Consider the following 42,802-nt stretch of genomic DNA (forward strand, 5'->3'; position numbering starts at 1 on the left):
CCACTTCTAAGAATAGATTCTTAGTGTTGCACTTGATTTGACAATTGAGGAAGAAATAATCTTGATTACCAACAACAGTTATTTTAGAACCGTTTTTAATTTCGGTAATTGTAGATAACAAAAAGCGTCCAGTCAATATCGAAATGACTGAACGCTTTGTCTGTAAATGTAGTTGTATATAGCAATTAAGACTAATTATCCGCGAGTTTTTCAACCAGCGAGCTTTCTGGTGTGACGTAGACCGTCCGTTGGCCAGTAAAGATCACGTAGCCTGGCTTGGCCCCATTAGGTTTGTGGAGTCGTTTTACAGGCAGGTAATCGACGGGCACATTGCTCGACTCGCGACCCTTGGAGAAGTAGGCGGCCAAGTTGGCGGCCTCAAGAATCGTCGCTTCACTCGGATTATCCGCGTGAATGATCACGTGGGAACCCGGCATATCCTTCACGTGAAGCCAGATATCGGTTCGTTTGGCAGTATGCAGGCTCAACTGATCATTCTGCAAGTTGTTCTTACCGACAGAGATCTTCGTGCCATCGCTAGCCGTGAAGCGATCGGGCTTGCTGACCTTTTGACGCCGCTGTTTCTTAGACTTCTTCAGGTGATCGTGATCTCGCAGGTAGCCCCCTTGTTGGAGTTCGAGACGGATGTCCACGAGATCCTTCGGGGCGGCCAGTTCAATCTGGGCCATGATGTTGTCGAAGTAATCAACGTTAGCTTGCGTGATTTTCAACTGCTCATTAACGTAGATGACGGCATTTTTGGCCTTTTGATAGCGTTTGAAGTACTTTTGCGCGTTTTGGTTGGGTGATAACTGATTGGAGAGGGCGATCTTCAACGGCTTGTTGTCATCGTAGAAGTTGGGTAACGAAACTGATGTCTCCCCGCGTTTGACTTGGTGCAAGTAGGTCGTCAGAATCTCGCCCTTGATACGGTACTCGTCAGCGTTCTCGGTATCGGCAAGGGTGCGCTGGAGCTTCTTTAACTTGGTGCGATTCTTCTTGAGTTCGTTACGAACGACACGAATCAGCACGCTTCCTTGCTGTTGAACCCGGTCGCGTTCGGCCTTGTCCTGATAGTAGGTATCCAAGAGCTCACTGAGGGTAGCCGCAGTCTGTTGCGTGGACCCTTCCGCTGGGTAAGGGAAGGCCGTGAAACTGGTCTTGCCCTTAGGCGAAATGGTTAACGTGGGCTGTGGGGCATCGAAAGTGGCGAAGAAGTCTCGGAAGTGTTGGGCCACATCGCCAGGTTGGTGAAGGGCGGTGGCTAATGCGGCAACCGTGTCCTTGCCTAGTCCCTGGTATTGGTGCTGCAGGGTTTGGGCGAGAACTTCCTGGTTAGGGAAATCGCGGAGCGTATCGGCTAAATCAGGACGAGGGCCAGCGAAGGGATCGGTGAGATCTTGCTTCGGTGGGTTGATATATTGCGCCCCTGGTAAGAGTAACCGGTAGCGATTTTGATCGGAGCCAACGTGTTTGATGGCATCGAGAATCTTGCCTTCGGCACCGTCGACTAGGATGACGTTACTGTGACGGGCCATGATTTCAATAATAAGGAGAAGATCTTGTTGATCTCCTAATTCATTACGAGAGGTAAATTGCAGGTGCACGACCCGGTCGTTGGCAACCTGAGTGATGTTCTTTAAGATTGCCCCTTGCAAGTATTTCCGCAAGATCATGGTAAAGTTAGTGGGTACGGGTGGGTTCACGTATGGAATCTGCGTGACTTGAATCCGCGCATAGGTGGGGTTAGCCGATAACAGAATCGGATAGTTATGGCTATTAGCCCGGATGGTGAGGACGACTTCGTTGGCGTAAGGTTGGTTAATCTTACTTACCCGACCGGTCGTGAGGGCTTGACCCAATTCCTGAACCATTGCGTGGGTAAAGGATCCGTCAAATGACATGGAGAACAACACCTTTCTATCTAGAGAGTCTTGAATCAATCGTTCAATAAAACGACACAACTTAAAGTATACCGGGCGATCAAGCGAAGTGCAAAGAACTTTCCTCGGGAACCGAGTCAAAGGGGTAAAAAAACGTCATCAAATTGACTTGTGATTAGCAACCAGATCGTTGTACAATACAATCAAAGGAGTGAGGGCAAATGAAATCCAGTTTAGCGGCGCTTATGGCCATCAACAAAGTTCAGCAAACGTTACTGCAACGGATGACCAAGCAACAGCACCTAACCGTTTCCGAGTGGCAACTCTTGGATCATATCGGCGGCGGTGAAAACACCCAAGAAATTCTTGCCCAACAGACCCGGTTGGATACGTCGACACTCAGTCGCCAACTGAAGGGCTTAGTGGCCAAAGAGATGGTCTCCAAGGAAGCCATTGGTCGTGACAAACGCCAGTTGGTCTACAGCATCACCCCAGCGGGAACCGAGACGGCGGCAACCATTAATTCAGCATTTGAGGCGCTGTCAGATGAGGTTTTCGAACACTGGTCAACCGATGAACGCAATTTATTACAGATATTATTGAACCGTTTAGATAAAAGTATGGATCGTCAGCGCAATGTGAAGAAACCTTTGGCTTGATGTGAGGTGGTGGACACTGCATGCAGGGACAGATTGTCTTCTGTGTTTTTGTGGTGTTACAATTTAAGCAGGGTCGTTCTTCAGATGTGTCCTTGAGACGGCATAGGAGGCCCATTTGGGCTAGGCACAATTAAACCTGGATAAGTTCTCGGGATCATTGGCGTCAGGCCTGACAATCGCGTGCAAATGGGATTAGGTTAGAAAGGTTAAATTTGTCGTGATTACGTTTCCATAACCGTACAAGTTCTAGGCGTTCCTGGCGTTTTATGGTATTCTAGTTTCTAAATGATAAAAAACAAAAGTAGGTGTAAGAAATGAAGATTGCTGTGGTCACCGATAGTACTAGCTATTTGTCCGCAGAAGAGGTCGAGCGGTATCATATCCACGTCGTACCAATTCCGGTGATCATTGATGGTCGCTCCTATGATGAAGATGTTGATATTACCACGAGTGAATTCTACGAGCGGTTAAGAAATTCCAAGTCATTTCCAAGTACGTCCCAACCACCGTTGGGTGAAATGATTAATTTATACGACCAATTGGCCGATGAGGGTTATGATGCGGTGATTAGTATTCATTTGGCCAGCACCATTTCTGGATTCGTTAATCAATTGAAGGCCTTGGCGCCCACCAGAGCGGATCAAGGTCATTCCATATGACTCACAGATCACGGTCAAGTTGATGGGGTACTTAGCGATTGAAGCTTCACGGATGGCTGCGAAGGGTGCCGAACCGGACGAAATCATTGCGCGATTGGATGACTTGCGGTCAACGATTGGCGAATACTTTGTCGTTGACGATCTGCAAAACTTGGTCCGTGGCGGCCGGTTGTCCAATGCATCTGGGTTTATCGGCAGTGTGTTACGGATTAAGCCATTATTGACGTTTGACGATGAGACCCACGAGATTGTGGCCTTTGAAAAGGTACGGTCACGTAAGAAGGCCTTAGCACGGGTCGAGGACTTGTTTGTTCAAGCCCAGGCGAAGGTTGATTACCCATTACGGGCGTTAGTCTTAGATGCGAACGATCCAGATGGTGGGAAAGCTTGGGCCGAAAAGATTGCGACGCAATACCCTGAGATCCCCGTCGAACGCTCTTACTTCGGGCCAGTCATTGGGACCCACCTTGGGGAAAAGGCTTTGGCTTTAGCTTGGTTGAAGGACTTTGACCGCGCATAACGCGTGCAAGTCTGGAATGAGTATGGTATGCTGTTTTCTGTAATTAAATTTACGGAGTAGGAAATAAGGCGTCAAGTGCCGGTGGAACGCAATGTGAACACCGGACGAAGGGAATGTGTCCCGCGATCTTATTTCCGCATTGACCGCAGCAATGTGGCAACTCCCTTAGGAGATGTCTGAATTGAAGACAATGGCAAAAACCCAGCTACCCAAGCTGGACACGTTGAGTATGGTGACGATGGGGTTATTGATGGCGTTGCAGCTGGTGATCAGTCGCTTCTCGATCGGCAATAACTTTATCAAGTTTAGTTTTACTTTTCTGATTGTGGCGTTACTGGCCAAGTTGTTCGGTCCCTGGTGGGGCATGATGACCGCGGCCGTCGTTGACGTGGTGGGAACTTTGATGACCGGGGGACCCTTCTTCCTGGGATTTACGGTATCGGCGATCCTGGGATCACTGATTTACGCGCTGTTCCTTTACAAGCAACCGGTGAGTTGGGGACGCATCACACTGGCTTCTGTGATTATCGCAGTCGTCGTGAATGCCTTTCTCAACACATTGTGGGTGACCATCATGTACCGGACGCCATTCTGGAGTTTATTGCCACTACGGGCCGTTAAACAGCTCATTGTGACACCCATTCAAATTGTTTTGGTCTACGGCTTGTTAAAGAGCCGCGTGATTCAAACGATTCAGGAACGATTAAATCGATAACTAACACGAGCACCGTTTCGGTTAAGCCGGGACGGTGTTTTTAACTGCGGTGCAGCTAGGGGAATTAAATTAATTACTTTAACCTATGCAAATCAAAATTCACCTCTTCCGCCACACGGCTCAACCTGCCAACGCAGCCTAACCAGCAATTAACGGTAAATACAGGTCAGCGATCCAACCCTTAATTTTTTCTATTAAATGGGGGCGGCAGCTTGCGTCATTAAAGGTTTTCAGCTATAACGAGAGAAGATACGGATTATTCAGGGGGGACTAGAAACATGCAACGATTACTGCAACTTTACTACAAATATCAGGACGTGCTGGCCTACCTGATATTCGGGGGACTGACGACGGTGGTCAATTTGGTCGTCTTTTATGTCACGGCCACACTGTGGGGGTGGAACTATCAGGTAGGCAACGTCTGGGCTTGGTTCCTATCGGTGTTGTTTGCCTATCTGACCAATCGGGTCTGGGTCTTCCATTCCCACTTTACAACGACTAAGGCCCTTTTCAGCGAGGTCGTCACGTTCTTCCTCGCGCGGGGGGCGACATTGATTATGGATATGGCCATCATGTGGGCCGGGGTCACCTTGCTCCAGCAAAATGAAATGGTGACCAAATTGGTTGATCAAGTGGTGGTTGTCTTGGCTAACTACTTCTTTAGTAAGTGGTTTGTTTTCAAGAAGAACAAGGCTTCATCAATTAATGAACAGAATTAAATCAGTTGATAACCCATTACTGGCATGAGATTGCTGGTAATGGGTTTTATTTTGCTAGTAGGCCACTGTCGGCTGATTGGGGCGTGTGAACGGCTAACGTCGACCTGCTACAAAAAAACTGACATCCATAAGAATGTCAGTGGTAAGTTTACTTAGGCTATCGCGCGCTCCGCATGAGTTTTGCGGCTGGTTATTCGGTTGAAGAGGGCAACGGCTAGGCCACCGACCAGAATGCCTAAGGCGTTGGCCAAGACGTCATTGATGTCACTGCTGCGGTTGATGAGCCAATGATGCGAGAGGACGTATTGCATGGTTTCGACGCTACCTCCAACGAAGAGGCCCAAGAGACTGACGTCCAAGAGTGAAAGCTTAGGTAACGCCCACTTGGCCAGTAGCCCTAGGGAAATCGTCAAGACGATGTTCTCGAGGAAGCCGAGGTTGAAGACGTCCAGATTGGTTAAATTGACCCGGCCAATTCCGATGGGCATGATATAAATCGCGGTGCCGGAAAATGAAATTGGGGTAAAGAGAATGGCGGCTAGGCCAGTTAAGTAGCCTAGCACTAAGAGGGCGAACCAGCGGCGTTTGCGGCCGGTTGCGACGATGAGTAGGCCACTTAGTCCAGCCAGTAAGATGATGAGTAATAAGGGTTCCCAACGCATCGAACCACCTCCATAAAAGTTTGCTTATCTATCGTGTCGGTTATCATGTTCCTAGACTACAACAGAATTGGCTAGCGTGGTGGTTTTTGCGAGGAGCTTTACGTTTTCTTGGTTCCTTTAGGAAAACCATAAGGACTTAGGCAAAGAATCATCACACTTTTTCGGGGAGTTGTGGCTACTTATTTATTTATAAGACGTCTGCACTGAGTTCACAATTGGATTCTGGTACAGTTGAAAGAACACGAAAAGGGGGACGAACACGTGACAATTACGGAACATCAAGATTGGCTGGTCGATTTCTACCAGCGGCGGCATTGGTATCAATATTCACCCTTTGTTCATTTGAATTTCCTAACCGAAGAGGCCGGTGAGGTTTCGCGGGCCATTCGGGCGATTGAGATTGGGCGGGACCATCCTGGCGAAAAACAAGCGACTCCTGCGGCACGTCAGGCTAATTTACGTGAAGAATTGGCAGATGTGCTCGACCAGGTCTTGGTGATCAGTAGTCTGTATGATATCGATGCTAGTGACCTGTTGTCGGCCAGTGAGACTAAGCTAACCGAGCGTTTCAAGGATAGTCAACCAGATTAGACTTAAACAGCCACCATCAGCGATGACGGTGGCTATTTAGTTGGCATGTTTGCCCGAAAAACCTAGGTGTGCTAAGGTGGAAGCCGACGCTATAAGGAGTGAAGTTAATGAGTGTGCATAATTGTCGCGCGATGTCCGTTACAAACCAATACATGAATTAGCAATAGCAGGACCGACAATTCAAACCAATGAATGTTTCTCCATGCTGATTGCTGCAAGGAGAAAAAATGACTTTAAAACAAATTACCCAGCTTGATCAGATCCTAGCGACGGTCGCTCAATTCACGCATAGTGATCGGGCGGCGAACGCTTTACAGACGGCACCTAACGTGACCGACATTAAGACTGTTCGGCAACAGTTAAAACTGACGGCCGAGGCCCATCGTTTACTGGCCAATGATGTCATGTTGACCTACTTTGATTTGGATCAGCTGACCGCGCTACAAACAAAATTGGACCAAGGACTCTTACTCACGGCGGAACAATTGGGAATGGTTAGTGACTTTCTGACAAACCTTCAGCGATTGACGACCGTGCTACGTGAGCACGAACAACTCGCACCAGGGTTAACGGTCATGTTGGCTTCTGCCAAGGGTCTGAGCGGTCTGCAGGGCCGTTTAACTCACGTGATTGTCAGAGGGCAGGTTGCGGACGACGCCACGCCACAGTTGGCCGATATTCGGCGGCAGATTAAGAAACAACGCCAACAGGTGCAAACAACCCTGACTCAATTTGTCCAGAAGCACGCCAAGGCGGTTCAAAGCAATCGGCTGATCACGCGAAATGACCGGGTCTGCGTGCAACTGAAGGCGAGTTATAAGAATCGGTTCCCAGGTCAGGTCGTCGATCAGTCTGGGACTGGATCAACGGTCTTCTTCGAACCCCAAGCGGCAGCAAAAAAGTCAGCCGTATTGACTAGCCTGATCAATGCCGAGAGTGATGAAATATATCAATTGCTGGCCACGTTGACCGGCGACGTTCTGGATCACTGGGACGATCTGAAAGCCAATCAAGACTTACTCAGTGATTTCGATCAGACGATGGCCAAGGGGCAGTATGGCTTGGAAACAGATAGCCATCTGCCCAAACTGAACACCGACCAATACATTAAGATTGTGGCCGGCCGCCATCCCTTGTTGGGACCGGATGCCGTGCCTTTGAATATCGAACTCACGTCACATCAAGGCCTGATGATTACTGGGGCCAACTCCGGTGGGAAAACCGTGGTGTTGAAGACGATTGCGTTATTTGCCTTGATGGTTCAGTTTGGCCTGGAATTACCTGCTGATAAGGGCACAGAGATGGCCGTGTTTAGTCAGTTCTGGGTCGATATTGGGGATAATCAAAGTCTGACTGCTCAGTTGAGTACCTTTGCCGCTGAGATGACGACCTTGGTGGATATGACGGCTAATATTCAAGCCAACGCCCTCGTTTTACTTGATGAAATCGGGAGTGGGACCGATCCCGAAGAGGGTTCTGCCTTGAGTATTTCGATTATCGAATATCTCCGCCAGCAACAGGCGACGATCATTGCGACGACCCACTTCAGTGCCATTAAGGAATATGCCGTGGATTGCCCAACATTTATGACGGCTACCATGGCGTTCGATCCCAAGACATTACGGCCCACGTATCGCTTGCTTCTGCATCAGGTTGGGGCTAGTGAGGTGGTGTGGTTGGCCGAACGCTTAGGGCTGGCAAAGCCGATCTTAGAGGATACACGACGCCGATTGGCGGCGAAGTCTCGGGTGGGTCAGGCTGGTCGATGAGTAATTTAGATTGAAAGATAAATAAAACTGGTTTCGGAGGTAATTGTGATCTTCGGAACCAGTTTTTTTAAAATATGATTTTGATTTTATTTAAAACCCCGCTATTCATCACCGTCACCGTCCATGAAACCAGAAAAGTAGGGTTTTCCATTTACGGTGTAATTGTTCCAGTATCCGCTCCATCTGTCAAAATCATTAGGATCAGTGTCATTATAGTGGCCTTCAGTTCTCAAGCTTTTTATCTTGATCTGATACTTATGAGCGCCAATCTTTTTACCTGGAATCCCTTTGATGGGTGTACGGTACTGAACGGTGGTAGTAGTTCCTTTAACAGTTGTTTTGGTCATTTTAGCGGATGCTGTTGGCTTGTAGGCGTCGTCTTCGTTTCCAGTATTTACGATGATATCGCCACCGGGGGCATACTTGTCCATGGCAGCTTTACTGTAATATTGAATGTAATTATCTAGTGTTAAATAAAATGCTGGAGTTGAAAAATTTGAATCTTTATCCTTTTCAAATCCGATGCCTGGTCGCAAGATGGTGGATCGGATAGGGGCTTTTAGGGTAACTGGTTTAAAGTTTGCCTTCGTGAGTGGTATGTCCTCATCACCCGGGAAACGAAGATTTTTGAGCTTGCTGTAATGAATCGCTCCAAATCTAAAAGCAGCAGTGACCTTGTCTTGATGCCATTTATAACTTGGTATTGCCACAAGAAGTGTTCCTTTTTTTATGAGGAGCGGTTTATATTTTTTTCCGTGTTTTTGGTATATGTCAAGGTACATCGATTTCTTAGTTCGAACATACCAGTCGTTTGACAATGAGACATACTTACTAGATGCCTGAGCCGATAAGGTTGCGGATGTAAGTCCCATTCCGACAACAGCTCCAAACAAAAGTAGTCCCCGAAGAACTTTATGATTTAACAATCTAATTCCCCCCTGGTTTTCCGATACATCTACATTATAGGACATTGAATCGTTGGATAGCAAAAAGTCCTCAGAAATTAAAGGGTTTCCTGAGAACTTACATGCTACTTTATCTATTTTTTCTTGAACGTTTTCGTTCATGACGGTCATGCCGGCTCTCGGCTTGCAGGGCCGCATTGTGACGCATTTCAGTGGGGTACTGTCGCGACGCTAGTAGCCAGACGCAACCCCGTTGAACCAGCAAGGTTATGCCTAAATAGAGGAGCAGGGTTACCGAGCTTCCGGTCCAAATACGGTCTACACCGAGGTGGCCAACCGTACCGACAGCCCACCAAACCAGGGTGAGCCAATTACCTTGGCGCATGACAATTCCCTCATCACTCACCCAAAAATGGTAAGACCAGGCCCGTAATCCCGCAAATATCACGGCACTAGCTAAGCTCAAACCACCGAAAATCAAGGCCTGTTGCAACGTAATTTGTAAATGTTGTTTCTGGAAGGCATCCCCAATTGAAGCTGCACCGAGTAGGATCACTAAAATAAAAAATTCAATTTTGAACCGAATGATCTTGGGTGCCAACTGTCGTTTGATAACGACAAATAGTAGCCAAGCGCCCAGAACAAGATTGGTTAAGTCTAAGTTTTGCATGCGTTTACTCCTTGACGTGATTTATTGAATTTAGATTTTGAGTATACACCTTTTATAGGAGTGTTGGAACGATGCTTAACAGTTAATTTGAAGAACAGGTCCCTCTTGGCAGTTAACAGAAAGTGAGGGTATGGCGTCAAAATACTAGCACAAAGTTATTTATAACTTCTCCTGACCCAATCTGTGAAAGTATGACTTTTGATCGGTAAGTGTGGTGTTCCGATGACCAGACCAATAGGCTAATACTTTGGTGGAAGAACGGCATCGCGTTCTTGATGCTTGCCAGAAGAACTGCTGGATGATAAGGTTTAGGGGCTCTAGTATTTCTGCGGTAAAATGAGTGCTAGTATTAGCCAGCACATAGCAATAATAAAATTATTAAGTATAAATTTATAAATATATAGCTGCTAAGGATGTGATAAGAGTAACTCCTATATTTTTTTCTGGCAGCAACACATTGGCATAGTTGAATGGAGGAATTGACATGCAACATGATGAATCAAGAAGACCACTTCCAATTTGGGTAGCAATTCTTGGCGTTGTCATAACCCTAAGCTTAGGATTATCAGTGATCAAGGCTGATGCAGCCAAGGTTCCGAGCCAACAAAAGTTACGAACAGAGAAAACCTATTACATTAAGAAAAATAAAAAAATGCTTCGAGCGGCAACTCTGAATAAGAAGGGCTTATCGATCGCCTGGAAAGAAGTTGTATCACACAAGATCAAGTTACTCAGACATTTGAAGAAGACGATTGCGCAGGAAAAAGGAACCGTATATACGGCAAAACAAGCGAAGAGTTTGACACACAAGATTAATAAGCTTAATAAAAAGTATGTGGCTAAACTCAAGAAGTTAAGGGCCCAGAAGGTTCCAGCGGACATCGTACATAACTATTACCGTTTTCCCAATGGCGATATTTCTTTCATGCAGGAAAAGGTAAAACGGGTGGGAAACACCACCTATATTCTCCATGGTATCCATGAACTCAACGGTGTCTTTCATAACTTTGGTGGCCACGGTGCTGGTTTTACAGTCGGTAGATAAGTTTGTCGAATTAGTTTGTCCTCTGGCCTTTTGCGGTAAGATTGAGGTATGAAGTTACCGTCCAAAAGACGAGAGGGGCTGGCATTACTTATGTTGAAAGACAAACAGATAGTCTGGGCTATTCATGAGATGGCAGAAGATATTGGTCCAGTTGGACCTTCACTTGATTCTAGAACACCGTTTCAGTATTTGATATCGGTGATTCTCAGTGCGCAGGCGACAGACGTCTCGGTTAACAAGGTGACACCAATTTTGTTTGCGAAGTATCCGAATCCAGCGGATTTAATGGTGGCCAATGTTACCGATGTCGAATCGATTATTAAGAGTGTCGGTTTATTCCACAATAAAGCGAAAAACATTATCAAGACCGCTCGTATCGTTCATGAGGAATTGAATGATGTTGTCCCGACCGATCGTAAGGGGATTATGGCCCTGCCAGGTGCTGGGAGAAAGACGGCCAATGTTGTCTTGAGTGATGTTTTTGGCGAGCCAACCTTTGCGGTAGATACGCACGTGTCGGCTATTTCGAAGCGGCTACACTTCGTTGAGCAAACGGCATCCCCACTACAGGTGGAGAAGAAAATTGTTGGTGTTTTAGCTCCTGAGGAATTACATCGCGCACATCATACGATGATTGAATACGGTCGAAAGTATTCGATGAAGTTGTCCCCAGACAAAGAGGTTTGTCAGTTGATTATCGACTGTGACAAGCTGAATGAGGAGAATGAAGCCCAACTTTAATGAGGAAGGCAAGAGAGGCTTTGCAGCGCCCCTGGGGGCACTGAGGCCTCTTTTGTAGTCGCTTACAGTATCTGCCTAAAGTGAACGAAAGTTGGGCGTTACGCCATAACTAATTAGCAAGCGAAGGACGATTAAACCTTAAATACAGCCAACTCAAATTTTTTAATAGTTTGGACACCATAAATAGCGTATGATAGAAACTAAACTGAAAGATTCCTGAAGGAGGCCATCAACATGGCAGATGTCTTACTAGTCATTGATCTTCAAAACGGTGTTTGTTACGGTGAACAAACCGCAGCAAACATGCCCCAAGTCATTGCAGGTGTTAACGCTCGGATTGCGGCGTATCGCAAGGCTAAGAAACCAATTGTCTTTATCCAGCATTCGGATGAAGACTTGGTAGCAGGGACTCACGATTGGGAATTGATTCCCGAATTGGATTATCGCAACACAGATCCCATCGTTTCCAAACACCACGCAAACGCGTTTTTCCACACTAAACTGCGGAGCGTCTTAACAAGCTTTGCCGCAGAATCTTTGGAAATTTGTGGCGCACAGGTTGAATACTGTGTTGATACGACTACTAAGGTAGCTCACGGTATTGGTTATGACTTACAAATGACGCGGGGATTAACAACCACCGTCGATAATAAATTTATGACAGCGGACCAAACTATTGCCTTTTTTGAAGGTATTTGGGATCACCGGTTTGTCACCATGTTAGAAGCCTAAATATACAAGCTCACCGTCAAATGGCGGTGAGCTTTTTATAAAATAAAACGCGATATAAATTAATTTCAAAATATGGCTTGCCTTAGAGTCCACATGAGGGGGTATACTTTTGCCGTTAAATAAAATATGGGGAGAACCATCTTATGAAAAAAAGAGGATTTCTGTTTTTGGGGATTAGTCTGTTGGCTTTAGGGTTGTCAGCATGTGGCCTGACTAGCAATCGGAGTGATGCAGCGGCGTTGCCTGACGCCAGTAAATACGAGCCAACGCTGTTTTTTCACGGTTGGGGAAGTAGTACGCACGCCGAGGAACAAATGGCCCATTCATTGGTAAATGCGGGGTTAACGCATACCATTATTCGGGCGACCGTTTCGAAAAAAGGAAAGGTGTCGCTGAAAGGCCACTTCCGTGAAGGTGATTACCATCCCATTGTTGAGGTCGGGTTTGAAGATAATCATAATGCCAGTTCGCAGCAATGGGGACAATGGGCTAAGGCGACTGTGGTTAAGCTACAGCGGACCTATCACACGAAGAAGTTCAATGTAGTTGGCCATTCGATGGGTAACATGGCCATTATGTATTATTTACGCAATAACAATCGCAGTTTGCCGAAATTACAGAAACAAGTCGATATTGCCGGCCACTTTAACGGAATTCTTGGTATGAATGATGAACCTAATCGAATGAAGTTGCAGGCCAATGGCAAGCCTGAGAAGATGCAAGCGGATTATAAGCGGCTGCTAGGTCTCCGTAAAACTTACCCGAACCAAGCTGCGGTTCTAAATATTTATGGCGATAAGAATGATGGGTCGCATTCGGATGGATCAGTCAGTAACGCTTCCTCCCAATCATTACGATACCTGGTCTCAGGCCGAGCCAAGTCCTATCAGGAACGTAAGATTGTTGGGGCCAGTGCGCAGCATAGCAAGTTGCATGACAATGTGAAGGTAGATAAATTGTTGATTAGTTTCTTACGGAATTAGTTGGTGTTAGTGTTTAATCACAGATGGTAAAACGGATGAAGTGAGGCGCCAATGATTGGTGGCGCCTCACTTCATCCGTTTTACTTAGTCTGCAAGAAAGGATTTGATCTCATCGAAGGCAAGATCAACACGTCCAACTTGACAATGTTGATCGGCACCAGTTTCTTTTGTAAAGAGCTTGGTTCTGATTTCTCCTGCATTGACTAGTTTTTCTCGAATGGTTTTTAATCGCTTTACGGGTACATATTGATCGTTTTCACCGGCCAATAAAAGGCAATCCTGATTCACGTATTTCAAGATATGGCTAGCATTATGTTTCTTGATATCTTGTAAGAAATCATAAGGGGTATTGGTACCGGTCAATAGATAGCCGTTACCGAGTTTCCATTGAAGATCAATGTTATTTTGGGCAGCTTTGGATAGTAGTCTGTTTAGAGTTTTCTTCTGATGGAGGAGTAGCGCTCCCGATAAAATTCCAAATTTGAATAGTCCTAAGTTCATTTTAACGGTATCCATTGGGGTGTAAAAAACATCAAGTGCAATAACTTTTTTGATCCTCTTCTCAAAGGCTGCGGCACGCATAACTAGGTATCCTCCCCAAGACATACCGATTGCGTCAACTTCACTTAATTTGAAATAATCCAGTATTACAGAAACTGGTTTTTCGAAATTATGAATGAAGTGCAAGCCTTGTGACGAAGTATTGCCCTGACCTGGACCATCAAAAATAATAATATTATAGTTAGTTCCTTTCATGTATTTGTAAAAACTGGTCAGTTCTTCCAAATAGCCATCGAATCCACCAATGACGAGTAATGTTTTTGTTGCCTGGGGCTGCTTTAATAATAAGGCTGGAAGTGTTCCACCTTCGTAAGGTACCTGATATCGTTCATAATCAAAGTCATTGTAGCTCTGGTAGAAGCATCGAATAAAATCGTTATATAGAGTGACTTTTTGTTTCGTATTTTCGAACAGATAAAACATGGCAGCTTTATAGTAGCTGGCAGCTATAGCATATTCATCTTCTTCCTCATAATATTCAGCCCGTTTGGACCACCACTTCGTCCAGGTTGCAAAGTCTGTGACATCTTTGGCTATGTTCTTTAAATCACTTTGAACGTCCTTGTTCTGTAAGAAATTCATCGTAAAACGATGGATTTGAAAATCAAATTGCTGGTTGCCAGTTATAACGTCAGTCATTTTTATCTCCCCCAAATTATAAAACTAATTTTATTGTTGGCTAACAATTAGTCACAGTTTAAAGTGCTTCCCTATGACGCCATGACTTTAGCATTATATAATTGGTAAAACAAGATAGTTGGTGTATTGTTTGACAAGTGCTACATATAGGCCATTTGTGTGACAGTAGGGGGGATTGGAATGAATGGGCAAGAACGACTGGTACGGCAATCAAAGACATGGCTATTAAAAGCACTTTTTGATTTATTAGCTGAACAGCCCTATGAAGACATCTCAGTCAGAGAGATTGCGGAAAAAGCCCAGCTTTCACGGCGCACATTCTATCGTTTGTATAAGAATAAAGAGGATCTTTTAAACTCCTATAACAGTGAGATTGGCAGTCAATATCTATCAGAGCTTGTAAAGTTTGGTTCTGGGGGAGCAACACTTGAGGAGGGACTCACCTTCTTTTTTGAATTCTGGTGGCGTGAGAGAGAGCAAATAAGATTACTCATGAGGCAAGGGCTTTACGGCCGGTTTCTAGAGGCAATGAATCCCCATGTCATTAAGATCTACCAAAGGTTCCCGGCTCCATGGCATATGAAAGGAACGGAGAAAGAAAAGACTTATTTTATGATGTTCGCTGTCGGTGGGCTTTGGAATGTCTTAGGCAATTGGCTAATCGAATCGGAACCCCAATCACCTGAAAATATGGCATCGTTGATGATATCCGGTGTTATGAGCTTGCAAGATGAAGTTTAAATCGGTTCAATAAAATATACTTTGACTTTGGTGATTTTTGAATTTCATGAACAATTCGAAATTGAGATGAGTATTGGTTTATAAGCTTCAAATCCTTGCGAAAAATCAATTTTCTAGTAGGATAGGGACTATGACAAAACAAGTAAACACAACTGAAGAAAGCACAAAGGTCTTTAAGGCTCTTGCTGATCCGATTCGCTTAGAAATCATCCGTTATCTGAACCAATTGGGTCATGAAGTTTCCTGTGGAGAGGTTGGTCGGGTCCTGGCAATTAGTAAGACTTCCGGGTCCTATCACTTTAAGATTCTTCAGGAAGCGGGATTGATCACGGCCCATAAGGTCGCACGTGAAAAATATGTGGCGTTAGACCGGTCGACATTTGATCAGTACCTAACCCATTTCTGGCAAAATTTCTAGTTAACTAGACCAATGAAGAGGCGATCGCTGAGATCGTCTCTTTTTAATTTTGGTTCTTGCCAGGTCAAAGTGAGCATGCTATGTTTAGATAGTTCAAAACATTTTGAACTATATTTCAACATTAGGGAGACGGGAAAATGACGGGGAAGGCGACTAATTCAAGACGGATTCTTTTACTGACATCATTAGGTTTTTTCATGGCTATGATGGACGCAATGATTGTAACCACGGCTTCAACCGCAATTCGAATCGATTTTCACATTTCGGTGAGTACGCTCCAGTGGGCATTGAATGCCTATAATATCACGATTGCGGCGGTCTTACTGGTTGGCGTTTCACTTGGCGAACGTTGGGGTAGGCGGCGAATTTACAATTGGGGCCTCCTAATTTTTACGGTCGGTTCAGTTCTCTGTGCCTTAGCAACTAGTATCAACTGGTTGATTCTGGCCCGGATTGTTGAAGGTCTTGGAGCTTCGGTCATGACGCCGATGTCGATGGCAATTCTCACAAATGCCATACCTGAAAGTCAACGGGGCCGTGCGCTGGGAATTTGGAGTGGGATTGGTGGCCTGGCTCTGATTGTGGGACCATCCTTGGGTGGTTTCATTGTGGCTCAGTTAACATGGCAGTGGATCTTTTGGATTAACGTTCCGGTGGGCGTGCTAGCCATTCTCTTGTCCCAACGTTATTTACCCGAAAGTCATGGTCAGAGTCATCCGATTAATCTTGGTGACAACCTCTTAATTATGGTGGCCATGGCTGGCTTGATTTGGGCATTATCTGCCACAACTGGTCAGCTCAGCGGTGGCAAATTGAGCTGGGTACTGGTAGTTGGTTTGGTTAGTTTCGGGTGTGGGGCGTGGTTCTTCTTCCGCCAATCTCGCGAAGCGGCTCCAATGATGCCACTAAGCTTCTTTCGGGAAAGAAACTTTATTGGCGGAAATTTTGCCACCGCTTGCCTCTATGGATCGATGTATGGTGTGGTGTTCTTCCTGCCCCAGTATCTCCAACTGAGTCCTGGCGCTACGGCACTGAATGCAGGCTTAGAGTTGTTACCGTGGACGGGGACATTAGTTGTGGTAGCCCCCTTTGCTGGACGAGCAGTCGATAGACTTGGCGAACGGTGGGTGGCTACGCTAGGTTTAGTACTTCAGGGTCTAGGTTATTTGTTGATCGCCGTATGCGTTTACAAAAGTTATAGCTGGTTAATTCTACCGCTAATGCTGGCAGGGGTTGGGTTGTCAATGGCTGGGCCAGCCTTGCAGAAGACCGTTCTGGGTGCCGTTCCACGCTCAGCAATTGGCCAGGCTTCGGGAATCTATAATGTTTTTCGCTTGCTAGGTGGGGCATTAGGGACCACTGTTGCCGTGATGATTTTTTACCAGTTCCAGAGTGGGGATTTTGTTAGCGGATTCCATGCAACGATGCTTGGGACGGGCATGGTGTCCTTGCTGGGAGTATTGTGGTCATGGCGGTTACAGTCTAATGCGCATCGAAGTTAGAGCAGGTTCAATTCAGTTTTTAAATCGATGCTAATTATGGCTGTTTTACATACAATCAGTTTTGATGGTTCTGTAGTGATAAGCAAATCGACTTTTGCAAAAACCGCTAAATTGTATTAGGTCCGGTGGTTTATTGATTGTTGTTAAAATTGATTGTGGTCACGCAAAAATGTGATGTGGGGTGCGATAGTTTTTTATCAGCGGTTCCTTCTTGACGACTTCCATTTCCTCGATTAGGCTTGAAATGAAGTGGTAATTGGCCGGGGTTTTCTTGAGACCTATCAACAGGCATTACCGTTTATGCTTATCATGCCATTGACCGTTTTCAATTTTGAAAACGACGTGCTTATCATAGTCAGAACTAAACAGGGGGTGGTGTCGTGGAAATGACAAAAGAGGACTTGATTAAATTCAGTAGTCAGGGTAGGCAGGTGGTCGTCGATGAACCTTTCAATAATCCAGCGCATCGGAATCAAATTATTTTCGACGCAATGCGGCATTCAACAAGTAAAAAAATATTTGGTCTAGCTTATCATAACGATGAAGGCTTATACCTGGATCTCAAGTGTGAGACGGGGAAGATTGATGAGTTGGTTGCGAACTTCCCCTATATCTTGGCGGGGAAGCATTTCACCAAACAACATTGGATTACCCTGGATATTCACCAAATGACGTCGAAGGCCGAACTGACCAATCTAGTGGATGCGAGTTACCGATTGACGGAATAGTCAGGTCAATCGTTGTGGAAGTTGCGAATAAAAGATACATAAAAATCCTCCATTAAGGAGGATTTTTTGGTAATCGTCGTTATATTTGGAAATATTAAGGAATCCGCGCAGGTCTACATTTTCTCCAGTCCCTGCCGTTGTTCCTCATCGATGATGTGGGTATACAGGCCCGTCGCACTCGTGGAGTTCTGACCGAGCTGAGTGGCCACGAGCTGTTCATTTTTGGTGGCCAGGTAGAGTTTTGAGGCTAAGGTGTGGCGAAGCTTGTGGGGCGTGATACGGACCTTAAAGGCGGCCGAGTATTTGGCGACCATCTTTTCAATGGAGTTGGCCTGCATCCGTGATGCTTGGCCCCGGTAGCTACTTAGGAACAGGGCCCGATCGCTATTCGTGGCGTGGTAAATAGCTGTTCGGTGTTCTAGGTAATCTTGAATATAGGGTAGTGTCCAGGGAGCAATGGGGACTGTGTCTCGTTGGCCACCCTTGCGAACAACACCGATGGTGCCCGTCTTGAGATTCAGATGGCGGAGATCAGCGTTTGCGGCTTCGGAAACGCGTAGGCCACTGCCGAGTAATAAGGCATTGATCGCGAGATCGCGGACCTTATCACGATGGAAATACCGCTGTTTGGCAGGTGAAAGCTGCTCCCCATATTTGCGATCGATGAATTCCAGGTAGTCATGGTCGGTATTACCCAGCATCAGCTTGGATTTCAGATTGGCCGCACGAGTCGCATAGGTTTCACTGGTTCTGACCAGGGCAATCTTATGCATGACGTTACGATCGAAGTAGGCTTCACCATGCTCGTCTTCCGTGTCCTCTGTAAGGTACTTAAATAGCGATGAGAGGGCATTTAGGGAGCGGTTAATGGTCGGATGAGTTCGACTGCCAGGAGCGCCTGTGAGCTTCGTCTGATTCAATAGAGCAGACTTATATAATTCGACCGTCTCTTTTTTTAAGGTGGCTAAGACCTGAATATCAATATCGGCGGGGTGGGCGGCCGAAGTCAGGCCCTCACTGATGAGCCAGTTAAAGAAACGGCGGTATTCAGTCAGGTATTGATACAATGTTGCCGGGGAGAGAGGCACAGTAGCCTTGGCCTGATAGTATTCTTGAACGTACCAGGGCGCATTGGCCAGTTCTTCATTGATTAATTTTAAGTAGTGTTGTTTTTCCATAGAAGTGGCCTCCAAACATATGTTCTCGTATAGCCACTATGATACCGAGAATTGAGATAATTAGCAAGTCCCCCGCTCGTTTTAAAATGTGACTACTCTCTTTAAAATATTTGTTTTAATGAAAGTAGTCAGCTGGTTTGATTGCGAGACCCTGATTGAGAAGATCAGTCGTAGCACGTGATATCCTTGTAATACCAGTGTTTAGCGTGCCTTTGGTGGATCAATCCTTAACCTAGATCGTAGCAATATGGTACTGCTCGCTGTTACGAAAATGACCACAAAGCCCGATTTTACAAGGTTTTAAACGCTTTAATGACGTTGAAAATAAGTGTATATCATCTTATATGTCCAGTTGATAAGACCATCGAATATGGTTGTCTGATAGTTGTTGGGACGCCTGATCCACACCAGTTCAGCAAGGCTAAAGTACTTGACCTGGTCAATGACGACATCAGGTTCACTTGACCATGACATGACCGGCTTCATATCAGCAATGAGCCCCAGAACGCTAGGCAATTAATTGGGTGGCGACCTTCAGGATACCCAACCAAACCAGTTACCGGTTTATTGATTTTGGATGTTGACTCTAAGCACACGTTCAAGAATTAGATGGAGACCTCATCATGAGAATTGCGTAGAATGCGCCTCTAAAAGTAGTGTTTTGAGGTAAATAGACGTGTTAGCAACTGATGTGCTAGATTACCTAGACGTTACCTGGAAAAGGTTAAATCGATACTTACCAACAGGATGAGTCATGGTGAATCTCAGTTTAGTAGAACGTGTTTGCGTTTTCCTGCGGGATGACCATTCGGCTGGAACCTATAAGTTGTTGTCAGCAAACAGCAACTGTTGCGAACTTGTCGTTAATGATATGAGAATGATAATTTAAGCTGACAGGATAAAGCGAAGAAAGGGAACGGCAATTCCAGCCCCTAAATGCAATTAATTTCTCTACTTTACATAATATATATTATCGAAAGTAGACCTGAAGTCCTTGAAAGTGACCTTATGCTTCGATCTTCCAATTCATTCGTTCTTTAAGTCGTCATTAATCATTCCAACCGATTTAAAGTTTCCCTAGCTCGTTTAAAATGCGTTTTGTAATTGGCGTTAAGTCATCTGGCAATGCTGTCATTGAAAAATAACCAATCGTTTCGATTTCTGAACTCGTGACGTTTTGCTGACCCGTTGCTGTCATTTTATAAACGGCAGTTACTGAATCAATCTGGTCTTGGTTCGGATATGTGTATTGCATGCCAGCACCACTGACAACCGTCAGCAAGCTTGGCTGCTGACCAACCAATCCGGTTTCCTCGTGTAATTCCCGTTGTGCGGTGGTCACCAGTGACTCGTTAAGCTCCTTCGATCCAGCCGGTAAGCCCCATAACTGATTATCGGTTCGTTTAACGAGCAGTAATTGCTGCTGATTGCTAGTTACAAATGCCGCTGCACCAACCACAATCAAGGGCCGTGAACCGGTCACTTTTCTTAGATCTAGCACGTATCCCATTAAGACACCTCCGATGAATTTAAATTAATTGTAACATGCAAAAAGTGGCCTTACTAGTCCAGTAAGGCCACTCATTCAAGCTATTCTTGGGTCCAATGCTGCTTAATGAAGTCCTCACGGCCGCCCATTTCCTCAATTTGGTAGCGGAATGGGTTCTTACGGTAGAAGTCCTGGTGTTCTTCCTCGGCCGGATAGAACGGTTGGACGTCCTCAATAGTCGTCACGATTGGGTCATCGAACTGGCCACTGGCAGCTAATTTAGCCTTAGAGGCCTCGGCTACCTGCCGTTGTTCCGGACTGTTGACGAAGATGACAGGTCGATAGCTGTCACCGCGGTCTTGGAACTGGCCACTGGCATCGGTCGGATCCGTTTGTCGCCAGTAGATCTCGACGAGGTCGGCATAACTAATGATGGCTGGGTCAAAGGTAATCTCAACGGCTTCGGTATGCCCAGTTGTATGGCTGGCAACGTCGGCGTATGTGGGATTGACCGTGTGACCACCCGTATAGCCGGAAACCACGCTCTTGATGCCGGGTTGGGTGTCGAATGGCCGAACCATGCACCAGAAACAACCACCGGCGAATATTGCTGTCTGTGTCTCACTCATTGTCGTCACTCCTTATTTGTTGGGAAAGAGGCTCTCAAAACCATGATAACCCTTGGCCTCTAACTGATCTGCTGGAATAAACTTCAGGGCAGCGGAATTGATGCAGTAGCGAAGGCCCCCACGATCCTGGGGGCCGTCGTTAAAGACGTGTCCCAGATGGGAATGAGCATCGGCACTGGTGACTTCCTGACGAACCATGCCAAATGAGTGATCGGTATGTTCCTGAACATTAGCGGCATCGATTGGTTTCGTAAAGGATGGCCAGCCACAACCGGCATCATATTTATCGGTCGAACTGAACAGTGGCTGTCCGCTGACGACGTCCACGTAAATGCCAACCTCGTTAAATTGGTCATACTTCCCGGTAAAGGCGGGTTCTGTGGCCGCGTTCTGCGTCACTGCAAACTCCTCGGTGGTCAGTCGTTGCCGTAAGTCTTCTTTTGATTCGTTTGAATTCATTAGAATTCCTCCAATCGGTTGTGTACAATTGATTACTCCTTCAGTTTAAAGGTTTTCCTGTAAAAGGCAATTAATTAGCTTGTAAAGGACGAACACACCTCACAAAAACACCTCACCATTAGTCGTGGTAAGGTGTTTTTAGAGAATCGTTTAAGTGTCTAGTTGGTCTGCCCAGCTGGTGTCTGATAACGAGCCTTGACGCCATTGATATCAACCTTCTGAATGCCAACGGCACGGTTACGGTAGTACATCACGCTCTTAGTAGATGGGTTGTGGGCTAATCCCATGGCGTGGCCTAATTCATGTTCAGCAACGTGAATGGCATCGGACCGCGAGTAATCGTATTCCTTAATTAGACGAGCGTTCAGTAGTGAGTTGACGGAGACAAAGTAGTTATCACGGGCCCAAAATTCAGTTAACCCGACATCGTTTCCCATTTTCTTGGATTCACGCTTAGAAGCGATCCCCAAAGTAATCTGGGCCTTGCTGGCGGAACTAGTCTTAAACTTGAATGCCCCGGTTGCGTTCCAGGCATCGATGGCAGACCGCCAAATCGACTTGTAATAATCCGATTTAGTGGTAATCACATAGGTCGCATGGTCTTTCGCGAACCGCTGCGCCCCGAATGGTGTGGTTGTTGCCGCCGAAGCAACAATCCCACCGATTTGGCTGACAAAAAGACCCACTGTTACTAACGTCGTTAAAGCTTTACGGTACCATGCACTTCTTGTCATGCAGAATCCCTTCTTCTCTAAGGGAATGTGCCTAACGGCTACCATCGGTCAGTATTATAGCAAGGTCGGGTTTTCTTGCCGAAAAAAAACGCTTATTGAAGAATAGTTTCTTCAATAAGCATTTAATCTCAATAATTTAAGCGTTAAAAGCTTCAGTCAATGGCGGCACAACTTGCTTCTTCCGGGAAACAACACCAGGAAGACTAGCACGGTTGTCAGCCAGCTTTGTGTTAAAGGCCTTTTCAACGACATCCTTAGGTTCACCGGCAACGATGAGTTCGGAGTCACTGTTCAACACGTTAGTTGCTAAGGTAATGAATAAGTCGTAGCCTTCGCTAGCGATTTCGTCTTGCATAGCTTTTTCCAAGCCAGCTTGACGGGAGATCACATCGTCCAAGTCAACGGTGTTGATTTGGCCAATACGTACGCTGTGACCATTCATGTCAAAGGACTTTGCGTCCCCATCGATTAATTCCTTGTCGCTCTTAGCCGCCAGATTAGTACCAGCCTTAAGCATGGCAATCCCGTAACTTTGAACGTCGACATCAGCAATTTCTGCTAAGGCGCGAACGGCTTCGCGGTCTTTGTCGGTCGTGGTTGGCGATTGTAATAACAAGGTGTCAGAAATGATAGCTGAAAGCATCAGACCTGCTAACTTAGCAGGAATTTCAATCTTAGCTTCGTCGAACATTTCCGTTAAGATCGTGCTGACACAACCCACTGGTTCTGCACGGTAGTACAGAGGGGCATCAGTGTGGAAGTTGGCAATCCGGTGATGGTCAACGACGAAGGTTACTTGAACCTTGTCTAAGTCCGAAACACTTTGTTGTGCTTCGTTGTGGTCAACTAACATCACTTGGTCGACTTCGTTAGAAACCGTCTTAACGACCCGTGGTGCTGGTTCGTCGAAGTGGTTCAAGACGTAGTTGGTTTCCATGTTAGGTTCGCCTAAGGCAACCGCTTCAACGTCATAACCGCGTTGGGTTTGGTAGTAGGCAAAGGCTTTGGCAGCAACAATTGCGTCCGTATCAGGATTCTGGTGACCGAAAATTAAGGCTTTACTCATTGAAAAAACTCCTTTAACAAATAGATTTTTAGGTTTACTTGTTACGCAAATGTTTAAGGCGTGAAATATAGTCCTCAGCTTCTAAATACTGATCGAACTGCGCCAGGAAGTGACTGATTCGGGGAATCTCCGCCTTCCCTTTACGGAAGACGAACGCCAAATCAAATCGGATGTTGGGGTCAAAGTGTGCTGTCCACGTTTGGGGCAACGATTCTTGACCAACCATAAACGAGTTGGGTAACGCCGTGGACGCCTGGGTCTGCATCGAGAAATGCAGGAGCTGCGTTGGCGTGGTGAAGTTGGCGACCCCCTTTCGGGAAGTCAGCCAGCTGGTTCTTATAGGCCTCGTGAATGGTCTGATTCAGGTAGTAACCATCGGGATACATGGCCCAAACTTGATCAGTGGTGTCTTTGAACTTGATTCGCCGTTTCTTAGCGAGTCGTTCATCGTGGTGAATAAACAACAGATCATCGGAAATAATCTTCTTTGATTCGTATGGCTTCCAATTCTTAATAGAATCGTCCGGTAGGTACATAATGGCCAGGTCAATCTTATTGTTTTCCAAGCGTTCCCAGATTTCTTTACGGGTCAGCATGTGAAACGAGATCTTGACGTCCGGATTCTTCTGATAGGACAGAATTGCAAAGTCCTCGAAGACGGCATCTTCCATCGAGGCCAGGAGACCAATGTTGATCTCCCCTTGCGTTGCGCTGGTTGACTGCTGGATCTCATCGGTGGCTTGATTCAGAATCGCATAAATCTTATGCGTGGCGTCAAGCATGGTGTAACCGGCATCTGATAGGCGAAGTTTCTTACCTACCGAATAGAACAACGGGGCGCCCACCGTACGTTCCAACTTCTTAATCTGTTGGGTTAACGCTGGCTGGGTAATGCCCAGAATTTGAGCAGCTTGCGTGTAATTCATGGTTTCGGCAAGCTGTAGAAAATACGTCAGGGTTTTAGAAGAAAAGATGCTCTCTTGTTTCGTCTTCATCCGCGTTTACTCCTTCTGACTGGCGTGGCGTACGACTGGCGAACACTACTTCAGTCTAATGGTTACTATTAAAGTATATAATAGGCTGTTTCCATTGAAAGCGCAACGATTTTCGCTCAGAAACGGCGACTAGGCCTAGTCCAGAACCAACTCTGTTGGTTTGAGACGTAGGGAGATTGGTGTCCCTTCGACGTCGGTGTCAACCACGAATGAACCATTGGAATAACGCCCGCTCAGAGGATGATCGGTTGGCATGACGTCATGGGTTCGTTCCCGACTGGTGATAATTTCCAGTGGCGGATTGCCAGCTGGAATCGTCATGAAGTCCACGACTCGGTGCGGATCGCGCTTGAGTTCGTGGAGTACTAAGACTCCACGACGAGCGCGACTTGTGACGGAAAGTTCCTTCATCGCGAGGCGCTTGAAGGCCCCACGCTGGGTAATCATGGCAATAGTGTCCTTATCGGTAACCAGAGCCAAATTAACGACCTGGTCGTCGTCACGGAGGTCCATGGAACGAACCCCAGTGGTCCGAGCCCCATTGATGGAAACCTCGTCGATTGGATATCTCAGGGCATAACCATTTTGTGACAGGAGTAAGATTCCGGTCTGATCGTCAGTATCCGTGAGGTATTTGACCTGAACGACACTGGCTTCAGGATGCTTAAGTTTTTCAAAGACCATCGCGCGGCGCTTGTACGTCCGACCTGGTGTAAGGTCGCTGAAGGCCGTTTGCTTGATGTAGCCATCGCTGGTAGCGATGAGGAAACGACCGGGCTCTTTGAGCGTCTTAAAGGCAAACGTGGCCACAATCTCCTCGTCGGCAGCTAAGCCGATCGTTTGGGAGATATGTTCCCCGGTTTCCTTCCACTTGACGTCCGAAATCTCGTGAACGGGTCGATAGATGAGGTTCCCTTTGCTGGTAAACATCATCAGGTGATTCAAGGTGCTCAACTTCTCCAAGAAAATTGGATAATCTTCGTCCTTCAACCCATTATCCTCGGGATCAGAAGCCGTGTAAGACCGCACGCCGGAGCGTTTGAGATAACCGTCGTGACTGACCAGAACGATCACGTCCTCGTCGGCCACGGTGACGGTCGTCTTGATCTTGAGATCCTCAATTTCGTCCTGAATCTCGGTCCGTCGAGGGTTGCGGTAGGCCTTGGCGACTTCCTTCAGTTCCTTGCGGAGGACGGCGTTTAACGTCTTCTTTTCCGCCAGAATCTGGTGATCTCGTTCGATGGCGGCCGACAGCCGTTCGGACTCAGCTTCAAGCTGGGTCACGTCGGTGTTGGTTAACCGGTAGAGTTGCAGGGCCACGATGGCATCGGCTTGCTTCTCGGAGAAGTCGTAGCTGGTCATCAGGTTGTTCCGGGCATCACGACGGTCCTTGCTGGCCCGAATGGTCGCAATGACTTGGTCCAGAATGGATAATGCCTTGATTAAACCAACCACGATGTGTTGCCGGTCCAAAGCCTTTTGGAGTTCATACTTGGTCCGTCGCGTAATCACATCGCGTTGGTGTTCCAGGTAGGCGCTCAGAATAGTTTTCAAACCAACATGTTCTGGTCGCATATGGTTAATGGCAACCATATTAAAGTTATAGGTAATTTGCAGTTCGGTGTTCTTGAACAAATAGTTCAGAACCCCTTGGGCATCGGCGTCACGCTTCAGTTCGATCGCGATACGTAACCCATCACGGTCGGTTTCGTCACGAACTTCGGCGAGACCCTCGACCTTCTTGTTCAAACGGATCTCATCAATCTTCTTGACCAATTGGGCCTTGTTAACTTCATACGGAATTTCGGTAACCGTGATCTGACTCTTGTTCCCACGGAGGGGTTCGATGGCCGTCTTGGAACGCACAACAATGCGGCCACGGCCGGTCTCGTAGGCCTTGACGATGCCGTCCTTTCCTTGGATGATCCCCCCGGTTGGGAAGTCAGGTCCCTGGACGAAATTCATCAGTTCTGGCAGCGTGGCCTTGGGGTGGCTGAGCAGGTAGATTAAGGCATCCACGACTTCACCCAAGTTGTGCGGTGGAATCTCCGTGGCGTAACCTGCAGAGATCCCGGTAGCGCCGTTTACCAACAAGTTCGGAATCCGAGCGGGTAAAACGGTGGGTTCGTATTCCGTATCATCGAAGTTGAGCACCATTTCCACGGTGTCCTTATCAATGTCGCGGAGCATTTCCCCAGCTAATTTACTCAGACGGGCTTCGGTATACCGCATAGCGGCAGCGGGATCGCCGTCCATTGACCCGTTGTTCCCGTGCATTTCAATTAAGGGTTCACGGACCTTCCAGTCCTGACTCATCCGCGTTAACGCCTCGTAGATCGAACTGTCACCATGGGGGTGAAAATTACCCATGACGTTTCCGACGGATTTGGCGGACTTACGAAAGCCCTTATCATAGGTGTTACCATCTTTGTTCATGGCGAATAGAATTCGCCGTTGAACGGGTTTTAAGCCATCACGAATATCCGGCAAGGCCCGTTCCTGAATAATGGATTTTGAGTAACGGCCGAAGCGGTCACCCATCACTTCTTCTAACGTTAGTTCTTGAATCTTCTGTCCTTCACTCACGAAATGATGTCTCCTTTCACCGGTAATTGGTTTACTTTTCGGGATCGGAGGATTCCAACAGACTCGTGTTGTCTTCCTCTAGCGTGAATTGAACGTTGTTTTCGATCCACTTCCGGCGGGGTTCAACCTTGTCCCCCATTAGGGTCGTCACACGGCGTTCGGCCAGTGCGGCATCGTCAATCTGAACCCGAATCAGAGTTCGATTGTCGGGATCCATGGTGGTTTCCCAAAGTTGTTCGGCGTCCATTTCCCCTAACCCTTTGAAACGTTGGAGGTTGTAGCCGTGGTTGGCAATCTTTTTAGTTTTGGCTGCCAATTCGTCGTTGGTCCAAGCATATTCAATTTGTGACTTCTTGCCGGTCGTCTTGATGCGATACAACGGTGGTAAGGCGATGTAGATTCGCCCGGCGTCAATCATCGGCCGCATGTATTTATAGAAGAAGGTGAGCAAGAGGATCTGGATATGCGCCCCATCGTCATCGGCATCGGTCATGATAATAATCTTATCGTAGTTGGCATCTTCAATGTTAAATTCCGCGCCGACACCAGCACCGATCGTGTAGATCATGGTGCTGATTTCTTCGTTCTTCATGATGTCGGGTAACTTGGCCTTTTCGGTGTTCAAAACCTTCCCACGAAGGGGCAGGATGGCTTGGAACTTTCGGTTACGGCCCTGTTTAGCCGATCCACCGGCGGAATCCCCTTCGACCAGGAACAGTTCGTTCTTGGCGGCGTTCTTGGATTGCGCGGGCGTTAGCTTACCAGATAAGAGCCGTTCGTGTTTCTTGTGGCGTTTACCACTACGACTCTCATCACGGGCCTTTCGGGCGGCTTCTCTGGCCTGACGAGCTTGGGTCGACTTGCGGATCAACATTTGACCGAAGTCCCCATTTTCCATCAGGTAGTACCCGAGTTGCTCGCTGATCACGTTGTCGACAACGGTCCGGGCTTCTGGTGTCCCCAACTTTTCCTTGGTTTGGCCTTCGAATTGCAGCAGGTTTTCTGGGATCCGCAGGGAGATGACCGCAGAGAGTCCCTCCCGGACGTCGGTACCCTCAAGATTTTTATCGCGATCCTTGAGTAAGCCAACCTTACGGGCATATTCGTTGAAGGCCTTGGTCCAGCCACTACGCATACCCACTTCGTGACTCCCACCGTCCTTGGTCCGGACGTTGTTGACGAAGGACAGCAGGTTTTCGGTGTACCCGTCGTTATACTGGGCAGCGACTTCGACTTCAATCCCGTCTTTCTTGCCATCGAAATACATGATATCTCCAAGGGTATCCTTGTCTTCGTTTAAGTAGCTGACAAATTCCTTGATACCCTCTTCGTAATGGTATTCTTCGGCGCGTTCCTGGCCGGATCGTTCGTCGGTCAGGGTGATTTTGACACCCTTAAGCAGGAAGGCTGATTCCCGCAGTCGTTCTGAGAGCGTATTAAAATTATAAACAGTCGTTGTAAAAATTTTAGTATCGGGTTTAAAGGTCAGTGTGGTCCCATTGTGTGCCCGCGTGTTGCCCTTCTTCACCAAGGTTCCTTGGGGATGTCCCCCGTTAGCGAACTTTTCTTCGTAACGGACGCCATCACGAACGATGGTGACGGTGAGTGCACTGGATAAGGCGTTCACAACGGACGCCCCGACCCCATGCAGTCCACCAGAGGTCTTGTAGCCGCCTTGACCAAATTTACCACCGGCATGGAGGACCGTCAGAATAACTTCCGGCGTTGGAATCCCCGAAGCGTGCATGCCGACTGGCATACCCCGCCCATGATCGACAACGGTGATGCTATTGTCCTGGTGGATAGTAACGTTGATTTCCTTACCGTAACCGGCCAAGGCCTCGTCGACGGCGTTATCAACAATTTCGTAGACCAAGTGATGCAAACCGCGGCCATCAGTTGACCCGATATACATCCCAGGACGTTTACGAACAGCTTCCAATCCCTCCAACACCTGGATGGAGGAATCGTCATATTTTGCTTTTGCTTTCGCCATGCGTAAATCCCCTTTACTTTTACTAGTTTCTTTTCGTTGGTATGCCCCTAGTTTACCGCAATGCGAACATATGTTCAATAGAACGGAAGCGTTCGCGCGGGCCGGGGTTTCAGTAACCACATTATCATACCACAGGAAAACAAAGCGTGGCTAGTTTCCCGAGATAATTGGCGTAATGGGTAAAACATGCTAAAATAGTGAACAGCTTATAAACCTGATCCCATTCAGATTGGGATCGGGTTGCGAGGAAGAGCGGAGGAATTACCTGTGAAATTAATTGGTTTATTAATCCTAGCCTATCTCTTGGGGGCCATTCCCAATGGGGTTTGGGTGGGCAAGACATTTTTCCACACCGATATTCGACAGTCAGGTTCGGGAAACATCGGGACCACCAATACCTATCGGGTCCTAGGACCTTATGCCGGAACCATCGTCATGGTGTTAGACATTGCTAAGGGCACCGTCGCCACCTTACTCCCAACCTGGGGTCATGTGACCACGATTCTCGGGACGGCCACTCCCCTTTTATTTGGGTTAATGGCTATCCTGGGCCACACCTTCTCGGTCTTCGACCGTTTCAAGGGTGGCAAGGCCGTCGCTACGTCGGCGGGGATGCTCCTGGCTTACAACCCCATCATGTTCGTCATTGCGGCCGGCCTGTGGGTCAGCCTGATCTATTGGACCAGCATGGTGAGTCTGGCCAGCATGATTGCCTTCTCGTTGATCACACTGATCTCCCTGGCCTTTCAGGACTGGTACTTAACGGGAATTGCCCTGGTGCTCACGGTCTTTGTTTTCTACCGACACCGTGCCAATATTGCCCGCATTAAGGCGGGCACCGAATCCATGGTGCCCTTTGGCCATGGCTATCATAAACGTGCACATTAAGAAGCGAAAAAGCTTCCGACGACTAGTTGTAGTCGTTGGGAGCTTTTATTTTGGCTAAAAGTAAGTGATCTGGTAGTGTGCCGCGAAGGTTTGACCACCCGCGAGATGCTGTAAGCCAACCTTGTCGGTAAACTGCCCCGAGGCCTGCACGTCATCGGCCAGTCCCCACCACGGCTCCAGGCAAACGAATGGGGCCTGCTTGGGATATGGTGACCAAATACCCAGATAAGGTGCCGCGACGGTCAGGGCTACCCCATGGTCGTCGGCGGTTGTGCTCAACATGACCGTGGTCTCGTGGTTGTCGAGCGTTAAGATTTGCGCGTCGTGGTTGAATAATTCATGGTCCAGCGTCAACGGCTGTGTGAGATCTAGTGACACCGGATGGTGACTGTCACTGGCAGACCCCACTAAGGGGATGCGTTGGTAGGTCTTCTTGGGTGAAACTGTGACCTGATAGTCGGTGAAGTCGGCTAACGCTCCACCTAAAGGCACGTTGAAACCGGGATGAGCCCCAATGGAAAAGTATAAGGTGTCTGCCGCAGGGTTCGTCACGGCTAAATCAGTTCGTAACTCGTGGTCCTTCAGTTCAAACGTCAGGGTCAACGTGAAGTCGAAGGGGTAAACGTCACGGGTTTTGTCGTCACTCGTTTGTTGGAGGACAACGCGCGTCGCTGTTTGGTCTTGGATCGTAAATGGCCGATCACGGGCAAAGCCGTGCTGGGTCATGTGGTAGCTGTGATCTTGGAACGTGTATTGGTCCTGGTTCAACCGACCGACGATTGGAAAGAGAATCGGGGCATGGCGTCCCCAGTACGCGGCATCGGCCTGCCACATGTACTCGAGGCCACTCTCGTTGTCGCGGACACTGCTGACTTCGGCTCCCAACGGGTTAATTTTTACTGTCAGGTAGTCATTCTTTAACGTTAACATCGAATCCCTCCCACAATGATAAACATATTGTTTTTATGATACCGCATTCTGCAAAAAGGACCAAGGCCGTCTGCCCTGGTCCCTTGCGTTGTGATTAAAGAATGTAACGTGATAAGTCCTTATTCTGGACGATGTCGCCAATCTTATCGTTGACGTAGTTTTCGGTGATCGTGACGTCACCGGTCCCCATGTCAGGACCTTCGTAAAGCAGGTCTTCCAGGAGCTTTTCCAGCACCGTTTGTAACCGACGAGCCCCGATGTTTTGGTTTTCGTGGTTAAGCTCGAAGGCCAGTTCGGCAATGCGTTCGATGGCTTCCATGGTGAAGGTGACCTTGACGTTGTCCGTGCCAATCAGGGCAATGTATTGCTTGATCAGCGCGTTGTTCGGTTCTGTCAGGATTCGGACGAAGTCGTCCTTGCTGAGGTCATTTAACTCAACTCGGATTGGGAAACGACCTTGGAGTTCCGCAATGAGATCACTTGGCTTGGATTCAGCAAACGCCCCAGCGGCGATGAAGAGAATGTGGTCGGTATCGATAGTCCCGTACTTGGTCTTAACCTGCGTCCCTTCGACGATTGGCAAGATATCACGTTGGACCCCTTCACGGGAAACGTCGCCACTATTTTGGCTATTGCCCTTGGCAATCTTGTCGATTTCATCGAGGAAGATAATCCCGGTGTTTTCGGCCCGTTGAATGGCATCGTGATTGATGTCAGCGTTGTTGACCAGCTTTTCGGATTCCTCGCTGACCAAGATTTCACGCGCTTCGGCCACCGTGACCGTCCGTTTGATTTGTTTCTTGGGCATGATGGCACCGAGGGTATCGTTGAGGTCGATCCCCATTTGACCCAGCATGTTGTTGTCGGTGGCGTTGGCCTGTTGCGGGTCAGCCATTTCGATTTCAACCTGGTGGTTTTCGAGGAGGCCTTGGTTCAGTTGTTCAGCCAATGACAGGCGTTCGTTTCGCAAGTCGTCACTGACCTCTTCTTGGTCGCTTGGGGCCGTTGGGGTCTGACCATTTTGCATTTGGCTAAACATGTTCATCATGTTCGCAAAGTCATTGTTGTTCTTGTTGGCCTTCTTCTTGGCTGGTGCCAGGAGATTGACTAAGCGCTTGTTGGCCGCCTGAACCGCGTCGTTACGGACCTTCTTGAATTGATCTTGTTTTTCCATGCTGACGGAGACTTCGACGAGGTCTCGAACCATGGATTCGACGTCTCGACCGACGTACCCGACTTCGGTGAACTTGCTGGCTTCGACCTTGGTAAATGGGGCATGAACGATCTTAGCTAATCGCCGAGCAATTTCCGTTTTCCCGACCCCAGTGGGTCCGATCATGAGCATATTCTTAGGTGAAATTTCTTCTTGCATGGCGGCATCGAGCTGCATGCGCCGGTACCGGTTGCGTAAGGCAATGGCAATGGCTTTCTTGGCTTCGTCTTGACCGATGACGTATTGGTCAAGCAGGGCCACAATCTCTTTTGGTGTTTTATTAATAGCGTCCACAGTGAGGCCTCCCTTTATAATTCTTCAGAAATGACGTTTTCGTTCGTAAAGATATCGATTCCGCCGGCAATGTGAATGGCACTTTCGGCAATTTCCTTGGCACTCATGTCGGTGGCGTGGTGATGCAGGGCAGTTGCGGCGGCTAAGGCAAAGTTACCACCAGAACCGATGGCTAAGATGTCATCGTCGGGGGCAATCACTTCACCGGAACCGGACACGAGAAGCATTTCGTCCTTGTCCATGACAATTAACAGAGCTTCCAACTTCTGTAAGGCTTGGTCGGAACGCCACTGCTTGGCGAGTTCTACGGCGGCCCGTTGTAAATTACCGCTGTATTCGTTGAGTTGGCCTTCGAATTTTTCTTCCAGGTTGAAGGCGTCGGCAACACTACCGGCAAATCCGACAACGACTTGGTTGTTGTAGATGCGGCGAATTTTATGGGCGGTTCCCTTCATGATGACCTTTTCACCCATGGTAACTTGACCATCGCCGGCCATGGCGTTATGGCCATTGTGCCGAACCGCGCAGATGGTAGTGGCTTCAAATTTTACTGGCATAATTTAATAATCTCCTTATTTGGTTGAAGGTGACTGGTGATCCGCCGTCGCCCGCGGGAAGAACTGACGATAATCCCGCTGGAGGTGTTCACGCGTCACGTGGGTATAAATCTGAGTGGTTGAGAGGCTACTGTGGCCCAGAAGCTCCTGTACGGAACGGAGATCCGCCCCGTGATTCAGAAGATGGGTCGCAAACGTGTGCCGCAACATGTGGGGATGAATCTCCCCCGTCAACGTGCTCCGTTTGATCATTTGGTTGAGGAGGTACGTGACCCCCGCTGATGTGAGTTGTTCACCATGAGCATTGACGAAGACGAAGTCATGCTGGTGGTGATACTGCGTCATCAAGGGTGTCCGGGCGGCGTCGAAATACGCTTCAAGGGCGTCGCTGGCGTAATGGCCAAATGGCACGTAACGTTCCTTATTCCCTTTCCCATGAATCAACATGAGTCGGTTATCGAAGTCGATGTCCCCCATTGTCAGGTTCACACACTCGCTAACCCGAATTCCGGTGGCATAGAGCACTTCCAGAACCGCCGAATCCCGAGTTGCTAGCTGAGCATTGGGGTTGGCCCCCGCTGCCGTGAAGAGTGCCGTCATCTCACGCTCATAGAAGAAGCGTGGGAGATGATTCTGATGGCGCTTGAGTTGAATGTAGGCAAAGGGGTCGTCGGCGACCTGACCGTTACTCATCAAAAAATTATAGAAGGAACGTAGCGAAGAAAGCTTGCGGGCAATGGTTGTTCGTGCGTAGTGTTGGTCGTAGAGATGACTCAGATAGACCTCCACGTCGAGCTGATCAATCTTGTCCCAGGGCTTGGCCCCACCAGTCTCTTCAAGAAAAGTGGTGAACTCCGTCAGATCCTCCTGATAGGCCTTGACCGTCTCAGGTGAATACTGGCGTTCGCCGCTTAGGTAACTCATGAACTGTTCAATCGCTGTTGCCACGGCGCTCACCTCCTATTTCTTTACGAGTTAATGCTAGCAAACACGCCCTAAAAACTCAACTAACTCATCAAAAAGGTTGTGAATGGGCTTGCTAGACTGGTCGACGTTGTGACGTGGTGAGCGACAATGACTGGTGGCTAGGACTTCTGTTTATGATAACAGCAAACACTTCCTTTAGCGACTTGATGTGTTTAAGCGTGATTATAACCGCAATTATCGTCCTTTTTGCTCGCTGATGATAAAATAGCTGTTGACATAATTGATAAACATTTGTAAAGTAGATGCAATTGGAGGGATGAGACATGAATCTAGTTGATCTGACAGTAACTGAAATTAAACAAGGTTGGCATGAAACGGCTGAAGCCTATATCTGTAATACTTGTGAGGCGACGTTTGCCAAGGACCAAGTCTTTCCGGAAGATGATAAATTCTATCCGGCAGCCACTATGATTCAACGGCACCTGGCGGCTAGTCACCCCAATGCCGTGGCTGACCTGATTCGAACTGATAACAAATACAATACACTGACCGCCCGGCAGCGTGACCTTCTATTGGCATTTGCCCAAGGCCATAAGGATGCAACTATTGCTGAGAAAATGGGTGTGGCGGCGGCCACCGTGCGGCATCAAAAGTTTACCTTCCGCGAGAAGGCCAAGCAGGCCAAACTTTATCTGGCTATTTATGAACAGGTTTTCAATCAGCCAGCGCCGGTCGAGCAACTCGTCACGTTCCCTGAACAGCCCGGAAAAAAGGATGCGCGTTTCACCATGACGACCGCCGAGTACGACGAGCTGGTCACGAAGTACTTTACGTCCGTCAACCCTTTGACATTAACGCGGTGGCCTAGACACCAAAAAGCCATCTTAGCGATCTTGAAGCGGGTCAGTCAGACCTTGCCCATGACCCAGCATCTGACGGAAGTGGAACTTACGGCTAAGTTGAAGCCGATCTATGCTGACTTTCCCTTACTGCGGCGCTACCTCGTCGATTATGGGTTCCTGAAGCGGACGGCGAGTGGTAGTGAATATTGGCGGAACCTTGATGATAAGGAGCAACAAATGAATCGCAAAGAAATCATTCAAAATTATAAGGCGGCACCGACCTACTACGGTGTGATCCAGATCAAGAATAACCAGAACGGCAAGACCTTCATTGACGTCGCCCGGAACCTTCACAATCGCTGGGGTTACTATCAAACCAACCTCAACGAGAATTTCTATCACGATACGGCATTACAGGCAGATTGGAATGCCCTTGGGGCGGACGCCTTTACGTACAGCGTTCTCTGGAAGGCTGATACCGCCGATGTCGACAATCTCCGGCAGACACTGAAGGATCTCAAGGCCAAGTGGCTGGAGAAGTGTCAGCCGGCCTACAATTAATCAACCAGAAAGGGTTTCACATGACAAACTTAAATACGCACAGCACCCCGATCGACTTAGCAACTTGGTCACGGCGGGAATACTTTTATTACTTCACCAAAATGATGCCAACGGGATTCACCCTCACCGTTGATCTTGATGTCACGGCTACCAAGGAATGGATCGCGGCCCGCGACTACAAGTTCAATGCGGCGTATCTCTACCTGGTCTCGAAAGTCATCGCCCAGACACCGGAATTTAGGGTGTCGAGAGACGATGCCGGGCAATTGAAACGTTATGATGTTCTCCACCCGTCTTACTCGGTGATGCATGCGGATGACCACAGTATCTCTGGCCTGTGGACCGCCTACGATCCCGACTTCAAACAATTCCATCGCAACTATCTGGCCGATTTGACCGAATACGGTGATCAGCGGACGCCGATGCCCAAGGCTCCACAGAGTGCGAATACCTATATGATCGGTAGTATTCCCTGGACGCATTTTACCAGCTACACGCCCCTGCCCTTCACCCCACTAAACACATTCTTCCCAGTCATTCAGGCGGGAAAGTTTGAACAGAAAGCCAAGCGTTGGCAAATGCCGCTGTCCTTGACGATTCACCATGCGGTGGCCGATGGCTATCACGTGAGTCAATTCCTGGAACAGCTTCAGTTGGCTTTTGACCATCCTGAGGTTTGGTTGGCCAATTAATCCTTAGAAATTTCCTTTAGAAAGCGACAGCCCGGGGTGGGACTGCCGCTTTTTTGATACCGCCAACAGACAGCCTTAACAATACTGTTGGGGATGGACCATTATTTGATTGAAACGATTTTTTCTAAAATCGTGCGAAAAAATTGAGTGATTTTACGTTAGTAATAAGTGAAGGGCCAAAAAAGGCGTCGACCCCTGAGAGGTCAACGCCAGTGAAACAAAATTAAGATTTAATTGTGGAAAGCTACTTCTGTGGCGCTTCTTCGTAGTCACCGTTAGGACAAACGATCTGCGAGCCGCCACGAATCTTCTTGGCAACCAGGTAGTGACCGTCCTTAGGGCAATCACGGCCAACGGGCTTGTCCCATGAGACAAAGTCACAGTCCGGATAACGGGAACAACCGTATAAAATCCGGTTCTTCTTGGACTTACGTTCGATGACTTGGCCCTTGTGACAAACGGGACAGATGACGCCGATTTCCTTGACGATGGCCTTGGTATTCCGGCAATCTGGGAAGCGTGAACAAGCGTAGAACTTCCCGTAACGCCCCATCTTGATGACCATTGGGGCACCACAGATGTCACAGTCGAAGCCAGCTGGTTCGTCTCTGATTTGGATCTTTTCGATCGCATCTTCGGCGTGCGCCACTTCGGTTGAAAATGGCTTGTAGAAGGTGTCAATAACCTTGACCCAATCCTGCTTGCCTTCTTCAATCCCATCCAATTGTTCTTCCAGACCGGCCGTGAACCCAACGTCCACGATGTCGGGGAAGTATTGGTTGATGATGGTATTGACGATGTCACCGAGTTCCGTCGGTTCGAAACGCCGACCGACTAATTTAACGTAGTAGCGCCGTTGAATGGTATCCAGCGTTGGGGCGTAGGTTGATGGTCGACCAACCCCGTTTTCTTCCAAAGCCTTGATCAAGTTGGCTTCGGAATAACGTGCAGGCGGCTGAGTAAAGTGTTGGGCTGGATCGGTCTTGGCCAACTTCACGTGATCACCAATTTCGAGATCAGGGAGCAGATTATCCTTTTCTTTACCACCCTTGTAAATCTTCAAGAACCCTTCGAACTTCATCTTGGATCCGTTGGCTCTGAAGGTTACGCCGTTTTGGTCCAGCGTAACGGCCATGGTGTCCATGATCGCGTTCGTCATTTGACTGGCAACGAATCGATTCCAAATCAATTGGTAGAGCCGGAATTGGTCCTTAGTCAGGCGTTCTTTCAGGCTAGCCGGTGTCCGGAAGACGGACGTTGGCCGGATAGCTTCATGGGCATCTTGAGCGCCTTCTGGCAGCTTACCCTTGATTGGCTTAGTTGCAGCAAATTCCGCCCCATACTTCTCATGAATAAACGTGGAGGCTTCGTGCTTAGCGATGCTGGAAATCCGAGTCGAGTCGGTCCGCATATAGGTAATGAGCCCTTGCGTGCCTTCCTTACCCAGGTTGATCCCTTCGTAAAGCTGTTGAGCGGCCATCATGGTCTTCCGCGTCCGGAAGTTTAACTTCCGGTTAGCATCTTGTTGCATGGAACTGGTGGTAAATGGTGGCTGTGGGGAACGTTTCCGTTCCTTACGTACGACGTTGGTAATGTCGAAGTCGCCCTTGCGATCCAGCTTACCCAAGACGGCTTGAACGGCGTCATTGTCCTTCAAGTCAGCCTTCTTACCATTTAGCCCGTAGTAGCTGGCGCTAAAGGTATGACGAGCCTTCTTGAAGTCGGCATCGATCGTCCAGTATTCTTCGGGCTTGAACGCCTTAATTTCATTTTCACGGGCAATAATCAGGGACAGTGCGATCGATTGCACACGACCGGCACTCAGGCCCTTCTTAACCTTTTTCCACAACAGAGGTGAGATAGAGTATCCCACCAACCGGTCTAAGATCCGGCGGGCCTGTTGGGCATTGACCAAGTCCATATCGATGGACCGTGGCGTCTTAAAGGCTTCCTTGACGGCATCCTTCGTGATTTCGTTAAAGGTGACCCGGTTCTTGGCGGTCACATCCAAGTTAAGGACGTGGGCTAAATGCCAGGCAATGGATTCCCCTTCACGGTCAGGGTCAGATGCCAAATAAACGGCTTTGGCCTTCTTGGCTTCCGAACGCAGACCCTTGATCACATCACCCTTCCCCCGAATGGAAATGTAGTGTGGGTCGTAGTCGTTATCGAAGTCGATCCCCATTGAACTCTTAGGCAGATCCCGGACGTGTCCCAAGCTGGGAACGACCTTGTAGGTTCGGCCTAAATACTTCTCAATGGTTTTGGCTTTAGCTGGTGATTCGACAATCACTAATTTTTTTTGTGGCTTTCGCCGTGTCTTAGCTGCTGTCTTAGTTTTTGCTTTAGTCGGCAATGCACATTACTCCCTCGAATAATAGGCAACGAAGCCCCGCTGGGCGGGAATCCCCGTTCCTATCGACTTGTTTTAATCGCGAAACAAAAGTTCGCTAAACATTTCACTATAATCCCACACATGATATTTCAAGTCAGGGTAACTTGTCAACTAAAACTTCTTCCATTATATGATCGGAATTCAAGATCGGTTTCGCCCCAGCGAGAATTAATTCGTTAGTGCCGACCGAATTTGGACCGTCGATTGTCCCGGGAACCGCAAGGACGTTTCGGTTCTCCTGAAGTGCAAAATTAGCCGTGATCAGACTCCCCGAATGATGAGCCGCCTCGACCACGAGAACACTCTGTGAGAGACCGGCGATGATCCGATTCCGTTCTGGAAAATGATGCCGCGCGCCATTGGTACCCCACGGATATTCCGAAAGTACAAGCTGATCGTGGGCCAGGGTGTCCATGAGGTCACGGTTGGCGGCGGGATAACACTTGTCTAGGCCGGTCCCAATCACCGCCACCGTGCGGCCACGATGGGCTAAGGCCACCTGGTGGCTGAGCGTATCGACGCCCTGGGCCAGGCCAGAGACAATGCAAATGTTGGTCTCGACCACGGTTGGCAGTAACAGGCGCATGGCCGTTAAGGCGTAGTTTGTGGGGTGCCGTGACCCGACGACCGCCAACTGTGGCCCTTGAAGATTGCGCAGATCGCCCTGAAAGAATAACGCGACTGGTGGTGTGTAGATTTCCTTGAGTTGCGGCGGATAAGCGTGATCGACAATGGTTAGACACCCACTGTGCGTGAGATTTTCGGTTATTTGTTGGTTCATGGCATGGCTGAACAACTCCAGATGAAGTTGCTTGAGTCGCTCGGCGGGTAACGGTAGCTCGGCACCTAATTGGTCGAGAGTGGCGGTGGTGATGGCTTGAATCTGGGGATGGGCCATTAACCAGTGCCAGCAGGCCACACAGGTCTTGGGGCCGATGCCAGTGACTAAGGGTAAGCGCATGAAAAAATCACGAAGTGTCAGTTGCATGTCGCAACCTCCTGTCCTCTTTAGGACTAACTCCGTGATTCGTTGGCAATTATTTTCTGAACGGGTGAAAAAGTTCGGCGGTGAATTGGGGTCACACCCCGATCGGCCAAACCACTCAGATGCTCCGCGGTCCCGTACCCAGCATTTTTGGCAAAACCATAGCCGGGATACAGTTGATCGTAGGCTGCCATTAAATGGTCCCGGTAGACCTTAGCGACGATACTAGCCGCCGCAACGCTGGCACTCTTCGCGTCCCCTTTGATTAACCGGGTCTGCGGAAGTGCCACTGGAATCTGCATGGCATCGACGATCAAGTGATCTGGCGCCACACCGAGGCCGAGAACGGCTCGTTGCATAGCCACCCGCGTCGCCTGATAAATATTAATCTGATCGATGAGCTGTGGACTCCCAATCCCAATGCTGACGGCCGTGGCCTGTGCCAGAATCTTCGGGTATAGGGCTTCACGTTCCTTGGGTGTGAGTTGCTTGGAGTCATTAACTAAAGGAATATCGAAGTCGCTGGGTAAAATGACGGTCCCCGTCACGACCGGTCCAGCTAAGGGCCCTCGACCAACCTCATCGACCCCAGCAACCTGCTGACCAGCGGCCCAGAATGGTCTTTCGTAGTGTAGGCGATGCTGAAAGGCTTCCTCAGCGGCCTCACGACGCGCAAGCTGGCGTTTAAGCTTAGCAAGGAGTTGCTGGGCCCCCTTGCGCGGATCGGCGGCTAGCGCCTCCAGACGGGGGTCTGAAGGCGACGTCACATCGGTCAACTGCTGGCGGAGTTCGGCTAGGCTAACGGGCTTAGTCGTCATGGTCCTCACCCGCTTGGGGTGCGCGGTCCAAGGTGAACCCACCCATCTTAGAACGGCGAGCGTCGAAGATGAGGCGTTCGCTGGCCCGTTCGTAGTCTTCACGCATGCCGAGTTTGGCGGTGATTTGCATTAACAGATCAACGTCAGACAGGTCGAAGTCTTCGTCTGCCAAATGATACCGTTCCTGCAGCGCAACCTGATGATATTGTCGGAAGAATTTCAATTCAAATAAGGCAACGTCATCCTTGGCATAGAGCTTTTCCTTGATGGCTCCGGTCAATGCAAGCTTCAACGCCACGTCCTGATCCTTGAACTTAGGCCAGAGAATTCCGGGGGTGTCTAGTAATTCCAAGTGTTTGCTGGAGCGCAACCATTGTTGGCCCTTCGTCACACCAGGGGTATCGCCGACCTGAGCGGCCTTGCGGCTCACCAGGTGGTTCAGTAATGTTGATTTACCCACGTTAGGGACTCCAACTGTCATGGCGCGCATTGGGCGTTCCTTCAAGCCCTTTTCCTTTTCCGCCGCGAGCTTGTCCGCCAGAATGCTGGCCGCAATCTTGGTAATTTGCTTGGGAGTCACGTTGGCTCTGGAATCAATTGAAATAGCTGGCAAGTTCTGTGACTGGTAGTAACGCATCCAGGCAGCGGTTTGTTGTGGGTCTGCCAAGTCCTTCTTGGTTAAGATGATTAAATGCGGTTTGTCCTTTGCGATTCGGGTAACCTCGGGGTTACGGGATGAAGCGGGAATGCGGGCGTCGACCAACTCGAAAATAATATCCACGAGGTGAACGTTCTCTTCCATTTGGCGAATCGCCTTGGCCATATGGCCTGGGAACCATTGAATGGTACTCATAGTGTTCTCTCCTTTGATGTAGCAACGTTTGTAGTTTGTTGTGTGTCGTTGGTTTGTAAAATTATTTAAGCTTGTGTGTGCTTCGAAAGTCATACTGATCACGGTAGCAGAGTTTGTCGATAATGTTTTCTGTCGACTGTCATTGTGTCGTCACTAGCAATGTATTGAACCTAATTACTAGAGCCAAGTTCTCTGTTAGTGTCATTCCCAAAAAACAGAACAACAAAAAGGTAGAATGGAATTTAATCAGCATTTCCATTCTACCATTTTATGAACGCTTTAAGATAGTCGGCGTTTCAATTGGAGTTTAAATGTTCTCACCGTGCCTACTTGATCTGAATGTCATCTGTCTTTAAGCTGTGTTTTGCTGTTTTAAAGCTACCAACAGATTCAACCGAAAGAGCATCGACCGTGTTTAGGAACAATTACTGTGATTACATGTGTGAAATGGGGTGTGGGGCAATTAGCCCCATTATGTAGCGATTCGCGTAGGCGAATCGCGAGGCCAATAAAGAAGACCATGTCTTCTTTATTGGAAATATTCACATATTATAAACTTAATTAAAAGATTGAAGGGTCACCAAGGGCATCAATTGCGCCGGCACTTAAAACATCATTTTTATATTCAGTACGATTTGCTTTTTTTAAACCACGATACCATGTATCAAAATCAGCAGTATGATACTTATCAGCTTTATAAGTCTTAACTGGCTTCATATCGGTTAATTTAACCCAACCACCAGCATGTTTCTTCTTAGTGATAGGGGTCATGTAGTAATAGACCATCCAACTACCCTTGTGCTTGATTTGGGTAATCTTCGTTCGGGTCCACTTGTTCTTTTTATAGTTCTTCAAATAATGGTTGGTCTTCAATTTTACATTCTTCTTGGTACCAGTCATCTTATAGGTTTTACCCTTGGTATTCTTGACCCGATATTTTTCATGATTCCGAGTAGTTGCTTTGAAAATCCGGCTGTAACCCGTTTTACTAGAAGCAGAAGCGACAACACTCGGCATCACTGTGCCACCCATCATAGTTAAAGCCATTGCAGCGGCCACTACAATACGATTCATTTTTTTCAATTTAAAAACTCCCTTCACGGTAATCAAAGATACTGACAATTTGTCATCGGCTATGTTTACGAACAATTATATTAGTGAAATGAAAGTGGAGAGAATAGTCCCCAAGAAGCAGCGATTTGCGTAGGCGAATCGCAATTTCAAAAAGGTCGATTGTTTTGGATGAACTTTGGAGAAATTCTAGTCACATAAATTTAGTTGAGATAACTTTTGTCAATTTGTGATGGTTCCCCATCACCATCTGATGCACCGCCTTGCTGCACCCAACCAACATAATTCTTTCGTTGTGACTTATTTAATGTTCGATACCATGTATCAAAATCGGCGGTATGATACTTATCGGCTTTATAAGTTTTGACCGGCTTCATGTCGGTCAACTTAACCCAACCACCGGCATGTTTCTTCTTAGTAATTGGCTTCATATAATAATAGACCATCCAATCACCCTTGTGTTTGATTTGGGTGATTCCAGTACGAACCCACTTGGTCTTCTTATAATTCTTTAAGTAATGATTGGTCTTTAACTTAATATTCTTGGCTTTCCCGGTCATCTTATACGTACGACCCTTTTTATTCTTAACCCGATACTTATCATGATTAAACCCACTCGTCCATTTTTCAATCCGACTGTAACCGGTCTTCTTGGCAGCAGATGCTGTCACACTAGGAACAATCGTGCCACCTAACATGGTGAAGGCCATCATCGTGGCTACTAAAATACGATTCATTTTTTTCATCTTGAATTTACACTTTAAGTGCAACACTAATTAAATAAAGAATGGCCCATGGCCAA

At 47.8% G+C, this 42,802-nt stretch carries 39 protein-coding genes, 2 pseudogenes and 1 riboswitch; of the genes and pseudogenes, 17 read left to right on the forward strand and 24 right to left on the reverse strand.

The window, feature by feature from the left end; translation table 11 throughout:
• Positions 1-191: 191 nt before the first annotated feature.
• Positions 192-1,904, reverse strand: coding sequence for an NFACT RNA binding domain-containing protein (locus tag IV54_RS05400; protein ID WP_057878380.1), 1,713 nt, complete (start codon positions 1,902-1,904; stop codon positions 192-194).
• A gap of 200 nt (positions 1,905-2,104) precedes the next feature.
• Between IV54_RS05400 and IV54_RS05405 the strand changes: the two genes are divergently transcribed.
• The 4 genes and pseudogenes from IV54_RS05405 to IV54_RS05420 all read left to right on the forward strand — a co-directional run bounded on the left by IV54_RS05405 (position 2,105) and on the right by IV54_RS05420 (position 5,155).
• The gene (locus tag IV54_RS05405; protein ID WP_057878381.1) at positions 2,105-2,542 is read left to right on the forward strand and encodes a MarR family winged helix-turn-helix transcriptional regulator; all 438 of its coding nucleotides are present in this window, start codon (positions 2,105-2,107) and stop codon (positions 2,540-2,542) included.
• A gap of 314 nt (positions 2,543-2,856) precedes the next feature.
• Positions 2,857-3,721, forward strand: a pseudogene (locus tag IV54_RS05410) (DegV family protein).
• A gap of 50 nt (positions 3,722-3,771) precedes the next feature.
• Positions 3,772-3,869: riboswitch (THF riboswitch) on the forward strand.
• Between the two features lie 42 nt (positions 3,870-3,911).
• The gene (locus tag IV54_RS05415; protein WP_237756671.1) at positions 3,912-4,436 is read left to right on the forward strand and encodes a folate family ECF transporter S component; all 525 of its coding nucleotides are present in this window, start codon (positions 3,912-3,914) and stop codon (positions 4,434-4,436) included.
• Between the two features lie 278 nt (positions 4,437-4,714).
• Complete coding sequence (locus tag IV54_RS05420) at positions 4,715-5,155, forward strand: GtrA family protein (protein ID WP_057878383.1); 441 nt, start codon at positions 4,715-4,717, stop codon at positions 5,153-5,155.
• A gap of 152 nt (positions 5,156-5,307) precedes the next feature.
• Here the strand turns inward: IV54_RS05420 and IV54_RS05425 are convergent, their stop codons facing one another.
• Positions 5,308-5,817: a VanZ family protein gene (locus IV54_RS05425; protein WP_057878384.1), complete on the reverse strand. Its 510-nt coding sequence runs from the start codon at positions 5,815-5,817 to the stop codon at positions 5,308-5,310.
• Between the two features lie 261 nt (positions 5,818-6,078).
• On the opposite strand from IV54_RS05425, the gene IV54_RS05430 reads away from it, so the two are divergent.
• The gene (locus tag IV54_RS05430; RefSeq protein WP_057878385.1) at positions 6,079-6,408 is read left to right on the forward strand and encodes a MazG nucleotide pyrophosphohydrolase domain-containing protein; all 330 of its coding nucleotides are present in this window, start codon (positions 6,079-6,081) and stop codon (positions 6,406-6,408) included.
• Positions 6,409-6,635: 227 nt separating this feature from the next.
• Positions 6,636-8,177, forward strand: a complete 1,542-nt coding sequence (locus IV54_RS05435; protein WP_057878386.1) for an endonuclease MutS2 — start codon at positions 6,636-6,638, stop codon at positions 8,175-8,177.
• 101 nt (positions 8,178-8,278) lie between these two features.
• Here IV54_RS05435 and IV54_RS05440 read toward each other — a convergent pair whose 3' ends face one another.
• Positions 8,279-9,244 carry a hypothetical protein gene (locus tag IV54_RS05440; protein WP_237756672.1) on the reverse strand — a complete coding sequence of 322 codons (966 nt, stop codon included), beginning with the start codon at positions 9,242-9,244 and terminating at the stop codon, positions 8,279-8,281.
• Positions 9,213-9,752, reverse strand: coding sequence for a hypothetical protein (locus IV54_RS05445; protein WP_057878388.1), 540 nt, complete (start codon positions 9,750-9,752; stop codon positions 9,213-9,215). The genes IV54_RS05440 and IV54_RS05445 overlap by 32 nt, the downstream gene beginning before the upstream one ends.
• Positions 9,753-10,236: 484 nt before the next feature.
• Here IV54_RS05445 and IV54_RS05450 point away from each other — a divergent pair, with 484 nt between their 5' ends.
• The 4 genes from IV54_RS05450 to IV54_RS05465 all read left to right on the forward strand — a co-directional run bounded on the left by IV54_RS05450 (position 10,237) and on the right by IV54_RS05465 (position 13,253).
• Entirely contained in the window at positions 10,237-10,797 is a 561-nt protein-coding gene (locus IV54_RS05450) for a hypothetical protein (RefSeq protein WP_057878389.1), read from the forward strand.
• Between the two features lie 90 nt (positions 10,798-10,887).
• On the forward strand, positions 10,888-11,538 hold the full coding sequence (locus tag IV54_RS05455; RefSeq protein ID WP_057878390.1) for an endonuclease III domain-containing protein: 651 nt from the start codon (positions 10,888-10,890) through the stop codon (positions 11,536-11,538).
• 234 nt (positions 11,539-11,772) lie between these two features.
• Positions 11,773-12,270, forward strand: a complete 498-nt coding sequence (locus tag IV54_RS05460) for a cysteine hydrolase family protein (RefSeq protein ID WP_057878391.1) — start codon at positions 11,773-11,775, stop codon at positions 12,268-12,270.
• Between the two features lie 143 nt (positions 12,271-12,413).
• A complete protein-coding gene (locus tag IV54_RS05465) occupies positions 12,414-13,253 on the forward strand; it encodes an alpha/beta hydrolase (RefSeq protein WP_057878392.1) in 840 nt (279 codons plus the stop codon).
• An 84-nt stretch (positions 13,254-13,337) separates the two neighbouring features.
• On the opposite strand, the gene IV54_RS05470 is transcribed toward IV54_RS05465, so the two are convergent.
• A complete protein-coding gene (locus IV54_RS05470) occupies positions 13,338-14,453 on the reverse strand; it encodes an alpha/beta fold hydrolase (RefSeq protein ID WP_057878393.1) in 1,116 nt (371 codons plus the stop codon).
• 180 nt (positions 14,454-14,633) lie between these two features.
• On the opposite strand from IV54_RS05470, the gene IV54_RS05475 reads away from it, so the two are divergent.
• From IV54_RS05475 to IV54_RS05490, 4 genes are all read left to right on the forward strand, one after another.
• Positions 14,634-15,194: a TetR/AcrR family transcriptional regulator gene (locus IV54_RS05475; RefSeq protein ID WP_057878394.1), complete on the forward strand. Its 561-nt coding sequence runs from the start codon at positions 14,634-14,636 to the stop codon at positions 15,192-15,194.
• Between the two features lie 130 nt (positions 15,195-15,324).
• Entirely contained in the window at positions 15,325-15,612 is a 288-nt protein-coding gene (locus tag IV54_RS05480; protein ID WP_057878395.1) for an ArsR/SmtB family transcription factor, read from the forward strand.
• 137 nt (positions 15,613-15,749) lie between these two features.
• The gene (locus IV54_RS05485; RefSeq protein ID WP_057878396.1) at positions 15,750-17,114 is read left to right on the forward strand and encodes an MFS transporter; all 1,365 of its coding nucleotides are present in this window, start codon (positions 15,750-15,752) and stop codon (positions 17,112-17,114) included.
• Positions 17,115-17,500: 386 nt separating this feature from the next.
• The gene (locus tag IV54_RS05490) at positions 17,501-17,842 is read left to right on the forward strand and encodes an MmcQ/YjbR family DNA-binding protein (protein WP_237756675.1); all 342 of its coding nucleotides are present in this window, start codon (positions 17,501-17,503) and stop codon (positions 17,840-17,842) included.
• Positions 17,843-17,955: 113 nt separating this feature from the next.
• Here the strand turns inward: IV54_RS05490 and xerS are convergent, their stop codons facing one another.
• The 9 genes and pseudogenes from xerS to parE form a co-directional block, all read right to left on the reverse strand.
• Positions 17,956-19,020 carry a tyrosine recombinase XerS gene (gene xerS, locus IV54_RS05495; protein WP_057878398.1) on the reverse strand — a complete coding sequence of 355 codons (1,065 nt, stop codon included), beginning with the start codon at positions 19,018-19,020 and terminating at the stop codon, positions 17,956-17,958.
• Between the two features lie 1,066 nt (positions 19,021-20,086).
• Positions 20,087-20,530 (reverse strand): NUDIX domain-containing protein, encoded by a 444-nt coding sequence (locus IV54_RS05500; protein ID WP_057878399.1) that lies wholly within the window; start codon positions 20,528-20,530, stop codon positions 20,087-20,089.
• 80 nt (positions 20,531-20,610) lie between these two features.
• Positions 20,611-21,138, reverse strand: coding sequence for a peptide-methionine (S)-S-oxide reductase MsrA (gene msrA, locus IV54_RS05505; RefSeq protein ID WP_057878400.1), 528 nt, complete (start codon positions 21,136-21,138; stop codon positions 20,611-20,613).
• A gap of 12 nt (positions 21,139-21,150) precedes the next feature.
• Positions 21,151-21,597, reverse strand: coding sequence for a peptide-methionine (R)-S-oxide reductase MsrB (msrB, locus tag IV54_RS05510; protein WP_057878401.1), 447 nt, complete (start codon positions 21,595-21,597; stop codon positions 21,151-21,153).
• A gap of 158 nt (positions 21,598-21,755) precedes the next feature.
• Positions 21,756-22,331, reverse strand: a complete 576-nt coding sequence (locus IV54_RS05515; RefSeq protein ID WP_057878402.1) for a matrixin family metalloprotease — start codon at positions 22,329-22,331, stop codon at positions 21,756-21,758.
• A gap of 136 nt (positions 22,332-22,467) precedes the next feature.
• Positions 22,468-23,397 carry a manganese-dependent inorganic pyrophosphatase gene (locus IV54_RS05520; RefSeq protein WP_057878403.1) on the reverse strand — a complete coding sequence of 310 codons (930 nt, stop codon included), beginning with the start codon at positions 23,395-23,397 and terminating at the stop codon, positions 22,468-22,470.
• 34 nt (positions 23,398-23,431) lie between these two features.
• Positions 23,432-24,392 (reverse strand): annotated as a pseudogene (locus IV54_RS05525) (LysR family transcriptional regulator).
• A gap of 135 nt (positions 24,393-24,527) precedes the next feature.
• Positions 24,528-26,933, reverse strand: coding sequence for a DNA topoisomerase IV subunit A (gene parC, locus IV54_RS05530; RefSeq protein WP_057878414.1), 2,406 nt, complete (start codon positions 26,931-26,933; stop codon positions 24,528-24,530).
• Positions 26,934-27,009: 76 nt separating this feature from the next.
• Positions 27,010-28,974 (reverse strand): DNA topoisomerase IV subunit B, encoded by a 1,965-nt coding sequence (parE, locus tag IV54_RS05535; RefSeq protein WP_057878404.1) that lies wholly within the window; start codon positions 28,972-28,974, stop codon positions 27,010-27,012.
• A gap of 267 nt (positions 28,975-29,241) precedes the next feature.
• On the opposite strand from parE, the gene plsY reads away from it, so the two are divergent.
• Positions 29,242-29,862, forward strand: a complete 621-nt coding sequence (plsY, locus tag IV54_RS05540; RefSeq protein ID WP_057878405.1) for a glycerol-3-phosphate 1-O-acyltransferase PlsY — start codon at positions 29,242-29,244, stop codon at positions 29,860-29,862.
• A 54-nt stretch (positions 29,863-29,916) separates the two neighbouring features.
• Here plsY and IV54_RS05545 read toward each other — a convergent pair whose 3' ends face one another.
• From IV54_RS05545 to xerC, 4 genes are all read right to left on the reverse strand, one after another.
• The gene (locus IV54_RS05545; RefSeq protein WP_057878406.1) at positions 29,917-30,792 is read right to left on the reverse strand and encodes an aldose 1-epimerase family protein; all 876 of its coding nucleotides are present in this window, start codon (positions 30,790-30,792) and stop codon (positions 29,917-29,919) included.
• Positions 30,793-30,886: 94 nt separating this feature from the next.
• The gene (gene hslU, locus IV54_RS05550) at positions 30,887-32,299 is read right to left on the reverse strand and encodes an ATP-dependent protease ATPase subunit HslU (RefSeq protein WP_157054363.1); all 1,413 of its coding nucleotides are present in this window, start codon (positions 32,297-32,299) and stop codon (positions 30,887-30,889) included.
• Positions 32,300-32,313: 14 nt separating this feature from the next.
• The gene (gene hslV / locus IV54_RS05555) at positions 32,314-32,856 is read right to left on the reverse strand and encodes an HslVU peptidase proteolytic subunit (protein ID WP_057732546.1); all 543 of its coding nucleotides are present in this window, start codon (positions 32,854-32,856) and stop codon (positions 32,314-32,316) included.
• A 15-nt stretch (positions 32,857-32,871) separates the two neighbouring features.
• Positions 32,872-33,804, reverse strand: coding sequence for a tyrosine recombinase XerC (gene xerC / locus IV54_RS05560; protein WP_083488528.1), 933 nt, complete (start codon positions 33,802-33,804; stop codon positions 32,872-32,874).
• A gap of 302 nt (positions 33,805-34,106) precedes the next feature.
• On the opposite strand from xerC, the gene IV54_RS05565 reads away from it, so the two are divergent.
• Complete coding sequence (locus IV54_RS05565) at positions 34,107-35,186, forward strand: DUF2087 domain-containing protein (RefSeq protein ID WP_237756674.1); 1,080 nt, start codon at positions 34,107-34,109, stop codon at positions 35,184-35,186.
• A 20-nt stretch (positions 35,187-35,206) separates the two neighbouring features.
• Complete coding sequence (locus IV54_RS05570) at positions 35,207-35,878, forward strand: chloramphenicol acetyltransferase (RefSeq protein WP_057878416.1); 672 nt, start codon at positions 35,207-35,209, stop codon at positions 35,876-35,878.
• A 244-nt stretch (positions 35,879-36,122) separates the two neighbouring features.
• On the opposite strand, the gene topA is transcribed toward IV54_RS05570, so the two are convergent.
• The 6 genes from topA to IV54_RS05600 form a co-directional block, all read right to left on the reverse strand.
• A complete protein-coding gene (gene topA / locus IV54_RS05575; protein ID WP_057878408.1) occupies positions 36,123-38,234 on the reverse strand; it encodes a type I DNA topoisomerase in 2,112 nt (703 codons plus the stop codon).
• A gap of 133 nt (positions 38,235-38,367) precedes the next feature.
• Positions 38,368-39,261, reverse strand: a complete 894-nt coding sequence (gene dprA / locus IV54_RS05580; protein WP_057878409.1) for a DNA-processing protein DprA — start codon at positions 39,259-39,261, stop codon at positions 38,368-38,370.
• 26 nt (positions 39,262-39,287) lie between these two features.
• Complete coding sequence (locus IV54_RS05585; protein WP_057878410.1) at positions 39,288-40,076, reverse strand: ribonuclease HII; 789 nt, start codon at positions 40,074-40,076, stop codon at positions 39,288-39,290.
• Positions 40,066-40,929, reverse strand: a complete 864-nt coding sequence (gene ylqF, locus IV54_RS05590) for a ribosome biogenesis GTPase YlqF (RefSeq protein ID WP_057878411.1) — start codon at positions 40,927-40,929, stop codon at positions 40,066-40,068. The genes IV54_RS05585 and ylqF overlap by 11 nt, the downstream gene beginning before the upstream one ends.
• 561 nt (positions 40,930-41,490) lie before the next feature.
• Positions 41,491-42,003, reverse strand: a complete 513-nt coding sequence (locus tag IV54_RS05595) for a hypothetical protein (protein ID WP_157054364.1) — start codon at positions 42,001-42,003, stop codon at positions 41,491-41,493.
• 200 nt (positions 42,004-42,203) lie between these two features.
• Positions 42,204-42,737 (reverse strand): hypothetical protein, encoded by a 534-nt coding sequence (locus tag IV54_RS05600; protein ID WP_157054365.1) that lies wholly within the window; start codon positions 42,735-42,737, stop codon positions 42,204-42,206.
• Between the last annotated feature and the right edge of the window lie 65 nt (positions 42,738-42,802).

The organism is Levilactobacillus paucivorans (genome assembly GCF_001437125.1).
GTDB classification, from domain to species: Bacteria; Bacillota; Bacilli; order Lactobacillales; family Lactobacillaceae; genus Levilactobacillus; species Levilactobacillus paucivorans.

Bases quoted from the DNA above. Each gene is read 5' to 3' on its own strand.
- IV54_RS05400 (WP_057878380.1), bottom strand. From the start codon at position 1,904: ATGTCATTTGACGGATCCTTTACCCACGCAATGGTTCAGGAATTGGGT.
- IV54_RS05405 (WP_057878381.1), top strand. From the start codon at position 2,105: ATGAAATCCAGTTTAGCGGCGCTTATGGCCATCAACAAAGTTCAGCAA.
- IV54_RS05415 (WP_237756671.1), top strand. From the start codon at position 3,912: ATGGCAAAAACCCAGCTACCCAAGCTGGACACGTTGAGTATGGTGACG.
- IV54_RS05420 (WP_057878383.1), top strand. From the start codon at position 4,715: ATGCAACGATTACTGCAACTTTACTACAAATATCAGGACGTGCTGGCC.
- IV54_RS05425 (WP_057878384.1), bottom strand. From the start codon at position 5,817: ATGCGTTGGGAACCCTTATTACTCATCATCTTACTGGCTGGACTAAGT.
- IV54_RS05435 (WP_057878386.1), top strand. From the start codon at position 6,636: ATGACTTTAAAACAAATTACCCAGCTTGATCAGATCCTAGCGACGGTC.
- IV54_RS05440 (WP_237756672.1), bottom strand. From the start codon at position 9,244: ATGAACGAAAACGTTCAAGAAAAAATAGATAAAGTAGCATGTAAGTTC.
- IV54_RS05445 (WP_057878388.1), bottom strand. From the start codon at position 9,752: ATGCAAAACTTAGACTTAACCAATCTTGTTCTGGGCGCTTGGCTACTA.
- IV54_RS05450 (WP_057878389.1), top strand. From the start codon at position 10,237: ATGCAACATGATGAATCAAGAAGACCACTTCCAATTTGGGTAGCAATT.
- IV54_RS05455 (WP_057878390.1), top strand. From the start codon at position 10,888: ATGTTGAAAGACAAACAGATAGTCTGGGCTATTCATGAGATGGCAGAA.
- IV54_RS05460 (WP_057878391.1), top strand. From the start codon at position 11,773: ATGGCAGATGTCTTACTAGTCATTGATCTTCAAAACGGTGTTTGTTAC.
- IV54_RS05465 (WP_057878392.1), top strand. From the start codon at position 12,414: ATGAAAAAAAGAGGATTTCTGTTTTTGGGGATTAGTCTGTTGGCTTTA.
- IV54_RS05470 (WP_057878393.1), bottom strand. From the start codon at position 14,453: ATGACTGACGTTATAACTGGCAACCAGCAATTTGATTTTCAAATCCAT.
- IV54_RS05475 (WP_057878394.1), top strand. From the start codon at position 14,634: ATGAATGGGCAAGAACGACTGGTACGGCAATCAAAGACATGGCTATTA.
- IV54_RS05480 (WP_057878395.1), top strand. From the start codon at position 15,325: ATGACAAAACAAGTAAACACAACTGAAGAAAGCACAAAGGTCTTTAAG.
- IV54_RS05485 (WP_057878396.1), top strand. From the start codon at position 15,750: ATGACGGGGAAGGCGACTAATTCAAGACGGATTCTTTTACTGACATCA.
- IV54_RS05490 (WP_237756675.1), top strand. From the start codon at position 17,501: ATGACAAAAGAGGACTTGATTAAATTCAGTAGTCAGGGTAGGCAGGTG.
- xerS (WP_057878398.1), bottom strand. From the start codon at position 19,020: ATGGAAAAACAACACTACTTAAAATTAATCAATGAAGAACTGGCCAAT.
- IV54_RS05500 (WP_057878399.1), bottom strand. From the start codon at position 20,530: ATGGGATACGTGCTAGATCTAAGAAAAGTGACCGGTTCACGGCCCTTG.
- msrA (WP_057878400.1), bottom strand. From the start codon at position 21,138: ATGAGTGAGACACAGACAGCAATATTCGCCGGTGGTTGTTTCTGGTGC.
- msrB (WP_057878401.1), bottom strand. From the start codon at position 21,597: ATGAATTCAAACGAATCAAAAGAAGACTTACGGCAACGACTGACCACC.
- IV54_RS05515 (WP_057878402.1), bottom strand. From the start codon at position 22,331: ATGACAAGAAGTGCATGGTACCGTAAAGCTTTAACGACGTTAGTAACA.
- IV54_RS05520 (WP_057878403.1), bottom strand. From the start codon at position 23,397: ATGAGTAAAGCCTTAATTTTCGGTCACCAGAATCCTGATACGGACGCA.
- parC (WP_057878414.1), bottom strand. From the start codon at position 26,933: ATGGGTGACCGCTTCGGCCGTTACTCAAAATCCATTATTCAGGAACGG.
- parE (WP_057878404.1), bottom strand. From the start codon at position 28,974: ATGGCGAAAGCAAAAGCAAAATATGACGATTCCTCCATCCAGGTGTTG.
- IV54_RS05545 (WP_057878406.1), bottom strand. From the start codon at position 30,792: ATGTTAACGTTAAAGAATGACTACCTGACAGTAAAAATTAACCCGTTG.
- hslV (WP_057732546.1), bottom strand. From the start codon at position 32,856: ATGCCAGTAAAATTTGAAGCCACTACCATCTGCGCGGTTCGGCACAAT.
- IV54_RS05565 (WP_237756674.1), top strand. From the start codon at position 34,107: ATGAATCTAGTTGATCTGACAGTAACTGAAATTAAACAAGGTTGGCAT.
- IV54_RS05570 (WP_057878416.1), top strand. From the start codon at position 35,207: ATGACAAACTTAAATACGCACAGCACCCCGATCGACTTAGCAACTTGG.
- dprA (WP_057878409.1), bottom strand. From the start codon at position 39,261: ATGCAACTGACACTTCGTGATTTTTTCATGCGCTTACCCTTAGTCACT.
- IV54_RS05585 (WP_057878410.1), bottom strand. From the start codon at position 40,076: ATGACGACTAAGCCCGTTAGCCTAGCCGAACTCCGCCAGCAGTTGACC.
- ylqF (WP_057878411.1), bottom strand. From the start codon at position 40,929: ATGAGTACCATTCAATGGTTCCCAGGCCATATGGCCAAGGCGATTCGC.
- IV54_RS05595 (WP_157054364.1), bottom strand. From the start codon at position 42,003: ATGAATCGTATTGTAGTGGCCGCTGCAATGGCTTTAACTATGATGGGT.
- IV54_RS05600 (WP_157054365.1), bottom strand. From the start codon at position 42,737: ATGAATCGTATTTTAGTAGCCACGATGATGGCCTTCACCATGTTAGGT.